This window comes from Candidatus Zixiibacteriota bacterium, from assembly GCA_040753875.1.
GTDB lineage: Bacteria > Zixibacteria > MSB-5A5 > GN15 > FEB-12 > DATKJY01.
This window is the reverse complement of record JBFMDV010000036.1, coordinates 1-57,671: the sequence shown is the minus strand read 5'-3', so window position 1 is coordinate 57,671 and position 57,671 is coordinate 1. Positions and strand designations below refer to the sequence as shown.

51 protein-coding genes and 1 pseudogene (1 of these 52 running past the window's edge) are annotated in these 57,671 nt (G+C 56.4%); 43 read left to right on the top strand and 9 right to left on the bottom strand.

The window, feature by feature from the left end:
* A pseudogene (locus tag AB1644_13245) lies at positions 1-264 on the bottom strand (DUF3800 domain-containing protein); it reaches 492 nt to the left of the window's first position.
* Positions 265-614: 350 nt separating this feature from the next.
* Here AB1644_13245 and pta point away from each other — a divergent pair.
* The 4 genes from pta to AB1644_13225 all read left to right on the top strand — a co-directional run bounded on the left by pta (position 615) and on the right by AB1644_13225 (position 5,332).
* A complete protein-coding gene (pta, locus tag AB1644_13240; protein ID MEW6052012.1) occupies positions 615-2,858 on the top strand; it encodes a phosphate acetyltransferase in 2,244 nt (747 codons plus the stop codon).
* Positions 2,859-2,970: 112 nt separating this feature from the next.
* Positions 2,971-3,474 (top strand): hypothetical protein, encoded by a 504-nt coding sequence (locus AB1644_13235; protein MEW6052011.1) that lies wholly within the window; start codon positions 2,971-2,973, stop codon positions 3,472-3,474.
* 121 nt (positions 3,475-3,595) lie between these two features.
* Positions 3,596-4,003: a metalloregulator ArsR/SmtB family transcription factor gene (locus tag AB1644_13230; protein MEW6052010.1), complete on the top strand. Its 408-nt coding sequence runs from the start codon at positions 3,596-3,598 to the stop codon at positions 4,001-4,003.
* A gap of 300 nt (positions 4,004-4,303) precedes the next feature.
* Positions 4,304-5,332: a rod shape-determining protein gene (locus AB1644_13225; protein MEW6052009.1), complete on the top strand. Its 1,029-nt coding sequence runs from the start codon at positions 4,304-4,306 to the stop codon at positions 5,330-5,332.
* 366 nt (positions 5,333-5,698) lie between these two features.
* Here AB1644_13225 and AB1644_13220 read toward each other — a convergent pair whose 3' ends face one another.
* The gene (locus AB1644_13220; GenBank protein MEW6052008.1) at positions 5,699-6,010 is read right to left on the bottom strand and encodes a GIY-YIG nuclease family protein; all 312 of its coding nucleotides are present in this window, start codon (positions 6,008-6,010) and stop codon (positions 5,699-5,701) included.
* A gap of 226 nt (positions 6,011-6,236) precedes the next feature.
* Complete coding sequence (locus AB1644_13215; protein ID MEW6052007.1) at positions 6,237-6,737, bottom strand: DinB family protein; 501 nt, start codon at positions 6,735-6,737, stop codon at positions 6,237-6,239.
* Between the two features lie 555 nt (positions 6,738-7,292).
* Between AB1644_13215 and AB1644_13210 the strand changes: the two genes are divergently transcribed.
* The 5 genes from AB1644_13210 (at position 7,293) to AB1644_13190 (ending at position 11,950) form a co-directional block, all read left to right on the top strand.
* Positions 7,293-9,194: a DUF4209 domain-containing protein gene (locus AB1644_13210; GenBank protein MEW6052006.1), complete on the top strand. Its 1,902-nt coding sequence runs from the start codon at positions 7,293-7,295 to the stop codon at positions 9,192-9,194.
* 257 nt (positions 9,195-9,451) lie between these two features.
* Complete coding sequence (locus AB1644_13205) at positions 9,452-10,081, top strand: sigma-70 family RNA polymerase sigma factor (GenBank protein ID MEW6052005.1); 630 nt, start codon at positions 9,452-9,454, stop codon at positions 10,079-10,081.
* Complete coding sequence (locus tag AB1644_13200) at positions 10,078-10,650, top strand: hypothetical protein (GenBank protein MEW6052004.1); 573 nt, start codon at positions 10,078-10,080, stop codon at positions 10,648-10,650. The genes AB1644_13205 and AB1644_13200 overlap by 4 nt, the downstream gene beginning before the upstream one ends.
* Positions 10,647-11,297: a hypothetical protein gene (locus tag AB1644_13195; protein MEW6052003.1), complete on the top strand. Its 651-nt coding sequence runs from the start codon at positions 10,647-10,649 to the stop codon at positions 11,295-11,297. The genes AB1644_13200 and AB1644_13195 overlap by 4 nt, the downstream gene beginning before the upstream one ends.
* A gap of 53 nt (positions 11,298-11,350) precedes the next feature.
* The gene (locus AB1644_13190) at positions 11,351-11,950 is read left to right on the top strand and encodes a hypothetical protein (GenBank protein ID MEW6052002.1); all 600 of its coding nucleotides are present in this window, start codon (positions 11,351-11,353) and stop codon (positions 11,948-11,950) included.
* A gap of 83 nt (positions 11,951-12,033) precedes the next feature.
* Here AB1644_13190 and AB1644_13185 read toward each other — a convergent pair whose 3' ends face one another.
* Entirely contained in the window at positions 12,034-12,330 is a 297-nt protein-coding gene (locus tag AB1644_13185) for an NIPSNAP family protein (GenBank protein ID MEW6052001.1), read from the bottom strand.
* A 251-nt stretch (positions 12,331-12,581) separates the two neighbouring features.
* On the opposite strand from AB1644_13185, the gene rnr reads away from it, so the two are divergent.
* The 6 genes from rnr to AB1644_13155 are packed head-to-tail and all read left to right on the top strand — an operon-like array spanning position 12,582 to position 21,527.
* Positions 12,582-14,804: a ribonuclease R gene (gene rnr, locus AB1644_13180; protein ID MEW6052000.1), complete on the top strand. Its 2,223-nt coding sequence runs from the start codon at positions 12,582-12,584 to the stop codon at positions 14,802-14,804.
* 12 nt (positions 14,805-14,816) lie between these two features.
* Positions 14,817-16,235: a sigma-54 dependent transcriptional regulator gene (locus AB1644_13175; GenBank protein ID MEW6051999.1), complete on the top strand. Its 1,419-nt coding sequence runs from the start codon at positions 14,817-14,819 to the stop codon at positions 16,233-16,235.
* A 33-nt stretch (positions 16,236-16,268) separates the two neighbouring features.
* A complete protein-coding gene (locus AB1644_13170; GenBank protein MEW6051998.1) occupies positions 16,269-17,924 on the top strand; it encodes a hypothetical protein in 1,656 nt (551 codons plus the stop codon).
* On the top strand, positions 17,921-19,555 hold the full coding sequence (locus tag AB1644_13165) for a lamin tail domain-containing protein (protein ID MEW6051997.1): 1,635 nt from the start codon (positions 17,921-17,923) through the stop codon (positions 19,553-19,555). The genes AB1644_13170 and AB1644_13165 overlap by 4 nt, the downstream gene beginning before the upstream one ends.
* A 3-nt stretch (positions 19,556-19,558) precedes the next feature.
* The gene (locus AB1644_13160; protein ID MEW6051996.1) at positions 19,559-20,395 is read left to right on the top strand and encodes a hypothetical protein; all 837 of its coding nucleotides are present in this window, start codon (positions 19,559-19,561) and stop codon (positions 20,393-20,395) included.
* Positions 20,382-21,527 carry a deoxyguanosinetriphosphate triphosphohydrolase gene (locus tag AB1644_13155; GenBank protein ID MEW6051995.1) on the top strand — a complete coding sequence of 382 codons (1,146 nt, stop codon included), beginning with the start codon at positions 20,382-20,384 and terminating at the stop codon, positions 21,525-21,527. Before AB1644_13160 ends, AB1644_13155 begins: the two co-directional genes overlap by 14 nt.
* A 109-nt stretch (positions 21,528-21,636) precedes the next feature.
* Here the strand turns inward: AB1644_13155 and AB1644_13150 are convergent, their stop codons facing one another.
* Positions 21,637-22,128, bottom strand: a complete 492-nt coding sequence (locus AB1644_13150; protein MEW6051994.1) for a ferritin family protein — start codon at positions 22,126-22,128, stop codon at positions 21,637-21,639.
* A 165-nt stretch (positions 22,129-22,293) separates the two neighbouring features.
* Here AB1644_13150 and AB1644_13145 point away from each other — a divergent pair, with 165 nt between their 5' ends.
* The 6 genes from AB1644_13145 to waaF all read left to right on the top strand — a co-directional run bounded on the left by AB1644_13145 (position 22,294) and on the right by waaF (position 29,346).
* Positions 22,294-23,265 (top strand): hypothetical protein, encoded by a 972-nt coding sequence (locus tag AB1644_13145; GenBank protein ID MEW6051993.1) that lies wholly within the window; start codon positions 22,294-22,296, stop codon positions 23,263-23,265.
* Complete coding sequence (locus tag AB1644_13140) at positions 23,253-24,128, top strand: lysophospholipid acyltransferase family protein (protein ID MEW6051992.1); 876 nt, start codon at positions 23,253-23,255, stop codon at positions 24,126-24,128. The genes AB1644_13145 and AB1644_13140 overlap by 13 nt, the downstream gene beginning before the upstream one ends.
* 97 nt (positions 24,129-24,225) lie before the next feature.
* Positions 24,226-25,470: an efflux RND transporter periplasmic adaptor subunit gene (locus tag AB1644_13135; protein MEW6051991.1), complete on the top strand. Its 1,245-nt coding sequence runs from the start codon at positions 24,226-24,228 to the stop codon at positions 25,468-25,470.
* 8 nt (positions 25,471-25,478) lie between these two features.
* Entirely contained in the window at positions 25,479-26,786 is a 1,308-nt protein-coding gene (locus tag AB1644_13130) for an ABC transporter permease (GenBank protein MEW6051990.1), read from the top strand.
* Between the two features lie 41 nt (positions 26,787-26,827).
* Complete coding sequence (locus tag AB1644_13125) at positions 26,828-28,288, top strand: TolC family protein (protein ID MEW6051989.1); 1,461 nt, start codon at positions 26,828-26,830, stop codon at positions 28,286-28,288.
* Positions 28,288-29,346, top strand: a complete 1,059-nt coding sequence (waaF, locus tag AB1644_13120) for a lipopolysaccharide heptosyltransferase II (protein ID MEW6051988.1) — start codon at positions 28,288-28,290, stop codon at positions 29,344-29,346. The genes AB1644_13125 and waaF overlap by 1 nt, the downstream gene beginning before the upstream one ends.
* On the opposite strand, the gene AB1644_13115 is transcribed toward waaF, so the two are convergent.
* The 3 genes from AB1644_13115 to AB1644_13105 all read right to left on the bottom strand — a co-directional run bounded on the left by AB1644_13115 (position 29,343) and on the right by AB1644_13105 (position 33,150).
* On the bottom strand, positions 29,343-32,417 hold the full coding sequence (locus AB1644_13115; protein MEW6051987.1) for a PAS domain S-box protein: 3,075 nt from the start codon (positions 32,415-32,417) through the stop codon (positions 29,343-29,345). The genes waaF and AB1644_13115 overlap by 4 nt on opposite strands.
* Before the next feature lie 124 nt (positions 32,418-32,541).
* Positions 32,542-32,763: a hypothetical protein gene (locus AB1644_13110; protein ID MEW6051986.1), complete on the bottom strand. Its 222-nt coding sequence runs from the start codon at positions 32,761-32,763 to the stop codon at positions 32,542-32,544.
* Positions 32,764-32,823: 60 nt separating this feature from the next.
* Positions 32,824-33,150 carry a DUF3467 domain-containing protein gene (locus AB1644_13105; protein MEW6051985.1) on the bottom strand — a complete coding sequence of 109 codons (327 nt, stop codon included), beginning with the start codon at positions 33,148-33,150 and terminating at the stop codon, positions 32,824-32,826.
* Between the two features lie 134 nt (positions 33,151-33,284).
* Here AB1644_13105 and rfaE1 point away from each other — a divergent pair, with 134 nt between their 5' ends.
* From rfaE1 to AB1644_13070, 7 genes are all read left to right on the top strand, one after another.
* Positions 33,285-34,328: a D-glycero-beta-D-manno-heptose-7-phosphate kinase gene (rfaE1, locus tag AB1644_13100; GenBank protein MEW6051984.1), complete on the top strand. Its 1,044-nt coding sequence runs from the start codon at positions 33,285-33,287 to the stop codon at positions 34,326-34,328.
* A 1-nt stretch (position 34,329) separates the two neighbouring features.
* On the top strand, positions 34,330-35,259 hold the full coding sequence (locus AB1644_13095; protein MEW6051983.1) for a hypothetical protein: 930 nt from the start codon (positions 34,330-34,332) through the stop codon (positions 35,257-35,259).
* A 17-nt stretch (positions 35,260-35,276) separates the two neighbouring features.
* Entirely contained in the window at positions 35,277-35,747 is a 471-nt protein-coding gene (rfaE2, locus tag AB1644_13090) for a D-glycero-beta-D-manno-heptose 1-phosphate adenylyltransferase (protein MEW6051982.1), read from the top strand.
* 13 nt (positions 35,748-35,760) lie between these two features.
* Positions 35,761-36,402 carry a tetratricopeptide repeat protein gene (locus tag AB1644_13085; GenBank protein ID MEW6051981.1) on the top strand — a complete coding sequence of 214 codons (642 nt, stop codon included), beginning with the start codon at positions 35,761-35,763 and terminating at the stop codon, positions 36,400-36,402.
* The gene (locus tag AB1644_13080) at positions 36,380-37,453 is read left to right on the top strand and encodes a Xaa-Pro peptidase family protein (protein MEW6051980.1); all 1,074 of its coding nucleotides are present in this window, start codon (positions 36,380-36,382) and stop codon (positions 37,451-37,453) included. Before AB1644_13085 ends, AB1644_13080 begins: the two co-directional genes overlap by 23 nt.
* A 94-nt stretch (positions 37,454-37,547) precedes the next feature.
* Positions 37,548-38,042, top strand: a complete 495-nt coding sequence (gene accB, locus AB1644_13075; GenBank protein MEW6051979.1) for an acetyl-CoA carboxylase biotin carboxyl carrier protein — start codon at positions 37,548-37,550, stop codon at positions 38,040-38,042.
* A gap of 36 nt (positions 38,043-38,078) precedes the next feature.
* On the top strand, positions 38,079-39,227 hold the full coding sequence (locus tag AB1644_13070) for a PilT/PilU family type 4a pilus ATPase (GenBank protein ID MEW6051978.1): 1,149 nt from the start codon (positions 38,079-38,081) through the stop codon (positions 39,225-39,227).
* Positions 39,228-39,690: 463 nt separating this feature from the next.
* Here the strand turns inward: AB1644_13070 and AB1644_13065 are convergent, their stop codons facing one another.
* Positions 39,691-40,050 (bottom strand): PilZ domain-containing protein, encoded by a 360-nt coding sequence (locus tag AB1644_13065; GenBank protein ID MEW6051977.1) that lies wholly within the window; start codon positions 40,048-40,050, stop codon positions 39,691-39,693.
* A gap of 1,914 nt (positions 40,051-41,964) precedes the next feature.
* Here AB1644_13065 and accC point away from each other — a divergent pair.
* The 15 genes from accC (at position 41,965) to AB1644_12990 (ending at position 57,588) form a co-directional block, all read left to right on the top strand.
* Positions 41,965-43,431, top strand: a complete 1,467-nt coding sequence (gene accC / locus AB1644_13060; GenBank protein ID MEW6051976.1) for an acetyl-CoA carboxylase biotin carboxylase subunit — start codon at positions 41,965-41,967, stop codon at positions 43,429-43,431.
* Positions 43,432-43,446: 15 nt separating this feature from the next.
* Positions 43,447-43,830 (top strand): glycine cleavage system protein GcvH, encoded by a 384-nt coding sequence (gcvH, locus tag AB1644_13055; protein MEW6051975.1) that lies wholly within the window; start codon positions 43,447-43,449, stop codon positions 43,828-43,830.
* Positions 43,831-43,890: 60 nt separating this feature from the next.
* Positions 43,891-45,252 carry an aminomethyl-transferring glycine dehydrogenase subunit GcvPA gene (gcvPA, locus tag AB1644_13050; protein ID MEW6051974.1) on the top strand — a complete coding sequence of 454 codons (1,362 nt, stop codon included), beginning with the start codon at positions 43,891-43,893 and terminating at the stop codon, positions 45,250-45,252.
* Entirely contained in the window at positions 45,230-45,583 is a 354-nt protein-coding gene (locus AB1644_13045) for a hypothetical protein (protein ID MEW6051973.1), read from the top strand. The genes gcvPA and AB1644_13045 overlap by 23 nt, the downstream gene beginning before the upstream one ends.
* Positions 45,584-45,586: 3 nt before the next feature.
* A complete protein-coding gene (locus AB1644_13040) occupies positions 45,587-45,967 on the top strand; it encodes a hypothetical protein (GenBank protein ID MEW6051972.1) in 381 nt (126 codons plus the stop codon).
* A 29-nt stretch (positions 45,968-45,996) separates the two neighbouring features.
* Complete coding sequence (locus AB1644_13035) at positions 45,997-46,170, top strand: hypothetical protein (protein MEW6051971.1); 174 nt, start codon at positions 45,997-45,999, stop codon at positions 46,168-46,170.
* A 15-nt stretch (positions 46,171-46,185) separates the two neighbouring features.
* Positions 46,186-46,869: a thioredoxin family protein gene (locus tag AB1644_13030; protein MEW6051970.1), complete on the top strand. Its 684-nt coding sequence runs from the start codon at positions 46,186-46,188 to the stop codon at positions 46,867-46,869.
* Positions 46,870-46,911: 42 nt separating this feature from the next.
* On the top strand, positions 46,912-48,372 hold the full coding sequence (gene gcvPB / locus AB1644_13025) for an aminomethyl-transferring glycine dehydrogenase subunit GcvPB (GenBank protein MEW6051969.1): 1,461 nt from the start codon (positions 46,912-46,914) through the stop codon (positions 48,370-48,372).
* A 69-nt stretch (positions 48,373-48,441) separates the two neighbouring features.
* The gene (locus tag AB1644_13020) at positions 48,442-49,935 is read left to right on the top strand and encodes an ATP-binding cassette domain-containing protein (GenBank protein MEW6051968.1); all 1,494 of its coding nucleotides are present in this window, start codon (positions 48,442-48,444) and stop codon (positions 49,933-49,935) included.
* Positions 49,936-50,137: 202 nt separating this feature from the next.
* A complete protein-coding gene (gene pyrR / locus AB1644_13015; protein MEW6051967.1) occupies positions 50,138-50,743 on the top strand; it encodes a bifunctional pyr operon transcriptional regulator/uracil phosphoribosyltransferase PyrR in 606 nt (201 codons plus the stop codon).
* Entirely contained in the window at positions 50,740-51,687 is a 948-nt protein-coding gene (locus tag AB1644_13010; GenBank protein MEW6051966.1) for an aspartate carbamoyltransferase catalytic subunit, read from the top strand. Before pyrR ends, AB1644_13010 begins: the two co-directional genes overlap by 4 nt.
* Complete coding sequence (locus tag AB1644_13005; protein MEW6051965.1) at positions 51,680-52,993, top strand: dihydroorotase; 1,314 nt, start codon at positions 51,680-51,682, stop codon at positions 52,991-52,993. Before AB1644_13010 ends, AB1644_13005 begins: the two co-directional genes overlap by 8 nt.
* A complete protein-coding gene (locus AB1644_13000) occupies positions 52,990-55,146 on the top strand; it encodes a prolyl oligopeptidase family serine peptidase (GenBank protein MEW6051964.1) in 2,157 nt (718 codons plus the stop codon). Before AB1644_13005 ends, AB1644_13000 begins: the two co-directional genes overlap by 4 nt.
* A gap of 25 nt (positions 55,147-55,171) precedes the next feature.
* The gene (locus AB1644_12995; GenBank protein ID MEW6051963.1) at positions 55,172-55,753 is read left to right on the top strand and encodes a hypothetical protein; all 582 of its coding nucleotides are present in this window, start codon (positions 55,172-55,174) and stop codon (positions 55,751-55,753) included.
* A 221-nt stretch (positions 55,754-55,974) separates the two neighbouring features.
* Positions 55,975-57,588, top strand: a complete 1,614-nt coding sequence (locus AB1644_12990; protein ID MEW6051962.1) for a thrombospondin type 3 repeat-containing protein — start codon at positions 55,975-55,977, stop codon at positions 57,586-57,588.
* Positions 57,589-57,671: the final 83 nt, after the last annotated feature.

Genomic DNA, 57,671 nt, shown 5'->3' with positions numbered 1-57,671 from the left:
CAATGCAGAACACAAATCTAACAGAATTTCCTTGCGGGCTTCAAACGAAAGGGATCTCCAAGGTTCATCACTATGATTGTGAATTTTCGCTGCGTGGAACTCTATTGACTCGGTTGCTGCAGGAAACCACTTTTCTTGTATCTTATCGACGGCTTGACTCAGGAAGTAGGCATTGTTCTCGTAGACAGCTACAGCCCCCAAGACGAAATATTGCTCGTTTTGATTAGTTGGCTCGCCGGATTCGTCTACGTACAGGAGATACAAACTGTCCCCGCTCAAGTGAAAAAGAAAGAGAACCTGGTGGGCGTAAGCCCAACGAACCGCGCGAACGCAGCCCTCCAAGTTCTAAATATTATTATCGGTTTCAATTAACAAAAGTTCCACAATTCTGTCAAGTCAAAGGTACATTTTTCTGTAAGTTCAACGGAAACATACACTATCCTGATATGCCACAGGGCTTCAAGCGAGCCGTCAAAGACCTTGACGGCTTTCGTGCAACGTACCTATATTGCGCTTGTGAAAAATGTAACACGCGACGCCATCGGTTCAGCCAGATTCGCTAAGACTACTCACCGGAGTTCTGGCGCTGGTCCGATGGATCATAGGAGTTTTCCATGCTAATCACAAAACAACAGGCGTTGGATTACCATAGTCTCGGTAAACCGGGGAAGGTCGAGGTCAACCCGACCAAACCATGCACTACCCAGCTTGACCTCTCGCTCGCTTATACTCCGGGCGTGGCCCAGCCATGTCTGGAGATTCACAACAATCCGGATGACGTCTACAAATACACCGCCAAAGGGAATCTGGTGGCGGTAGTCTCCAACGGCACTGCCGTGCTCGGTTTGGGGGATATCGGTGCCGCCGCCGGCAAGCCGGTTATGGAAGGCAAGGGAGTTCTGTTCAAACGGTTTGCGGATATCGATGTGTTCGATATCGAACTGGACACGCACGACGCCGACGAAATCATTCGCGCCTGCCAGCTTCTGGAGCCGACCTTCGGCGGCATCAACCTCGAAGATATCAAGGGGCCGGAGTGCTTCTATATCGAAGAGACACTCAAAGCCACGATGAAAATCCCGGTGTTCCACGATGACCAGCATGGAACGGCGATTATTTCGGCGGCAGCTCTACTGAACGCACTGGAACTGGTCAATAAGGACATCTCCCAGGTCCGGGTGGTGTTTTCCGGTGCCGGCGCAGCCGGAATCGCCTGCGCGAAATTGTACTGCCGCCTCGGCGTGCGTCACGAGAATCTGCTCATGGTGGATTCGAAAGGCGTCATGTACGAAGGACGCGAGCAGTTCAACAAGTACAAGCAGGAGTTTGTTCGCAAATCGGATCGCCGCTCACTCGCCGATGCCATGAAAGAAGCCGATGTGTTTGTCGGCGTTTCCGTCAAGGACACCGTCACCAAGGAAATGGTCCGCTCGATGGCGCGCGAGCCGATCATTTTCGCCATGGCGAATCCTGATCCGGAGATTACCTATCCGGACGCCTGCGATGCCCGCAAGGATCTGATAATGGCGACCGGTCGCTCGGACTATCCCAACCAGGTGAACAACGTGCTCGGGTTCCCGTTTATTTTCCGGGGGGCGCTCGATGTGCACGCCACGGCCATCAACGAGGAGATGAAAGTTGCAGCTGTCCATGCTCTGGCCCGGCTTGCGAAAGAAGATGTTCCGGAAGAAGTGGCGCGCGCCTATGGCGTGGACCACTTCAAATTCGGTCGCGAGTATATTATTCCCAAGCCGTTCGACAGCCGCATCCTGGTGTGGGAAGCCTCGGCGGTGGCCGAAGCGGCCATGAAGACCGGTGTGGCACGGAAGCCGGTGGATATTGAGCAGTACCGTAAGATACTGTCCCAGCGAATCGGCAAGGGGCGGGTCATCATGAGTGCGATCCACGAGAAGGCCAAGAAAAGCCCGAAACGGATCGTGTTCCCAGAGGGGAACTCTCGCCGCATCCTCCGCGCCGCGCATATCATTAAGTCCGAAGGGATCGCCATGCCGATCGTGCTTGGAGATCCGGAAGAGATCAAAACGGTCGCCATGCAGAGCGACGTCGAGTTGAACGGCATCAAGGTGATTAACCCGGCCACCTCCGACAAGCGCGACTTGTATGCCGAACGATTCTATGAAAAGCGCCGCCGCAAAGGGATCACGCGCGACAAGGCGAAATTCATGATGGAAGACCGCACCTATTTCGGCATCATGATGCTCGAAATGGGGGACTGCGATGCTGTCCTTTCGGGCGTCACGTCCGAATATCCAACGACCATTCGGCCCGCTTTGCAGATTGTTGAACTGGCCCAGGGAGTGAAGCGGGTGTCCGGGCTGTTCGCCATGATTCAGAAAGACAGAGTCTACATGTTCGCCGATACGACTGTGAACATCAATCCCACTGCCGAGGACCTCGCCGAGATCGCCATCCTGTCCTCCAAAGTGGCCAAGCGGTTCAATATCGAACCACGGATTGCCATGCTGTCGTTCTCGAACTTTGGTTCGGCGCCCTATCCGGAGTCGGCCAAAGTGGCGCGGGCAACTGAGATCATCCACGAGCGGGCCCCGGAGCTCATTGTCGATGGTGAAATGCAGGCCGACACGGCCGTCATGCCGGAATATATGGAACGGCATTTCCCGTTTTCACGGCTGAAAGAACCGGCCAACGTGTTCGTGTTCCCGAATCTGGATGCCGCCAACATCGCGTACAAACTCTCGCAGCGAGTGGGTGGACTGACCGCGATAGGGCCGATTCTCATGGGCCTTTCCAAGCCGGTCCACGTGCTGCATCGCACGCTTGAAGTGAACGAGATTGTCGACATGGCGGCGTTCGCCGTGGTCGACGCGCAGAAGTAGGGACGGAAATTCTCAGCGACTTGGGCTTGGGCATTGCTCCGGCCCAGGCCGCTGTCCGCGAAACTGACACACATCTCAAAACTGAGTGATATAACACAAGTAAGGGGAAACTATGTACCGGGTTCTGCTTCTGATCTTCATCGCAATTCTTGGGGGGACGTCAACTATCAATGCCAAGCACATCTATTTGAAGAAGACATTTTTCGGAGGGTGGAAATACTCCACCGACAGCCTGCAATTCAAAGGTGTCGGTTTCAGTGGCAACGGTCTCCGCAACGAAATGAGTGACAACCAGGATGCCGTCAGTGAAATGAGCTCGTACAAGAGCCAGAAAACCTGGGCGCTGGTCACGGGAATTCCTGGCGGTTTTCTTGTGGGATGGGCGACCGGTTCCGCAATAGCCGGCAAATTCGAAAGCACGGAACAGACCATGTTGGCCGTTGGTGCTCCGCTTTTCATTGCCTCGATAGTTTTCGAAGCTACTGCTAACCGTCACATGAAGCGGGCGGTGGCCATCTACAATGGCGAGTATCACGGGAGACTCGACTTCCGGCCGGATAAAAACCCGATTCGGATGCACGGTTCGGCGGTGATTATCAGGCTGGCCAGTTTCTGACACAACAGCATATCCCACAACGGCTTGGTCCTCGTTGCGGCCCGGGCCGTTTTTTTAACGGAAATACTTGACGTAAACCTGAAGCCAATATATACATATATGCGTATATGTTTATGAACGTATGAAAAAGACCTGCGACAATACCCGGCTTCCGGCCGCTTTCAAGGCGATGGCCGACAATACCCGCCTCAAGATTCTCCTTATGCTGGAGGCGAAACCCCGGACAGTAGGGGAGATCGTCGACTTCTTCGACCTTTCCCAGCCCACCATTACCCGTCACCTGCAGGGGCTTCTTTCGGCCAGGCTGGTGAAACGAACCCGCAAGGGGCAGCATGTCCGCTACGAGTTGAACGCCGAACATCTGAGCGATGTCTGTGTCGAACTTATGGCCTGTTTCCCCTGCTGTTGTGTCAAAGTCCCGATCCACCTGACGGAATCAGGCAGGAAGACAAAACAAAACGCGTCGAGACGCACTGCAGATAAGACAAGCAAAGCTGAACCTGTCAAGACGAGAGGAGGTCAATCATGATCCGGTATCAGATTCCCCGGGTAGCCCACTGCTGCTCCGGCTCGCAATGTTCGTCCCAGGCAGGACGTTAAAAGGCTTGAGAGATTCAAACACCTGGGGCCCGAAAGCGGGCCCCGTTTTTTTTGCGATTCGCCGGTGGGTTACCTCGCATGAACTTTGTGCCGAAGCTTGCCAAAAAGGGGCCGGTCCGGTCAGTTTTTCGTTGCCCCTGTTCCCATTACCCCCTAAACTACTCCCCTAAAACCGCCGAAACAAAGAAGTATGCCGGCGGTATTGACACAACCTGAACAGGAAAAGCGCGTGGGATTTTTCGACGTTCTGTCTAATGACATCGGGATTGACCTCGGGACAGCCAATACCCTCGTGTATGTGCGCAACCAGGGGATCGTACTCAATGAACCATCGGTAGTCGCGGTCGAAAAAAGCTCCGGCAAGGTGCTGGCGATCGGCTCGGCAGCCAAGGAAATGATGGGGCGCACGCCGGGCGGAATCGAAGCCGTCCGTCCGCTCAAAGACGGCGTGATCGCCGATTTTGAAATCTCCGAAAAACTGATTGCGGATTTTCTCCGCCGGGTGGTCAAACACCGGTACCTGATGAAACCCCGCGTGGTTATCTCGGTGCCATCAGGGATAACCGAGGTGGAGAAACGCGCGGTGCGCGACTCGGCCGAGAATGCCGGCGCCCGCGAGGTGTATCTGCTCTCCGAGCCGATGGCGGCTGCAATTGGTGTGGGACTTCCGGTTGACCAGCCCACCGGCATAATGGTGATCGATATCGGCGGCGGTACCTCGGAGATCGCGGTGATTGCGCTTAACGGGATTGTCAACGATACCTCTATCCGCGTGGCCGGTGATGAGTTCAACGATGCCATCATCAACTATCTCAAGAAGAATTACAACCTGCTGATCGGCGAACTGACCGCCGAGGATATCAAGATCAAAATCGGCTCGGCATTCCCGATGGAGAAAGAGCTCTCCATGGAAGTCCGTGGCCGCGATCTGGTGGCGGGTGTCCCCAAGAATCTCAAAATTTCCTCGGTGCAGATACGCGAGGCGCTGGAAGAGACGATCAATATCGTGGTCGAGGCAGTACGCCAGACCCTTGAGCAGACCCCTCCAGAACTAGCCTCAGACATTCTGGAGCGCGGCATTATCCTGACCGGCGGCGGCGCGCTTCTTCGCAATCTCGATAAGCGACTCCGGCAGGAGACGAACCTCCCGGTGAATGTCGCCGAGGACCCGCTGACCTGCGTGGTACGCGGCACGGGCAAGGTGCTCGAGAATTTCGAGAAGTACTCGAAGGTACTCGAGAAGAGCCGCAAGGACTGACAAGAACTATCAATCGAATGTAACGCAGGCGCCCTCGGCGCCTGTTTTTTTGTTTGGTACTGCGACAAAAAGCGTGGTATGAAGTTCGGTTCTCGACTTCGCTCGAACCGACGGTGACGCTCGAACCGACGACGGGGGTGCTCGAACCGACGCAAGAGGGCTCGAACCGACAGCGGGTCTGCCCCGTTCCTTTCGTCGCGTCGAGCGCAGTCGAGACGCGATCAACCTTGGTCCGGTTCTCGTCTTCGCTCGAACCGACGCAGGGGGCTCGGACCGACGCAAGAGGGCTCGAACTGACGACGGGGCGGGCGCGTTGTTCTCGTCGCGTCGAGCGCAGACGAGACGCGAACCCTTGGCCAACCCCTTCTAACTCTTGGAACGCTGATAGTGTGACGCGTTCTTACAAGCAGAAAGGGCCTTCAAGGCGTCAGTGTCATTTCTCATTAGAGCTTCCTTTTTGGCTCGTGACCAGTCTTTGATCCTTTTCTCGGCTTCTGCTGCCTCTCGAATTGTCTGAAACTCCAGGCAGTACACAAGCTCAACGGGTAGGCGCCGAGCTGTAAATGAGTCAGCGACGCCGGCTTCATGCTGACGCAATCGCTGCTCGAGGTTGGTTGTAGACCCAGTATAGTACAGGCCGTCAACGCACTTCAGAATGTATACACAAGGTCGTTTCATCGCTACAAGTCACATTGTTCCTTTCGTCGCGTCGAGCGCAGACGAGACGCGTTCAGCCTTGGTTCGGTTCTCGACTTCGCTCGAACCGACGCAAGAGGGCTCGAACTGAAGGTGGTACAGCCCCGTCGTTTTCGTCGCGTCGAGCGCAGACGAGACGCGATTAGCCATGGTTCGGTTCTCGACTTCGCTCGAACCGTGTACAGGCGACCGATTTGCGACATAACCCTCAGCGCTGTTCGTTCAAGAAGGCCGTGAAATCCAAGCCTTCCGGTGGGTGACCGTACTCCCTCAGGATTGCTGCGGCATCGCTCCGGTGATGTGTTCCGTGGTTGACGACATGCAGCAGGCAATGCCACAGCAGCCGTTCCCGCTTGTCCCCCTCGTCCGTCGTGTATCGCACGTAACCGGTCAGATCGTTGTCGGTGAGGCCGGCGAGGTAGTCCCGCATGGCGCGTTCTTCCTCATTCCATCGCTGCTGCAATACGTCGAGGGTTGGGAAATCACCTTCATCCATCGCCCCGAAGGATTTGAGGGTCTGGTGTTGACACAGCATACGCCAGCCGCACTCGGAGTCCAGGATATGCACGAGTGTCCCGCGCAGGCTGCCGAAGCTATGGGCGGTTGCGGCTACAAATTGCTCCGAGCTCACGTGCGCGGCGGCTGCCAGGATCTGTCGTGTCGCCCAATAGTTGTAGTCGTAGAGCGTACGAATGTCGCGAATGTTCACTGCACCTCCTTTGTAATCAAGATTTGTAGGTCAAAACCCCAACGATGCCACTCCCTCGCGAGGGGTTGTGACGATTCGTTGGCGCAGATGTCAAGACCCCTACCCACGTTTGAACCACTGATGGGGTCTTGACCTACACAGAATGCCTATGCTTTGCCTTGGTCCTCGACCATGATGCTGTTGAGTTGTTGTAGGTCAAAACCCCAACGATGCTATTCCGTGGCGAGGGGTTTTGACGAATGTTGCCCCACGTGTCAAGACCCCTACCCGCGGCCGAACCCATGATGGGGTCTTGACCTACATGGCTTGTTGATACGGCGCATATTGTCGGATTGGACTGACAACGAATACTGTGTCTGCGTAGGCGGCAAACCCGACACCACGGGCCAACCGCTGTCGGGTTTCTCGCTCGACAAAAGCGGGACCGATAGGGAATTTTCAAAATACTTTAAGCGGTTGGTCCAGAACTTGGCTATTGACGCTCGAAACCCAACCTACTTTACTGAAGTCCTGATGCGTATTCAAGCTATTTGATGAAACGTTATGGAAGTATCGATGTCGACAGACCGACCAGAATTTGTGAGCCTCGCAGACTTCTATGCCTGGCTTGATGATCACGTCGAAGACCTGCGAGATATCTCCGAGGGGTCAGACTTGTTGAAGCCGCTTGCAGAGCAGTTCAAGGCGGCAGATAAGAAAGCCGAGCTATCCGAAGCCTGGTGGGAGATGAACGCATTCGATGCCGTCCTCAAAGATGGTATTCTCCACTGGCAGTTTTCCGGCACTAACGACAAAGGCGACACGGTAGTATATCCAGACTTAGAGAAGCTTGAAGCAGCTGCCTTTGACCACTTTGGAGCTCGCCTCCTGACGGTTACGCACCCAGTCTTAAAGGCAAGGTATGCCCACTTGCTATGGCAAGGACCAACCAAGAACAGCCAGTACGCACAAGATGCAGTTGACGCTTACCTTCTTGCTATTCCGATCATCGAACGGGCGCTGACAGACCACGGGCGAACCGGGAATGGGCACGAGTTGATTGCAGTTGTGAAGGCATCCTTTCTTTTGGCTGTGCAGTGCAAATTTGACTTAGCACGGCCCAAATCAGAACTATTCCGGCTGCTTAAGGACTATGATCCGAAAAGCCCATCTTGGTTCAGACTCCGACATGATCTTATAGCGCTGATACTCGACAGCAAGAGAAACTTCACTGAGTCGGAACTAAGGTCTATACCGCCATTCTGTCTTGCTACTGCAGAACACTACAAGAATACGAATATCCACAACGCGATCACAATGTACGAACTGGGCGAATCCGCAGATAAGAAGCTGGGCTTGGTAACGGCTGAGCGGCGGGACACTTCTGCTTGGTACCTGCTCATTGCGCAAGCCTTCGAGGAGTTAATGATACGACGGGGAAATGAATCTATGGCGGCGGGACACTTCTGCGAGGAGGCGTTGCGGTACTACCGAAAGGCAAAAGTGTCGGAGAAGGTCCAGGAGCTTGAGAAGAAACGCGAGGAGTTCGCCAAGAAAATCCAGCTTCAGACGGTCGAGACTAAGGTAGACCTGACTGAGCACTTGGAATGGTGTAAGGCAATTGGTCGTGAACTGGCCACGAAGGAAATTGATGAAATCGTCGGGAGACTCGTCGTAGACACGGGGCTATTGCCAGACCCTGACGACGTATCAACGACGGCGAAGGAGAGTCTAAAGAATCATCCTTTGACTTCCTTGATGAACAGCACAGTTATGGATTCGCGGGGACATGTCGTGCAGCACATTGTAACGCCCGAACAAAAAGAGCGACGGGAGTTCTTGAATTTGTACGATTCTTACATCAGGAGGGACAAGCTTCATCTGATTCATGAGGTGATATGTGCTTGTTTTTCATCAGGAAAACTTAATTGCGAGTCGCTGTTCAATGCATTGGAGCAGAAATCGTGGTACTGTCAACCTGTCAGCTATATTGTGGCAGAGAAAGTCATCGAGTACCGATGGATCGATTTGCTCCAACCGGGCCTAAGAGCATATGAAGCGGTTCTTCGAGACTACCTTGAAGGAAAGCCGGAGCCGTCAGAGTTGGTGCTTGTAATTGACTCCTTGACGGTTAAATTCGAAGGCATAGTCCGGGATCTCTGTAAGTTGAATGGGGTGATAACAACTTTCGACAAGCCAGAAGAGAGCTCCGGCTTGATGGTTACATACGAAAAGGACATCAATAGGCTGCTGAGAGAACCCATCTTTGAACAGCTCTTGGGAAAGACTGAAATCGAATTCCTCAAATATCTTCTGGTGGAGAAATCAGGGATCAATCTTCGTCATAAGATTGCCCATTGTTTGATGACTCGGAGCGCATACGACCTGGGAAAGGCGCATTTGCTTTTCCTTGGCATAATGAGGTTGAGCCGCTTCCGATTGAAGGATGGGGACTCAAGCGAGAGTATCAAGGTGTAACCTGATCGGACAAGTGCTCTCGTATGCACTCATCCGCCAGGTATTCGCTTAACAAGGCGATTGGCCCCTGAGCCGGTCAAGCGGCAAGTTATAGAGCGTTTTCTCGTGAGGGGAGTTCGGTGTGGTGGCAGTACTGCCATAGGCTGGTGACCCACCATTTATGGTTGGTCCGTCGCCCGCAGACAGCTACAAGTCGTTACCGTTAAAGCAGTTCCGGGGAGCGGCGAGAGGGCCGATCCTTTGTATCATGAGCCCACATGAAGCGCCAAACCCCCATTAATCTTTTTCTGGCCCGGTCTGTCTTACTCTCAGAAATTAGCAACGTGGCAAGTGTGGACCATGGAAAGACAGACGAACTGGTCGAAAAAGCCCGCCGAGGAGATAGGCAGGCGTTTTCGGACCTGGTAAGAAAGAACATGAACGCGGTAGTGGCTCTGACATATCGAATGACCGGCAACCGGGATTCCGCCCACGATCTGGCGCAGGAATCGTTCGTGTCGGCCTGGGAGAACCTGGCGAAATTCCGGGGAGACTCGAAATTCGAAAGCTGGCTGTACCGCATCGCGATTAATAAATGCCTCAACTTTTTGGAATCACGCAAAGCGGCTCCACTCGATAGCATTCAGGACGAACAGATCATGGCGCCGGACTACGGCTCGCCGGAAAAGGCGCTCGCCCGCGAAGAACTTCGGCAGGATGTGCTGGCGTTCATGAACGAACTTCCGCCGCAACAGCGGGCAGTGTTCGAGCTTCGGTTTTATCGCCAGATGTCATTTGAAGAGATATCAAATGCTACAGATCGGGCATTAGGTACAGTCAAGACCAACTATAGAGAAGCCGTTGCGAAACTTCGCGAGTACGCGGAGAAACGGGGATGGCGGCCATGAACTGCACACAATTCCGTGATGAGATGGCGCTGTATGTAGGGCAGGAACAATTGCCGGAAGAGTTCCGGGCGCATCTGAACGGCTGTGAGGCATGTCGGAAGGCATGGGGAGAATTATTGCTCGCGGCCAGCCATCTTGGAAACGATTCGCTGTTCGCTGTCGACAAATCGGAACAAGATGAAATGGTGGCGCGGATTGAGGAGCGGATTGGCGTCACGCGAATAACCGATATTCGGCCGCGCCGGTGGATTCAGTATGCAGCAGCGGTAGCGGCCGTACTCTTGCTCGGGTTGATTGCGATTCTGAGCGCACTGAATTATTCCGACATGGCACCGACGGTGCCATCGGCAGGGGTGGATACGAGTGACAGCGCGGTCTACAGTATCACCGATGCCGCCTATGATCTGGGAACCGCGGACGAAAGTCTCGATGATGACGCGGTGGGCGCTTTGATGTACGACCTGGTGAGCCAGAACGGCCAGCAGGCGAGCGATACGCTGCTGAACGGGCTCAGCGAAGATGAACTGAAATACTTAGAAGCAAATCTCAAGGTAGGGGACTTGTTGTGAATACAAGAATATTTGTGTTGTTGACGGCAGCGATGCTGCTAGTGATGCCGGCGATAGCGATCGGCCAGAATGAGTGCCCGATGGGTGTGCCTTCGGGAAATTCCTCGCACCATCAGTCGATGTGCGATATACCGATGCTGCTGGCACTCGCCGATGAAGAGCCTTTGCCTGAGCCCGGTGAAGGTGCGCAGACGCAGGTCAAGCGGCGGATGCGGGGGGATTTCGAGCAGCGGCGGAAACACCTGGAGCAGCTTCGACTGCTCAAGCTATTGGAATTGCTCGACCTGAGAGAGGATCAGGAGAGCAGGTTCGTGGAGTCGTTCCGCGGTTTGCGGAGGGATATGCGGGCGATCGAGAGGGAGCGGGCGCAGACAGTGAGGGAGCTATCACAAGAAGTGAAAGCGCACACGGTTGATGCGCGAAAGATTGATGCCGTTACCGCCAAGTTGGTGGACCTCGAGGGGAAACACCGGGAGGCCAGACAGCAGTTTCTGAATCAAATGAAGCAGGTGCTTGATCCGGACCAGTTGGCCAAGTTCATCCTGTTTCAGGAGCGGTTCGAGCTCGAGCTTCTGGAGCGGGTGCGGGAGTTCCGCGAGCGGATGGGACCGATGGGGAATCCGGGCGGAGATAACAGCGACAGTTGAAATGCATTCGATGAACATTCGTTAAGAGAAACAATGAAAGGAGCAATGAACAAATGAAACGGATCTTGTTGATGACAGCGGCGGCGGTCGCACTCGTGGCGATGCTGGTGTACGCCCAGCCTGGACCGGGAGCGGGCATGGGAGCAATGTGCGACGGTAAAGGGCCTGGAATGGGGATGCGCCATGATTGTAACGGTTGCGGAATGGGTCGGATGGGACACATGGGGCGGCAGGGAATGGGCGGCGGGGCCGGGATCGGCATGATCCTCGGCATGGCCGACAAGCTGGAACTGACCGATCAGCAGAAAGCGCAACTCGAAAAGATGCACACCGATTTTCAGCTTCAGGCAATTGACGCTCGGGCCGCTGTGCAGAAGGCCAATGTTCGTCTCAAAGATCTTATGCGGGACGACAAGACTTCCGAACAGGAAATCAACGCGGCCATCGATCAGGCTGCGAAGATGAAAGCCGATGTGGCCAAGATGCACGCCGCACATCTGCGCCAGGCTAAAGGCGTATTGAACGAAAAGCAGCTTGGGATGCTCAAAGATATGCGCAATGACCGTCGTGGGAGAATGATGCAGCGGATGATGGAAGATGATGATGAAGATGCCCCGACTCCCGGCCCGCACGGTGGACGAAGCGAACTTTAGACCTCCTCATCCCTATCATTTTCTCAGTTGCGAAAGGCCCGCACATCGGCGGGCCTTCTCGCTAATCGACGGTGGGGGGATTGTCATTCGACGATGGTGAATATCTCCCGTCGACCGGACTCCACCAGCAGCACGAACTGCTGGTACAGCGTCTTCCATTCCGGAGACTGACGGGTCGATGAATGCCCCTGCTCAAACTCGGCGAGGCTTTTGAAGCTGCTTTCAAGCACCAGCGTGTAGTACGGACCAGTGAGGTCCGTCAACAGCCGCATCGGTTGATGCCCGGCTTTCTGCAGCGTCGTCATGGCATGTTTCATGAGCGTTACCGCTTCTTTGGCCTTACCGAACTTGAGTTGAAAAATGTCCCATACCAAAATCATGGCTCTGACCCCTTTCCGCCCGGACCACCTGGGACAATTGGTCTGTAAACAACTTAGCAGAGAAATGGACCGATGCAACCTATATTTGTGGCGCCCAGCCGGAGCGGCATGAGGAGAATGCATCGCAATCCCCGGCTTTGTTCGGGGAGACTCCACTGTGTCAGATTGGCGACGTGGCAATCGTCTGCCATTTTGGCGTATCTATGCCATTAGTGCTTGACGCTGGGAGTCCTGGTCTATAGGTTGACGGTATGCCTCTTGACGACAAGACGATCCTCAGGTTTATCGCTTCGAGCTCAGACCGGCCAATGAAGCTCAAAGAGATGGCCCGGGCGCTGGAAATCGGTGTCGAAGAATATCCGCCGTTCCGGAAGGCGGTCAAGCGGCTCATTGAGTCCGGCGAACTGGTGGTTCTGAAGCGAAACCGCATCGGTCTGGCGGGGCAACTCAATGTGGCGGTGGGTACGATCTCAGTAAGTCGCGGCGGCACCGGGTTTGTTGCGCGAGAGGGGAAAGAAGTGGATCTGCTGATCCCAGCCACCGGTCTCGGGACGGCAATGGATGGTGATAAAGTCATGGTCCGTCTCTCCGGGCAGGTGACGGGGCGCGACGCAGCCGTAGTCATCAAAGTACTGGAGCGAGCGCCACGCAAGATAGTCGGGCTGTTCAGAGTGGGGAAGATGTTTTCGTATGTCGTGCCGGATAACCCGCGAATCCATAGGGACATTTATATACACCCGGAGCGGACCTTGGGCGCCGAAGAAGGTGTGAAAGTAGTGGCGCGGCTGGTGAGTTGGGAGGATCCGTATCTGAATCCGGAAGGAGAAATACTCGAGATTCTGGGTCGGCCTGGGGATCCGGGTGTCGACATGTTGACGGTGATCCGCGGATTTGACCTGCCGGAATCGTTTCCACCGGACGTGCTCGAAGAGGCGGAGCGAGCCGCGGCGGAATTCCACGGCATCGATATTACAGAACGACTCGACCTGACGCGAGAGTGTATCTACACGATCGACCCTGAGAACGCCAAGGACCACGATGACGCGGTCTCGGTGGCGAAGAGTGCCGGTGGATATCAGCTCGGTGTCCATATCGCCGATGTCTCGCACTTCGTGAAGGAGGGGACAGCGCTCGATACGGAGGCGTTCACTCGCGGCAACTCCGTGTATTTGCCCGGCATGGTGATACCGATGCTGCCGGAGGTATTGTCCAACGACGTCTGCTCGTTAAAGCCGGATAGAAAGCGTCTGGCTCATTCGATCTTCATCGATTACGATGCGAAAGGAAAGATGCTCTCGTGGCGGTTGGCGGATAGCGTGATCAACTCGCAGGCAAAGCTGTCGTACGAGGAGGTGCAGCAATTCTTTGACACACGCGCGGTGACTCCGAAGATCGTTCCGGTGGCCGAGAACCTCCTTCTGGCCAGAGAACTGGCCGACCTTTTGAGCAAACGGCGGTTCGCGGAGGGTTCGCTTGATTTCGATCTGCCGGAAGCAAAGATCATCATGAACGAAAAGGGTGAAGTGCTGGAGCTAGGACATCGGGTGCGGCTGGAGGCACACCGCCTGATCGAGGAATTCATGCTGGCGGCGAATCGAGCGGTGGCGCTGGAAGTGTTTCGCAACAGCCAGCCGTTTCTGTATCGCGTTCACGATCGCCCGGACCTGGAAAAACTCGAAGCGTTTTCATATATGGTGAGTCGGTTGGGATATAAGTTCGCGGTCTCGCCCACCATGCGGCCGGGGCAGTTTGCGCGGTTTCTGAAGGAAATCGAAGGGGTGCCCGAGGAGGAATTCATCAACGAGTTGATGCTCCGCTCCATGCAGAAGGCGGTGTATCAGCAGCAGAATATCGGACATTTCGGGCTGGCGTTCTCGCACTATACGCATTTCACGTCGCCTATCCGTCGCTATCCCGACCTGATCGTCCACCGGTTGCTGCGCAAACTCAGGCATGGCAAATACCCCCCGGCATTCGCCCGGCGGGTTGGGTCGGTTATCGACCACGTCGGAACGCATTGCTCGGAAACGGAGCGTACGGCCGAGGCAGCCGAGCGCCAGGCGATCAAGGTCAAACAAGTTGCGTTTATGGCCAGGCATTTGGGGGACGAATATTCAGGGATAATCAGTGGTGTGACGTCCTACGGATTCTTTGTCAGGCTCGACAACCTGGGCGTGGAAGGGATGGTGCGGATCTCGGCGATCGATGATGATTATTACACTTATGACGAAACCAACTACCGAATCATCGGCCGGCGCAAGAAGCGGACATTCCGCCTCGGCGATGCCATCCGGGTCGGCGTCATGAATGTGAATACAACTCGCAACGAGGTCGATCTTTTTGTGGTCGGCGCCGGGGTGGCTGCCAAGCCGGGTGTGACCGCGCCCCGTGCCAAAGAGAAGAAACCATCGCCAAAGAAAAAATTCTCTCAGAAGCGCACGAGCGCACGGCAGGGACGCCGCAAGAGACAGTGAGATGAAATCGGAATGACCAGTCGAGTGGTGATCCTTCTTGACCGCGCCTCGCTCTCGCGCGGCGACATCACCTGGGCGAACATGGGGCAGGTGGTGACGGAGGTTGCCGAGCTGTATCAGGCGGTCAAAGAGCGAACGATCGATATCGTCGTGATCGACGAAAACCGCCACGACCTCACCCATGCGGTGGCGGTGAAGATCCGACGGTTCAACGGCCAGACGGAGATCTGGCGGCTGGTCAGCCAGGAGAATACGGTTCCGCCGGTCAAAGATTTCATCGACGGCCAGCTCGAATACGATCTGGGCGAAACGGGGATCGCGCGTAAGATCGAGGACATTCTCGCCGAAAAAGAACTGCTGGCAAGTTACCAGATGGTGGGTCGATCCGCCAAGCTGAAATCGGTAGCGAAGACGATTGAACGGATCGCACCGACCGAGGTTTCGGTGCTCATCGTAGGGCCCTCGGGATCGGGCAAAGAGCTGGTCGCCCAGGCGCTTCACGGACATTCGCAAAGGCGGGGGCACCCGTATGTGGCGATCAACTGCGGCGCACTTGCAGAAGGGGTTTTGGAATCAGAACTGTTCGGACATGAAAAGGGCGCGTTCACCGGTTCGGTGGCCCGGCGTGAAGGACTGTTCCACAAAGCCGAGAGGGGAACGATTTTCCTCGATGAGATTGGGGAGATCAAACCGGAGATGCAGGTGAAACTTCTGCGAGTATTGGAGGATGGCACATATTATCCGGTTGGTTCGTCGACACCCCGCCGCGCCGACGTCCGTGTGATAGCTGCCACGAACCGGGACCTCACCGAGGCCATAGCCGAGCGTCAATTCCGCGAGGACCTCTATTTCCGCATCAGTGTCGTGAAAATAGTCCTGCCGCCGCTGTTGGAAAGAAAACAAGATATTCAGCCGCTCCTCCAGCATTTTTGGGCAGACCGCAAGGGACTTGAGTACAGCGATTCGGCGCTCGATCTGCTCTGCCGTTATGACTGGCCGGGGAACATTCGCCAGCTGCGCAACTTCGCTGCACGCATGGCAGCGCTCAAGCCAAAGGGGCTGGTCGATGTGCATGATGTCGAACGGTTTATCACTGAGCAGCATTCGGCTTCGACGCATTTGCCGGTCAGCACCGGTCGGACAGTTGAGGAAGCCGGGCAGGAGTTGATCTACCGCGCGATACTGTCGTTAGGAAACGAGGTCAGGCTTCTTCGCGATCTGATCACTGCGCATCTTCCGGAGGGGGCGGTGCCTTCGGCGGTGGCGGAGGCGAGTTCTCCCGATGGCCTGGCGACAGTTGATGAAATGGAAAAGAACCTCATCAAACGAACGCTGGTGGAAACCCGGGGAAATCGCAAGGAAACGGCGCGGCGCCTCGGGATCGGCGAGCGGACGCTGTATCGAAAGCTGACGAAATACGGTCTGAGTTGACGGACTTCTTGGTGGGGAGTGGGACGATCCAGCATGTCCGACCGCGCACGAGGGAGAATTATCGGAAGCCTGCTATATATTGCGGCTGGTCTGGGAGGTGCCACAGCCTGTGCGCAAGTCCTGTCCACTGACATACTACCGTCCGAGGATGAGTTATACGAGGCGCTCCAGCTTGGGGATATCGATTACGATCAGTATCAGACGCTGTACGAGCTGTATCTACAGGGAGTCGAGTCAGGTGATCAGTACTTGCTTGACGAGATCCCGAACCTTTGGCACGTGCTCAACCTGACGCGACTATCGGAAACGCGCCTTGAGGCCGACCAGTCAGAACCGTTTGTACGACCCGATTCGCCGGTGCCAGGGAGAGCGGTAAGGACACGGTACCGGTTCGTGCAGCGGTTGGATGACTCCGAGGGGCAGAGCCAGAGGCTGACCATACGCGCCGATGCAAACGGACGCTGGCGATCCGACCTGAAACTGCGTCGCGATATCGACGGCAGCGAGCATATGCTGTCGCGCTGCGTCAGATATCGCACCGAAACGGGAACGATACGCGAAATAACGCTGGGAAATTTTGTGGAACGATACGGGCTGGGGAGCGTGATCGGCTATCGCGGGCGACTGCTGAAGCCATCGACGGGGCTCGATGACGTATCGATACTGTTTCCGAACTACGGTGGCTTCAACGGCATCTCGGTGCGCGGTCAGGCAGGAGACATCGCGATATCATCGATGGCTTCGATCATGCGTGATTCAGCGCACACGCTTCTGTCGACCGGCGCTATGATTCGTCCGGCGGGCTGGAGGCTGACTCCGTCGCTCATACTTGGTCTGAACCGGCTGGCCAATCGGTTGACGGATAAGTCGATCACCGATCTCAAGTTCGGTATGCTGACCAGCTATCGAAGCAAGCGGGGTGTGGTTAATTTGGAGATCAGCGGACAGGCCGGTGCACGGAATGGGCTTGGCGCGATGGTGCTTGAGGGGGGACATGCGGTCGATAAATGCAACATATCCTACGCTGTCTGGCGATATGCCGCCCGATATCTTGATTTGACAGGAGGCTCCAAAGCAGGCAATCTTCGGCATGAAGTGGAACTTGACGCGGTGGATTTGAGATTCTCGGACAAGCGGGCGGGGCAGACCGGGCTGTTGATGCGGACGCTTTTAAGGTCGAATGAAAGAACGGAGTTCAGCGGTGCGATAGCTCTGGCCGCGTTCGACCGGGACACGGCGAACGGTCAGTTTTTGGCTGCTGTCGTACGGCGACTAAATCGAAAGTTGTCTTTGCGCGCCGATTATCTGGCGGATGCCCGAATACGGGAGGGGGTCGATCATGCCGGCGAAGTGACCGATCACCGGGTGCGGCTTGAGGCCCGTGTTCAGACGAAGCCGCTGTCAGTGCGAAGCTATATCGGGCTCAAACTCAGGCAGCGTCAGGCAGGAGTGCTGTCGCAGTTCATTTCGGTGGAGTGGCGCAGCGGTAGCGCGGGAAACTGGCGGCTCTGGTCAAATATGGGGCGGGTCATGCGTGGCAGACTGGACTACTGGTATTTATTTTTGGAGAACACGCAGAGTCTGGCCCGGAAATGGGAAGGGAGAATCAAGATTATGCGTTCATATTCGCGTTATCGCACGGCGAGCGAACAATGGTCGGTGGCATTCGAGCTCACGGCGGCACTGTGAACAGGACCGGCATCATACTCGGCGTGCTGATGGTGGTTGGGCTCGCCAATTCCTCGCACGGGGATGTGATAGTCAATGAAGTTATGGCCAATGAACCCGGAGCAAGTATCAGTCTCCAATGGATCGAGTTGTATAACTCCGGAGCTGCGCCGGTGCCGCTTGACAATTTCTTTCAGCTGCAAATTGGCGCCAGTACGCTGCCACTGACAGGGACAATTCTGGGGCAGGGGTATTTCATCGTTTGTCGACGGTTGTTTTCTTCAGGCGGTACGCCGGGATTTGAAGAAATCTGGGGGAACAATTCCGGTGTTTGGGGAGATGATCCGCGCGAACAGTTTCCAGAACCGTTGGACACTACTTTCTCGCTGGCCAATGGGGGCGGCACGGTCGAATTGCTGCAACTTCTCGCCCCTGTTTCAACCCTGTCGTGGTCGCAAGACGGGCAAGACGGTTATTCCTGGGAGCGGCAGACGCCCACCTCGCAGTTCATAGGCCAGTCGATTGACCCGTCAGGTTCAACTCCAGCAAGGCTCAACTCACTGGTACCGCTGCCGGATGACCTGTCGCTGGACTCCGTCCAGGTTGCAGCGGACCATGGCTTGACAGTGATGGCGTTTTTCATTCGCAACAATGGTCGGAACACGCAGACGAACCGAACGCTTACTGTTTCGCTGGCAGGGCTGGATTTGATGACAGCGGATACGATCGTGTTCTCCGATTCGCTGCCGCCGATTGATTCAGGTTTCGTGACCCTGGTGCAGCGTGTGCTGACTCTGCCGGGTGTCTACGTTTCGCTTCACGTGGCGCTGGAGCCGGATGACCGAACGTACAACGACAGTCGGGATATCGTGGCGCCCGGTGATGCGTACCCGCCGCTGCGGTTGTCCGAACTGCTTGCTAATCCTGCTGGTGTGATTGGGACGGAGTGGATCGAGCTTCACAACAGGCTGGACAGCGCTCTTGTCCTGCAAAACTGGTGGATCGGAGATGCCGGTTCCATGTATCGAATCGACCCTGGGCCGGTTGTAGTAGCGGCTCAGGAACGGTTCGTCCTCGCGGAAGACAGCTCGGCGTTTCGCAGTGCATATCCTGCGTATCAGGGGATGCTCGTGCAACCGACACCGTGGCCGGCTCTCAATGACGGCGGCGACACGGTGCGATTAGTGGACAGTTTCGGGATCCTTGCGGATCAGTTTGCATACCAGAAAGTATTCGAGGACAACCACACCTGGTGTCGCGGCGAAGAGCCGCCCCGGCTCGACGACTGGGGAAAATCTACCGTTCCCGGCGGTTCTCCGGGTGCTATCAACGATGTCGTGTTCGAGCAGGATGCCTCGGGGATCAGACTCTCGGTCCAGCCGGAACTGTTCTCCCCTGATGGTGATGGACAGGACGAACAAACATCGATCATCATTGCGGCGCCATCGGCATCTGGGTACGACTTGAAGATCTACGATCGCAAAGGGAGGCTGGTACGGACACTGGTGGACAACGAGCAATTTCTCCGGGACGAATACGAATGGAATGGGCGTTCCGACGGCGGTGTGCGGCTGCCGATCGGCCTCTATATTGTCTATTTCGAGGCCAAGGGTGTTGAGTCGGTGAAGCGACCTGTCGTGATCGCACGGTGAACAATGAAGAGGTTCATTTCCATACTCCTGTTGATAGCGCTGCCTGCGCCGGGTGTGTCGGCATTCGAGTTTGTGCTCGGGCAGGGAACCGGAATGGGGAATGGTCTGCTCCTGTCCCACTCCAGCCCGTCGATGCTCCTGAGCGCGCCGAGCGGTGGGTTGTATCAGAATGAATGGCGGGTGGAGACCGGGTTCAATCGGCAGTTCGATATGAGCGAGTTCGATCAGGTGTTCGTTGCCGCCGGGGGCAGATGGAAGAAAGTCTTGTCCGCAATAGGCTTTTCTCAGTTCGGCGAGGGGGACCTGTATTCCGAACGAATTGCCAAACTCTCGCTGGGCTGGCAGGAGCAATTGGTATCGATCGGGCTGACCGGTTCGGTACTGATGGCCTCGTTCGGTGGTCACTATGGCAATCTGAGTGCGGCGTCGTTTGGCGTGGGGGTGGGATTTCGGAAACATCCCTACTATGCGGCGGTCAGCGCCGATAACCTGACATCCCCTCGGCTGGAGCGCGGCAGTCCGCGAATCGAGCCGAATTATGCAACGTACTTTGAATATGTCAGTTCGCGGTCGATGTCCGTGGTGGGGCGAATGACATTTCAGAACCGAGAGACACCGCAGTTCGCGATCGGCCAGCGGATCGTCCTTGGGAGGGGTGGGAGTTTGCTTTGGGGTTTCTCGACCGCGCCGATCCAGTTCGGCGGCGGTGTCGATCTGGCGATCAAAGAAAGCACAATCAGCTACACTGTATCGTATCATCCGGTACTGGGGCTTTCCCACACGGTGGCGGTCTCGTACGGGTCGAAGCTGCCGAAGGCTGGGGGCGATGAGTTTAAGTAAGCGCGAGGATATCGAGCGCTGGGAGCGTGAGCATCTGGCCGGCTACGCGGCGAAAGCATGCGAGTCGCGCGGACGGGTGTTTCCCCAACCGGAACATCCGCTGCGAACCGCCTTTCAGCGTGACCGGGACAGGGTTATCCACTCCACCGCTTTTCGCCGGATGGAATACAAGACGCAGGTATTTTTGCCGCACGAGGGGGACCATTTTCGCACCCGGCTCACACACACGATCGAAGTGGCACAGATCAGCCGGACACTGGCGCGGAGCCTTCGGCTCAATGAGGACCTGAGCGAAGCGATTGCGCTGGCTCATGACCTGGGACACACGCCGTTCGGACACGCTGGGGAAGACGTGCTGGACGAACTTCTGAAAGATTGCGGCGGGTTCAATCACAATCGGCAATCGCTGCGCGTGGTGGACTTGCTGGAGCAGCGGTATGCCGAGCATCCGGGACTGAATCTGTCGTTCGAACTGCGCGAAGGGATAGCCAAGCACGAGACCAAGGTGCGGCTTGACCTGTCGGAATTCGATCCCTTCACTCGGCCAACCTTGGAAACATCACTTGTGGATATCGCGGATGAGATCGCGTACAATGCACACGATGTGGACGACGGACTGTCAGCCGGGATCATCAGACTGGATGAGTTGCGAGAGTTGTCCATTTGGGCGCACGGGGCAGGGAATCTCTTCGCGCAGTCCGGTCAGGCAGCGATGTTGGTGGATGACCAGAAGCGGTATCTACTGGTGCGTCACCTGGTGAACCTGCTGGTGACCGACGTGCTGGAAGAAACGGACCGGCAACTGAACCGTCTTGGCATCACAACTCTTGACCAGTTACGGCATGCGCCGGAGCGAGTCGGCCGGTACTCGCCCCGGATACAGGAGCAAGTGGCAGCACTCAAGCAGTTCCTCACGGTGAAGCTGTACCGCCATCCCCGGCTGCTTGACATGACGCAGTGGGCGCGAGAGATACTTGAGCGGCTGTTCGTACATTTCATTCACCATCCGGACCTGCTGCCGCCCCGTTTTCAGGAGATGCTGTTGACGGAACGAAAAGAGGTGGTGATAGCAGACTACATTGCGGGCATGACCGATCGGTATGCGGAGAAGATTTATGGGGAGGTGGGGTGAGAATGCGGTTGGAGAGGGTCTATTGACCCTCATCCGCCCTTCGGGCACCTTCTCCCTGAAAGGGAGAAGGGGTGGAACCGAGGTGAAGCGATTTCGTTCGTAGTCGTTACTACTCTCCCAAGTCACTCCACTCGGCGTCCTCAAGCCAGTGGTTGGGGCGATCCAGGAATTCAATGACGTTCTGCATCGTCACCCAATGGCGATGTTCTTCATCGGCGATCCGGCTGAGCACGTTTTTCTGGCGGGGATCGGTCACTTCGGCGGCTTTCACACGGTAGAAGTCCTCGGTTTTCTTTTCAACTTCTTGCGCCTGCTCCCAAATCCTCTTTGCCTCAGGCGGAAAAGAGAACTCCTTGTCGGCCGCTTTTAGTTCCTCAAAGACGTTCTTAACGGTGTTGAGAATGGTAGTTTTCTCCGATTCCTTATAGTCCGCTTGAAGCCCTTCGTGCATCGCCTTGAAGATGTTATAGTGCTTGAGTTCGTCATGAGCGAGCTCTTCCAGGATTCGTTTTAACTCGGGTTGGCGGATTTTGGCCGCGTGCTCCAGATAAAACGCCCGGCCATCCTGTTCCATCTTCATAGCGTATTCGAAAATGCTCATGGTCGTCTCCTTTGTCAGTATTGCTTTTTGCGCACACAAGGTATAAGCGTGTACGGGCGATGTCAACCGCGGTTGAGCAGACGTTTACAGGCGATAAGGGGAAAGCGTCCGTTAGCAGCAACGCGGGCAGCTTGATTCACACACAAATGCAGTTATCTTGACACCATGAATGTCTTGCGGGCGGTCTGCCCGGCACTGCTACTGGTGCTGTTATTCGTGTGCGGTACAGGTGGCGCCTATGAGCCTCCGGAGTCGGTGGCGCGCGAGTATGCGGTGTACCATCTGGACAACAAAACGTATCTGAGCGCGGCAGATTCGATTGTGGTTAGCACTCGCCGCCGTCTAATTGCCTTGATACGAGACAGTCTGGATTATCGACCGGACATCTACGTGGTCGGAGACCTGGCGTATTTCCAAAGCCTGATCGGGGGTGGATTCCCGGACTGGGGTGCGGCCGCGGCGGTGGCGCCGCTCAGGCGGATAGTCATCAAGTCGCCGGACCGGTTTCGCGTGAACCGGAGCCTTGGCGAGTTGCTGGCGCACGAATACACGCACTTGGTGGTAGAAAAGAGGACCGGGTTTTATCGTCCTCCCCGATGGTTTGACGAGGGGATGGCTATGACCATGTCGATGGAGTGGAGCTGGTCGGACAACCTGGCCATGAGCCAGGCGGCGGTGTTCGGGCAGTTTATAAACCTGAACCAGATAGACAATGTCAATCGCTTTGGCGAGGGGAAGGCGCATGTCGCTTATGCTACGTCGTATCTGGCGCTGGAGTATTTTGTACGGCAATATGGCCTTGATGCGGTTAACCGGTTCCTTGACGAAATAGCTCGGGGGAAGAGTGTCGACTCGGCGTTGATTATATCGACCGGTGCGACGGAATCGGAGTTCGACCAGGACCTTCGCGCGGCGTTATCGTCGCGCTTCAACATAACGAGTCTGTTTATGGACACTGTGTATTTTTGGACTGCCCTGGCGATCCTGGTAGTGGTTGGGGCGTATCTGAAATGGCGCAAGCGGCGCACGTATTACAAAAAGTGGCGCGATGAAGAGAAGTTCGAATCGACCGATTTCGACTACGGCGATCCGGACCGCCCTGAACAGACGGACGATGAAGAACCATGGCGAAGCTAAGCCACCACGTCGAATACCTGGCGACACGGTTCGGCATAGCGGTGGCGAATCTGCTTTCGCCTCGTGCGGCTGATCGGCTCGGCGCCGGGCTTGGCGATCTGGCGTACCTGATGCTGACTTCACGCCAGCGGATCGCCATGGAAAACCTCCGTCGCGCGTTCGGCGACAGATACTCGGAACCAGAACTGCAGCAGATCACGCGACGTGTGTTCCAGAATATCGGTCGGACGCTGGTCGAGTTCGCGCGATTCGGCAAGATCAAGGCGGAGGGGGCGCGAAGTCTGGTTGCGGGCGATCTCACTGGTGTGGAACAGGCGCGCGCCAAAGGCAATGGTGGGATAATCGTGACGGCGCATTTCGGCAACTGGGAGCTTCTGGGAGCCTGGTTCGGCGCCATGGGATATCCAATGGACTTTCTTGTTGGCCGACAGCACAATCAAAAGGTTGATGACCTGCTGATCGGGTTTCGTCGCGAGATGGGGGTCGGTATTATTCCCTTGGCCACGAGTACGAGGCAGGTGTTCAAGGCGCTCAAGGCGAATCGCATCACCGGCCTGGTGTCCGACCAGCATGCCTCATCCGGTGGCGTGCGGCTGGAATTCTTCGGCCGGCCGGCCGCGACACCCAGAGGACCGGCGCTCTTTGCAATCCGGGCAAATTGCCCGTTGTTGCCGTATATGTTGCGTCGGGAGTCGTTTGATCGACACGTTGCCATGGCCGGAGAGCCGATCTATCCGCCGAACAGCGGCGACGAAGAAGCAGATATTCGCACGATGACGGAGCAGTACACGGGGTTTTTTGAAAACTGCATTCGGCAGTTTCCGGACCAGTGGATGTGGACGCACAGGAGATGGAAACTGTAGCCGTCAGGCAACCGACAGATAATAACTTGCGTACAATGCAGTATCAAGAATGAGGTTGTGAACGGTCGCGCAGGGGTGGCCAGAGAGTGACATATCTATGAAAAAGTATATCTTTATCGTCGTGTTTGCCGTCGTATTGCTCGGCAGCTACTACGGCGTCAATGCGATTTTCACCAAGGATATCGATATCCCCACCAGCACGGTGAAGAAGGGGGAGTTTCTGATCTCTCAGAAGGCGAGCGGCACTGTTGACGCCAAGCGAGCCTATTCGCTCACGGCGCCGCGTATTCGCGGATTGCAGATCACGTGGCTGGCGCCGGAGGGCTCGATGGTGAAAGTGAAAGATTCGGTGATCAAGTTCGATGCCACCCAGCAGCAGGCCGACTTGCGCGATCATGAATCGGCCCTGAAGATTAATCAAACCGCTCTCGAACGGGCGAAACAGGAGCTGACAATCCAGGAGAAACAGCTGAGGCTGGAGCTGCAGAAAGCTGAGCGGAACTACGATGAGAAAAAACACGAAGCGCCCAAGCTGGCGGAGGAAGCCAGACTTGAGTTGGAACTGGCCCAACTGAATTTCAACGCCAAACTGGAACAGATAAAATCCGATGTCGCCAAGGCCGAGCTGGAAGTGAAGAGGGCCCAGGACAAAGTGAACATGGCGCAGCGAGAATTGGACCAACTCACCGTGACGGCGCCGATCCCCGGTATGGTCGTATACCTCGAAATCTGGAAGGGGGGCTCGATGGGTAAAGTTCAGGAGGGTGACTCGCCGTGGCCGGGGCAGGGGCTGATCAACCTGCCCGATCTGACCGAGATGGTGGTGAAAGCCGCTGTCTCCGAGGTTGATGCCGCCAAGGTTGACTCCGGGCAGGAGGTCATCGTGCGACTGGATGCATTCCCCGACAAGCAATACAAGGGAGTGGTGCAGAAGAAGGGGACGCTGGCCCGCAAGAAAGACTATCAATCCAAAGTGAACGTTTTCGATGTCGAAGTGGCGATCACCGATCATGACGAGAATGTCAAGCCCGGGATGTCGGCGTCGTGCGACGTGGTCATTGGTCGTTTCCCTGATATCGTCACCGTGCCTTTGGAGGCAGTTTTCGAGAAAGAAGGGAAAACCTTCGTGTATCTGGATAGTAAAGACAAGCGCGAGGTGCAGGTGGGTCGCAAGAATGATATGGAGATCGAAGTGACCGAGGGACTTAAAGGGGGTGAGTCGATCTGTCTGGTTGATCCTACCCTGGGTGAGCAGGGGTTCCCCGGCGACCGCGCGACTGAGCCGGAACTGAACAAAGGTCGAGGCGAAGGCGGTCAGGTCCAGGTAAAGAGTTCCAGGTAGCGGATCGGATGGAATATCGACGCATTTTTGCGGTCTCGTTTGAATCGTTGACCGCCCATAAACTCCGCACGCTTCTGACCATGCTGGGCGTGATATTTGGTGTCGCCGCAGTGGTATCGATGCTCTCGATAGGCGAGGGGGCCAAGCAGGAGGTGCTGGAGCAAATATCGATCCTCGGCATCAACAACATCATCGTCAACGCCAAGATCCCCGATGAAATGCCCAACGCTGAAGGCGGATTGTCCCGCTCGGCAGGATTGTCTCGCCTTGACGGTGAGAACATTGCCAAGTTGTCTCCGGCAGTGGTGAATGTCGTGCCGCAGCGGATCGAGGCCGGCATCACCAAGATCCGCGCCGGCAGCAACGAGGCGCCCGCGCGCGTTGTTGCCACGCTGCCGAATTTCGTCAATTCGTCGTCGATAGAAGTCGCGACGGGCCGTTTTCTGAATGGTTTCGACAACGCCAATTGCAGCCAGGTGTGCGTGCTTGGGGCGAAGGCCAAGCGCAGTCTGTTTGCCTTTGCCGATCCGATCGGCAAGACGGTCCGGATGGGCGAGATCGACTTCACGGTCATCGGCGTCATGGCGGACAAGTATATCGGTCGCGGCAAGGTGGAGGGGCTGGAGCTCAAGAATCTCAATGAAGACGTATATATCCCGTTTCAGACGGCGGCAAAGAAGCTCGACCGCGTGCAGCCGGGAGCGTCACAGCAGCAACTGGTCTTTTTCGGCGACAACGATGGCCAGCCCCAGCAGGCTTACAACACGCCGGAGATCGATCAACTGACAATCACAGTCGGCAATTTCAACGATGTGCCGTTGGTGACGAAACTGGTCGAGCGGGTGATGAAACGTCGCCATGCCGACGTGGCCGATTATGAGATAGTCGTGCCGGAGTCACTGCTCCGGCAGTCGCAGAAGACGCAGCGGATATTCAATATCGTGATGGGAGCTATCGCCGGCTTGTCGCTGCTGGTCGGAGGTATCGGCATCATGAATATCATGCTCGCGACAGTCCTCGAGCGGACGAGAGAGATCGGCGTGCGGCGGGCGGTCGGCGCCTCGCAAGGGGATATACTGCAGCAGTTTCTTCTCGAGGCGGTGGCTATCTGCCTGGTAGGGTGCGCTATCGGTTTGGCGTTGGGTCTGATTATTTCGCGGGCGATCTCGTTCTATGCCGGCTGGGCCACGATCGTGTCGGCGTTCTCAATTGTGCTGGCGGTGGGAGTTTCGACGGCGGTGGGTATCGTGTTCGGCATCTACCCGGCGCGTAAGGCGGCGCACCTGGACGTGATCGAGGCGCTCCGTTACGAATAGCGTTATGTTATGCCGGTGAATGTTCCGTGTGAGGGTTCGTTATGAAACGTGTGGTAGTGATTTGCGGCATGGCGATAGGTTCTCTGTTGACGGCTGCCGGGCTTCAAAGCAGAGATCTGACACTGGACCAGGCACTCGATCTGGCCGTCAACCGTACCGCGCGGGGGAGTGTCATCCGCGGCAACCTGGAAGTGGCCGAGCAGAACTATTTCGCCAAGCGGGTGAATTTCTATGTTCCCGAGATCAAACTGGAGGGTTCGCTGCCATCGTACTCGGAGGACAAATCCTATCGTGGTGTATTCGGTTTCAAGGGGAGAGGTTTGTACACATCGACCGATTTCGGTCTCACCTCGGACATCAGCCTGAAACAGAGTCTGATCTTCGGCGGCGATTTCACAGTGCGGGCCAACCTTACCAAACGTGATGAGAAATATCCCGACTCCGACACGCTGGGGAATCTCATCTATCCGATATCGTACACGAAACAAGGCTCGTTCAGCTTCTCGTACGCCCAGCCTCTTCTGAAGCCATCGGAATCCAAATACGAGCTGCACAATCGCCGGGACGATTACGAGATTGCCCGCTTCACCCGGATTGAAGAAGAAGGGAAGCTCCGCAAGGAAGTCATAGAAGCATATGTCGGGGTCCTGCAGACGGAGTTGCGAGCGGACCTGGCCCGCGTGAAGTTTGAATCGTCGCGACTCAAGACCGCTGTCGACTCGGCGAAGCTGGCCGATGGGGTGATCGCTGAGGAGAAGTTCCTCGAGACGTCGTCACTCAAGCTCGACAACGAGTTGAACCATTTCGACATGGAAAACCAGTTAGCAGAAAAACGGCGCCAGATGGCGATTCTGCTGGACCTGGATGCTTCGGACACGTTGCGCCTATTCATGCCTGAGACGTTGGTGGTGCTGGGTGAAGCGACGCGGCGAAGCCTACAGGAGAACTGGTCTTCGACCGTATCGATCAGGCAAGCGGAGTATCGATACAAGAAGGCGAAACGTGCCGCCGACTACGCAGCGTCAGCGCACGGTCTTTCCGGCGATCTGGCGGCCAATTATTCATTCGGCCGGGGCAAGGTGGACGTGGACGGCACCCAGCTTCCGGATATCAACACCAACAGTTGGACGGTGGCGCTCAATTTTACATTCCCCATCTGGGATGGCGGGGCATCGGGGGCGTCGGTGAAGGCGGCACGTCTGGCCGAGGAATCCTCCCGGCTCGAATTCGAGAAAGCACAGAAGGCGGCCAAGGCGGAGATCGAAAGCCTGCTGAACCGCCTTGATGTCAGCCACCGAAAGCTGGCCGTTATTCGTCAGCAGATCGGGCTGGCTCAGAACAAACTCGATATTGCGCAGAAGCGGTTCGATAACGGCGAGATATCCGACATCACGCTGCTTGATGCGCAAATCTTTTTTCTGCAGACCAAAGACAAATACCTGGACGAATTGCGTAATTTTCTGGTGACCCGGCTTGATCTCGAAAGTAAATTCTCCGGATAATGAGCTCTCGCATAGTCATCAGAACCCCCAATCATCTGGGGGATTGTATCATGGCGCTTCCCATGATCAACGAAACGCGCGAGGCACACCCCGGCGCTACGGTCACCGTGCTGGCGCCCGAGTCGTTGGCCGAACTGTACGAGCAGAACCCGGCAATCGACGCGACCATACGGATTCCAACGCAGCATGTGCATGGCCTGATGGCGGTGGTAAAGATCAAGGAGATACTCTCGCGGCACAACTTCGATATCGGCTATATCCTGCCACCGTCGTTTGGCGCCGCGGCCGGATTCAAGCTGGCCGGTATCAAGGAGCGTGTGGGCTATATCGCCGATGGGCGGCGGCTTCTGCTGACCCGTCCCTTTGCCATGCCGACACCGCTTAACTGCCAGCACCGGTCCGCCACCTACTTCGAACTGCTCCGTCGCGCGATCGGGCGCAACCTGGAATACACCCCGCCCCGCCTGTTTCTGAACGACAACGACAATGAGCGGGCCGTTACAGTGCTTGCCGATTTCGGTCTCACTTCGGGCGAGCGCTACGCGTGCCTGGCGTTTCGAGCGGTCGCCGAATCACGTCGCTGGGGAACTGCCAATTATGCGGCCCTGGGGAAGGAGCTGGTTGTGAAATACGATGTGAAGGTCGTGTTGATCGGTGCAGCCGAGGATACCCGCTGGGGCGATGAGATCGTTGAGAGCGTCGGCGTCGCCAGGACCGTCAATCTGGCCGGAAAATGTTCCGTGCGGGAATCAGCGGCGGTGATGGCCCGCGCGCAGTTATTTGTGGGCGATGATTCCGGACCGGCGCACATGGCGGCCGCGACCGGCGTACCGACGATCGTATTGTTCGGAGCCGGGGATCCGGCCGAAACAGCTCCCCTCGGGGAGTATGTGCGAGTGGCGCGACTGGCTCATTTGGAATGCATCGGATGTGTTCGCAATAGCTGCCCTCTCAGGGGAACCGCCCGTATGCGATGCATGACCGAACTTACCGTGCCGATGGTCATGAATGAAGTAACGGCGCTTGAAAAGCGTGCCTTCGGACCGGCGCCGCGTTAGGGTTTGCCGGCGTCCGCGCTTGCGGTGGTCACCGCCACGGACAGGATCTTGTCGAATTCAGGCAGTTCTTTGTAGTTGGCCAGGGCGTGGTCGTAGAGATGCGACAGCTGGTACTCCAGCGCGCCGCACTGGACCATGACGTACGGGACCTGCGCCAGCCGGCTCGATTCGGCCATCTTGAGCAACTCAATTTTCCCGGAGAATCGAGCGTCGCAAATGACCAGGTCGCAGATCAGGCGGAGATCCCCTTCGATTCTGGCAACATCGTCCACCATATGAAGTGACGCACCTGCACTACAGGCCGGTTTGAAATAATGCTGGTACAGAGCCTGGTCGGACGAGAAGATCAGCAGTCTAAGGTGACGTGGCGGATCGATTGACGTATGCTCCGGATTCGGCGCTGTGCTGAGCGGCAGGCGAAGACTGAAGGTGGAGCCGATCCCCACCAGTGATTCCACCAGCATGTCGCCGCTGTGCTCGCGAGCTATGTTGCGGCAGATCGCCAGCCCCATGCCGGTGCCCGATATTCTGTCCTGGCCCCACACCCCCTTCGTCGAGAAGAACGGATCAAAGATGCGCGCCAGATTCTTCGCGGGAATGCCTATGCCGGTATCCCCAACCTTCAACCAGGCGTAGGTATCATCAGCCGTGAGTACGATACTCACGACACCCATTCCTTCGATAGCATCCTGGGCGTTGATGAGCAAATTGAGGAGCAACTGCTGGATCTTGGAGGGGGAGACTTCAACATCCGGAATCGCTTCCAGATAGGTCACTACCTCAATGCCGCGTCCGCGCATCTCCTTCTCGACCAGATTCAGCGTGTCAGTGATGATAGGGTGGAGGTTGGTGCGGACCCGGTCCTGTGTTCGCGATTTGGAGTAGCTGAGCAGTGTCATGGCGACCTGGTTCGCCTTCTCGCCAAGATCGATGATCTGTGAGAGCGTCTCTTTTGCCAGATCGAGGCCGGGGGAACTTCCCGCAGCCAACTGGTCGAGGGTGAAGGAGGCGTTGCCAATGATCCCGCCCAGATAATTCTTGAACTCGTGGGAGACGCCGGCGGCCAGCACGCCGATAGCGGCCAACTTGTCCGATTCGAGGAGCTGTTGCTGGGCGGCGATTTCGGCGGTGATATCCTCGCCGATCAGCACGAAGTTCATTAGGCGGCCCGTTTCGTCCCGGACCGGAGTTAGTGTCACGTGCTCCCAGAATATCTCGCCGTTCTTGCGACGACTGCGGAGACGTCCGGACCAGGTGGCCCCGCTTCTGATGGCGCCCCAGACGGCTGCAATGACCTCTTCGTCGTTGTCCGGCGATTGGAGTACGCTGAGAGGTTTGGCAATGACTTCCGGCAGGCCGTAGCCGGTGACCTGACAGAAGCGCGGATTGACAAACTCGATGAAGCCGTCGGCGTTGATCATCGAAATGAGATTGGCCGATTGCACCATCGCCGTTGAGAGTTTGCGGAATTCCCGTTCGTTGAGAACTCTTTCGGTGATATTCTCCTTGAGCGCGAGGTAATGCGTGATACGACCGTGCTCGTCGGTGATGGCGCAAATCGACGCCATTTCCCAGTAGAGTTCGCCGTTCTTCTTGCGATTATGAAGTATCCCCTGCCATCGCTCCCCTCGGCGGATAGTGCTCCAGAGGTCGCGATAGACGTCTTCCGACATGAGTCCGGATTTCAAAAGCCGCGGGTTTTTCCCCCTGACCTCGTCAAGGCTGTACCCCGTCAGCTCGGCGAAGCGCCGGTTGGCATATTCGATGTTCCCGTTCAGGTCCGTGATGATGATGGAGATGGGACTCTGTTCGACCGCCTGAGATAGTTTTCGAATCTCATCCTGATCCCGCATGCGGGCGGAAATGTCGCGGATAATCCCGACGACATGTGTGATGCTGCCTTCGGCATCCCGGACCGGCCGGCTGAGTTCTTCGACGGAAAGCAAACCACCCGATTTCGTGTGGATGCGCCCGAGGAAGGGGACCGTCTTGCCCTCCTGCGTGATTGCCGCCAGACCCTTTTCGACCTGGGGGATGTCGTCGGCATGAACAAAATCCCGCAGGTTGCGGCCCACGATCTCGCCGGGCGAATAGCCGGCGATCCGCTCGACATTCGGCGTGATGTACGTGATCACGCCGTCGGGATCATACGCGTACGCGACGTCATTGATATTCTCGATCAAGGTACGGTATTTCTCTTCCGATTCGCGAAGCGCTTTCTCGGCCTGCTTCTGCGCCGTGATATCCGCCATGACCGCCATGTGCCCGATAATCGTGCCGGCGGCATCGCGAAGGGGCGCCGTGGAGAGACTTATCTCGATCGAGGTGCCGTCCTTGCGGCGGCGCGTCGTTGCCACGGTGGACGACGACTCACCTCGAACGACACGGGCACGCAGCGTTTCAAACTCACTCTGCCTCGTTTCGGACGCCAGGGGGTTGGATCGGCCGATAACTTCCTCGCGCGTCCAACCGAACATGCGCTCGGCGGCGGCGTTCCACAGTGTTACCCGCCCCTGCCGATCCACGGCCATGATCCCTAAAGGTGAAGCGTTGAACAGCGCCTGCAGCTGCATGGTTGCGGCCCGTAGCACTTCCTGTTCTTGTTTTCGGACTGTGATATCCCGCACGGTTGCCAGGATCAATCGCCGTCCACGATACTTGATGGCCGTGAGAAACACCTCGCAATCGAATTGAGAGCCGTCGCGCGGGCGCCTGGCCTTCCATTCGAACAATTGGTCCTCACCGGCCAAGGTGCGCGCCCAGATCTCCCGAACCTGACCGGCCGGATTTCCCGAACCGCTGTAGTCGTTCAGGATGGAATATCCAAGCGCCTGCTGGCGCGTGAGATCGTACATGCGCAGCATGCGGTCGTTGACGTCAACAACGGTCCCGTCTTCGTCGTGGATGAAGATTGCGTCGTGGACACTGTTGAAAATGACGCGCAACGCTTCATCGGTTTCCCGAAGCGCCATCCTGACCGGACCGGTGCCGCGAGGGGCCGGTCTACCAGCGGGTTCGGCGGCCTGGTCGTTGCCCCCCTGTTCGACGGGCTCCACCCTTGTGTTATGCATAGGCCGTCCGGTGGCCAAAGGAATATGTCGTCAATTCCATATGGACATATATCGGACAAGATGCGTGTGATGTTAATGGAATGATGCTGTTTCCGAGCGGCGACCGGCCGTCGAAAAACAAGCGCTAATCGCGGAAGAACTGGAAGTAACCAAGTAGTGCGACTGCTACAGTGAACAGAATGCCTGCCAGGAAGCCATACCGAAACGTGTTATAACGCGCGAAATAATTCGTGCGCGTTTTCCTGATCCCGGACAGATCGGACTGACAATGTTTGCATTTGACCGCTCCGGCATTGATCGGTTCTTTGCAGAACGGGCAGATGGCGGTGCTTTTGGCTACACTCATCGCCCCAATGCACTGACCGGACAGGGCAGGGTCAACCAAAAAATGGATCGAGTCAGCCAGTTACTTCTTGTCGGTATCGTTTTCCGGGCCGACACCGAACCCGATCGTCTTGGGCGTGGGCGGCGCGCCATGGATCTTGATCTCGCCGAACTGACTTTCGTATTTCTTGAGGTTTTCCTCGAGCGCGCGTTGCAGCAGCTTGGCGTGCATCGGTGTCATGATGATGCGTGCCAGCACGCGGGCTTTGGCGGTTCGCGGCATGATGCGGGAAAAATCGATGACTATCTCCGTCGGGGAGTGCGTGATCATCGCCAGATTGGCGTAAATGCCCTCGGCTTCCTTCTCGCCAAGTTCGATATTGATCTGCTGGGGTGCGGTCTGTTCCATACACGGCTTCTCTCTATTCAATTACGTGTGCTTCTTCCTTGTCTCCGCCAGGGCAGTGTAATATATTTGGCCGCTGTGTCAACCCCGGAAGCCGCGGACCTGCGGGTTGAATACACCAGACAAAGGACATTCGGATGCCGGTGACGAAAGAGCGAATCGATGCGGTGCTGACGAGCATGGGCCGTTCACGGATCATGATCCTCGGCGACATCATGCTCGACGAATACCTGCTGGGTTCGGTCAATCGTATTTCGCCGGAAGCGCCCGTGCCGGTCGTTGAGATTACCACGACCCGGCTGCTATTGGGCGGCGCGGCAAACGTCGCGGCCAACATTCATGCGCTTGGGGATGAAGCGCTCTTGCTGGGCGCGGTCGGCGAGGACGAGGCCGCGGTCAAACTAAGCCAGCTCCTGAAAGAAAAGAATATCGGGCGCGATTTTCTTATCAACGACTCATCCCGTCAGACCACGATCAAAACACGCATCATCGCGCACAGCCAGCAGGTGGTCCGGGCCGATCGGGAAAACACGCACGAGCTGGATGCCGCCATCGAGGATCGGGTGGTCAACCGGTTTCTCGCGGCCGCCGACAGCATCAAGGCGGTTATCATATCGGATTATGGTAAGGGTGTGATCACGCGCTCGTTGCTCGAGCGAATCATTGGGGCCTGCCGGTCACGCGGCATATTCGTCGCGGTCGACCCGAAGGAAACGCACTTCTTCAGCTATCAACACGTGTCGCTGATCACGCCGAATCACCATGAAGCCGGATTCGCGTTCGGCAAACGGATCAGGACCGAGCTGGACCTGCTGGAGGTCGGCGCCGGACTGCTGGCGAAACTTCAGGCGGAGGCGATCCTGATCACGCGCGGTGCGCAGGGGATGTCGCTGTTTCAGAGTGGCGATGAGCCGACGCATATTCCCACTTTCGCGCGCCAGGTATTTGATGTCACTGGCGCCGGTGATACGGTGATCGCAACATTCGTGTCTGCGGTCTGTGCCGGAGCGAGTCTCGTTGAGGCCGCGGTCATTGCCAATGCTGCGGCCGGATACACGGTCGGCGAGATCGGCACGGCCACTATCACACTTCCGCAGCTTCGGCACGAACTCGAGATGAATTTCGCAAATGGGAATCTCACTGCAGCCGGCCCCGTGGTTCAGCCGGGTCAGAGGAAATAACATGTCCATACGAGTCTCCGCTGTCGTTCTCCTGTCCGGAAGTCTGCTCGCGATTGCAGCGTCGGCGCCGGGTGAAACAGGGCAGTTTGCGTTTGCGCCGCCGGATTCTGTCAGTTACCAGGTTTCCGCAGTGACGGCCCGTTCCCGCACGGCCGATACCGCGGCGGCCATCTTAGACAGCGCCTTGCTCAGTGGCGAAGGGACATTGACCCGGACCGCCTCGGGCTGGGCTTTGCGGGAGAAAAGCGCCGCCATCTCCATGAAGCGGGACGGTGAGACGGTTGACGATCCGCTGCTCAATATCCTCGTCGGCCTGACTGTCACTACCGAGATTGACAGCATCGGGACGGCGATCAGGGTCGAAGGGTATGACGCCATCATAGGGCGCATCGATTCCTCGATGTCTTCAGACCAGGCAACCATGGTCAAGCGGCTGATCAACCCGGACGCAATTGCGAAACGGGACCTGGAGGAGTGGAATGGACGAATGCTCCGGCTGCGGGGTCGGTCCACGGCGATAGGATCCGTGAGCTATGACACCACCACTATTTCATTTCCCAACGGGACCGAGGCCCTGGCGTATTGTGCGACACAGGTGAAGGACACTCTCCGAATCAACGGGATACTTTGTGCCAGAGTCGCGTTTACGACCGATGTGAGGATTGGAAGTCTCTGCCAGGCGATTGGCGTCGAACTGCAGGACATCTGCCGGGAGTTCGAGGTATCTGACTCGTTGCCGGAGATGAGAAATGACTCTGCGGCCCAGATGCACGCCAACGTGGAATCGGTGGTTGAGGTGGCCACGATGCTTTTCCGTTCAGAGATCTCCTCGCGCAAGATCAGCTTTCTGATGCCGGATCGTAGTGGAACAAAGGTCCCCATGAGCATGATGGAAACGATCCGGAAAGCCTACCTATACGCCGGTCGGTAGGACGAGTAACCTATACCATGGAACGGCTCCTGTCCGCGCGGATGATTCCCGCCATGATACGGCGCTATCGCAGGCGCCATCAACACGTCGTCTTCACCAATGGCGTTTTCGACATACTGCATCGCGGGCACGTTCAGTATCTGGCGAGAGCAAAGTCGTTGGGAGATGTGCTGATCGTGGGCCTCAACAGTGATACCTCGGCGCGCCGCCTGAAAGGCAAGGGGAGACCCTTCCAGAGACAAGAGGACCGGGCAGCCGTGCTGCTGGCGCTTCGAGCGGTCGATTACGTCGTCATCTTCGGTGAGGATACGCCGGACAAATTGATTCGAACGATCCGCCCCGATGTGCTTGTCAAAGGTGCGGACTACCAGGCTGCCGAGATCGTGGGGGCGACGTTCGTCCGCTCGTACGGGGGTCGGGTGCGGCGTATTCGTCTGACACCGGGACGCTCGACCAGCAAAATACTCGCGCGACTCGGACACGCCTGATCGGTCGGCAGGAATGAACAGTCTCACGCAACAACTGGCATCGCATGGGTACTGGCCGGCACAGGCCGCACGGCTGCTTGAGAGCGAACGGTACGCCGGTGCGGTTGAATTGTGCCGACAGCAACTGGCTGAGGAGCCGTACTCGCTCGCCGGGCGATTACTGCTGGCCAAGGCGCTGTACGCCGCTGGCCAGACGGAATCGGCCATCGAAGAGTTTTACCAGGTTCTGGCGGCAGACCCGGAGAATATTGCTGCCCTCAAATATCTTGCCGACATCCGGTTTGCGTCGGGCGATGAGATGAGCGCCATAGCCACATATCAGCGTATCCTTGAGATCGACCCTGCCTGTCAGGCTCTGCGCTCTGACCTGGCGTCGCCAAGCAAAGAGACGGTCCGCACGATCACGATCACGCGCGGCGAGGAAATCGGCGATGCGGAGACCACGGCGGCGTATCGGCGAATTCCGTTCTTCACTGAAACCATGGCTGACCTGTATCTAAATCAAGGCCACTCGCGCCTGGCGGCGATGATCTACCAAAAACTTGCGGTCAACAATCGACACCCTCGGCTTTTGGAGAAACTTGCCTCGGCCGAGCGGCACATAAAAGAAAAAGATAAGAGGAATCTCGATCATGTCCACTTCACGGATCAATGAACTCCGGGCCAAATGTCGGGCTGCGAATCTCGATGCTATTATTGTCACCAATATGGAACAGGTACGGTACCTAACCGGCTTTTCCGGCGACTCCGGCATGCTGGTGTTGTCGGGGCATGGGGCCGAGTTTCTGACCGATTTTCGTTTCACGGACCAGGCGAAAAAACAGGTACGAGGCGCCAGGGTCTCCATCGTCACGGGGGATCTGTACGTTAATCTTAAGGAAGTTGCGATCCTCAAAGGTCGGAACCAACGGGTGGGATTCTGTGGCGACCATCTTTCCGTCACTAACCGGGACAAGCTGGCGGCCAACCTCCCGGAGGCGCTACCGGTGAATGCCGACAGCCTGTTTGCCGAGATGGGGTGGGTGAAAGATACCGCGGAACTGACCAACATTCGAAAGGCGGTGGAAATTTCCGACACGGTTTTCAGGCGGATACTCGAACTGGTCCGCCCCGGGGTGCGCGAAAACGAGCTGGCGGCCGAGATGGAGTACCAGATGATGATGCTCGGTTCGGAGAAACCGGCGTTTGATACCATCGTTGCCTCCGGCTATCGGGCAGCCATGCCCCACGGAGTTGCTTCGGCCAAGCGGCTCGAGAAGGGGGATTTTGTCACGTTCGATTTCGGGGCCAGAGTTAACGGATTCGTTTCCGACATCACGCGCACCGTGGTCGTGGGAAAAGCGACGCCGAGACAGAAGAAGATATACGGCATCGTGCTGAAAGCCCAGTTGGCCGGTATTCGACGGGTCAGGGCCGGGGTTGCTGCCAAGGCTGTCGATGAGGCCTGCCGGTCGCTTATCAAGAAGGCCGGATATGGGAAGGAGTTTGGGCACGGGACAGGGCATGGGATAGGCTTTTTTATCCACATGGGTCCTCGGGTGTCGGCGATTTCCAAGGATAAGTTGAAGCCCAACAACGTGATAACGATAGAGCCAGGAATCTACATTTCCGGTTGGGGCGGGGTCCGGATCGAGGACGATGTTCTGGTCACCAGGACTGGCGGAAAGGTGCTGAACCGGGCGCCAAAAAACTTGTTGGAGCTGTAGTCTAACGCCGGTATAATCATTCGCTGGGAAGGTATAACCATGTGGCCGGTTTCGCCGGCCAGTCATCATGGATTCTATTCCGTGAGGATTAGATATGAATGAAAAGTATATAAGAAAATTGATACGCCTCGTCGAGGAGTCGGAGATCGAGTCGCTTGAGGTGACCCGATGGGGGCGCAAGATAAGCATAAAGAAGAGGCTGGAAGCCAAGTCGAACGGCCATAGTGAGACTCCGGCGGTACTCACCGCGGTGGTCCCGTCGCCGGCTGCGGCTCCAGTCCCTTCGACCGCTCCTGCGCCTGCTGGGCCGCAAGCGGCGCCGCCGACACCGGTCGATACCGGTCAACTTGTAGAGATCAAGTCTCCTATGGTCGGCACGTTCTACGCGGCACCCTCGCCAGATGCACCGCCGTACGTGTCGGTTAATGAGCGGATCACGGTTGGCCAGGTGGTTTGCATTGTCGAGGCGATGAAGCTGATGAATGAGATCGAGTCGGAAGTGTCCGGGCGAGTGGTGGAGATCCTGGCGGAAAACGCCAAGCCAGTGGAGTTCGGCCAGGTGCTTTTCAGGATTGATCCCAAGGGCTGATCTGCCGATATAATACCGGAAAGGACTCCGGAGCTTATGACACTCAAACAGATGCTGGTTGAAATGCTCAACCGGCGGGCCTCCGACTTGCATGTCCGGGTGGGGGTGCGCCCGCATATCCGAGTCAACGGCACGCTGGAGCAGATCGCCACCGATCCGATCACGATCGACTCCATGGAGCAGGTGGTCGGTCAGATTCTCAACGAAAAGCAACTCGAGCGTTTCCAGCGCAAGAACGAAATGGATTTGGCGCTCTCGGTGGCCAAGCTGGGGCGATTCCGTATCAACCTGTTCCGCCAGCGCGGCACCACCGGTATCGCCATCCGCGCCGTCAACACGACGGTTCCCTCGTTTGAGGAGTTAAATCTCCCGCCGATCGTCAAAAAACTCTCCAACGAAAGCCGTGGGCTGATTATCATCACCGGTACCACGGGTTCGGGTAAGTCCACGACGCTGGCGGCGATTATCGAAGAAATGAATTCCAATCGGCCGGTTAATATCCTGACAGTTGAAGACCCGATCGAATATATCTATCGCGACAAGCGGGCGATCATCTCGCAACGCGAGGTGGGCGGCGACACCGAGACATTCGCCTCGGCTCTTCGCCACGCGTTTCGGCAGGACCCCGACGTGATCCTCGTGGGAGAGGTGCGCGATCTGGAAACGATGTCCATCGCGCTGACGGCCGCAGACACGGGGCACCTGGTGCTGACCACGCTGCATACGTTGAACGTGGTGGAGACAATTACGCGTATCATTTCGTTTTTCCCGCCGCACCAGCATCAGCAGATACGGTTGCTTCTGGCCGGGACAATGAAGGCGATAGTCTGCCAGCGTCTGCTGGCGCGCAGCGATATGGCCGGACGCGCCCCGGCGCTCGAGATCATGATCAATTCCGGCGCGATCAAGGATTGCCTCATGAATTCGGAGAAGACCGTCGATATCCCGGATTTCATGGCGCAGGGAGGCGTGCAGTACGGGATGCAGACGTTTGACCAGGCTATCATGAAGCTCTATAAGAACGGTATGATCTCGTTTGAGGAAGCGATGTCGCAAGCGACCAACCCGGATGACTTCGATCTCCGTCTGCGCGGAATCACCGGCGCTGCCGACCGCTGGGACGAGTCTGCCGCCAAGTCTGAATCCAAGGGAAGAGAACTGCCGGGCGGATTTACGAAGTACTGAGATTGGTATCATAGCGATAGTGTCAGGCAGGTGCGTGGGCGCCTGCCTTTGTCTTGCTTGAATTTCCCCTCATCAGCCCCTTCGACTTCGCTCAGGGCAGGCTCTTCGGGCACCTTCTCCCGGAGGGAGAAGGATTCAGGATATGGCGTTTCCTTCATTCGTTCCGGCAGTTCTTGCGCGACCGAGACACTAGCTGCTCACACTGTTATAGGTGACGCTTGGTTGTCGAGGGAGCGTGTGAACTGCCGGTCCTTGCCAAGTTCCCGCATGTCGGTCAGGTCACACGGGCCGGTGTGACAATCTGGTGTGAGTCTTTGCATGTTGAGGAACTGCAGCATTCGAAAGTGAGCACAATGCAACATCGGCCCGCAGAACCTGACCGAACGGCGAAAAATTCCTCCCCCTCTGGGAGAGGATGTCGCGAAGCGACAGGTGAGGAGCTGTAAGTGCTCTATAGAAAGTGCTACCGTTCCGTAATAGTGGCCAGGAATTCGTACTCGGTCTGAAGCATCACGATCAACTCTTCATCCCTGGGAGTAAGGGTCGAGAACTTGAAGCCGGCTTTGTGAAGCATGTGCTCTTTGTCGTACGTGTGCCACTTGCAGACGGTGGCCAGCTCGAGTTTCGAGATTCCAGAGATCGGCTTGGGGAGATAAACAGTCAGACGGTAGGGCTGGTCAACCTTGACTGTCCGTGGGCCGAGAAGCATCATCCCGCCGCTGGAGATATTGCGGAGAGTCCCCAGGGTGTCGCCAGTGGCCTGGTCGATAACGGCAAAATCCTCAAATACATCTGCCCGGTGGTTCTTGCGCTGTTCTCTCATATTGGGCTCCGCAACTCACGATTACTGGTCTTTATTTCGTATATCGGACCTTAATGGACCATTCTTGACAGTTGGTGGCGAGCAGGTTTCGGTCAACTTTGGCTCGGTTCGTTATGGGGTAAGGTCTGGCTATCCTGTTGCAGGACAACGGGCGATTGGGTTCGTTTTGTCATTTTTGCACACCTGATTAGTCGCTATGGTATGGGTGTCGTTGTGGCGGGAAATGAACGAGGCTACCTTTCCTGTCAAAGGTCAACAGGTAACGTGGTCGTTAGTACGTCACAAACTAAATGGAGGTAACCTCATGCGGAAGATGCAAGACTGGGTGGTGGCGGGCAAGCGGGTTATTGTTGGATTGGAAGATGTCAAGCGGACGTGGAAGCTGTGTGTGCGTTGTTTAATGTGCCGTCAGGCGGGGACGCCTGACGGCTCCTGCGAGTCCAAACGGGTGTCGGGCGGTGACGCCCGACACCACAGCGGAAACCCGTTTCCCGCGGGTTTACAGCGTGGGGGTTTGGACCTACAAAGAACTGGCACACGAGGACGCGTGCCATGCACATTGCACATTCAACAGCCGTCAGCCAGAGACGGCTGACGGTACGGTGAAACCCACAGCAATCCTTCAGCTGCGCCCAGGACAGCGGCGGGGTGGCCGTGTGAACCCACCGCAAGCGGTGGGGTACCCCGACCCCAGGGCGTGGCCGTGTGCCCTGTGTCACCCCAGCGAAAGCTGGGGTCCAGTCCAGTGCCTATGTTCTGGATGCCAGCTCTCGAAGGCCGGAATGACAAAGGGGATGTCGGGTCACACCGAATGTCTGGCGACAATCGGCATGCCCTGACACAACAGTGCCCCCCCCTCGCATTTCCCCCACCACTTCCATGCTGATTGTAGCTCCGACCCATATGTAAGAGCATGAGATTTGTCAATGATCAGGAGATGTCGTGCCATGGTGTTTTCGCCGCAACTCTATATCAGCAATCGACATTCACGAACGGTGTCGCACGGTGACCGCACCGCTTCGTCCTCGTTACTACTTGGCGGACTTCACGTTGCGGCTGCGAAAACGACATGTCGCGAAATAAAAAATGACGAAACGAACCCAACCTGTTCGTTGCCCTGCAATACGTTAGTATTTTTGACTGGTGTTCACGTGATGCAAGTACCGCCGACAACGGAGCCGTAGGGCAGAACCGCTTCTGGTTCTGCCGATAGCGTCGTGGTGAGGTGATGGCACAGAAGGCGGAGGCGACGTGCCAAGCCTTTCCGTCGCGTCGAGCGCAGACGGGACGCAAATCTTTGGTCCGCCGGTTCTCGTCTTCGCTCGAACCGACGATGGGACAGCCCCTCTGTTGTCGTCGCGTCGAGCGCAGACGAGACGCGAACCTCTGGTCTGTCGATTCTCGTCTTCGCTCGAACCGACGATGGGACAGCCCCTTTGTTGTCGTCGCGTCGAGCGCAGACGAGACGCGAACCTCTGGTCTGTCGATTCTCGTCTTCGCTCGAACCGACGACCCGGGGCAGCGGCTGGATTCCGGCTCTTGGCGGCCGGAATGACATCGTTGGGCAACGGTGTCGGGTTTCCTCGCTCGCGCTTTGGAAGAACCTGCGAGGCTCGCTGTGGAACCCGACCTACGGCGACGAAGCACCCCTAACCTGCTCGGCAACAGACAGTTGTCACAGGGCGTTTAGATGTTGTCGTTTCATTAGAAAAGCGTTATCTTTGCCGCCGAACAAGGGATACGACTCCCGTATAAGGAGTTGTCTACGCGGTGCCGCAGCGTACGAGATTGCTTCGCCACGCCCTTGATTTGTTCCGTCGAGAAAGCTGACGAGAACGGCGTGGCTCGCAATGACTGGCGAGGCTGGACACCGAAATCCCATAATAGAGGGGTTGTGACGTGGAAGGAGAACGTCTGTTTAATAAAGTCCTGATCGCCAACCGGGGCGAAATCGCCTTGCGTATAATCCGGGCATGTCGCGAACTGGGACTGACGACCGTGGCGGTTTATTCCGAGGCTGACCGGGATGCTGTTCATGTCCGGTTTGCCGACGAAGACGTGTGTATCGGACCTCCCGCTCCGGCGCAGTCGTATCTTGATTTCAAGAGAATCATTGCGGCGGCCGAAGTGACTAACGCGGGGGCGATTCATCCGGGATACGGTTTTCTGGCTGAGAACGCCGATTTTGCCGAGATTTGCGAATCGTGCGGGATTACGTTTATCGGGCCAAAACCGAATCAGATTCGTCAGATGGGGGACAAGGCGATCGCCAAAGATGTCATGAGGAAAGCAGGCGTGCCGGTGATCCCGGGGTCCGATGGGGTGGTTCCGACATTCGAAGATGCCCGCGAGGTTGCCTATTCAGTCGGGTTCCCGGTTATGCTCAAGGCGGTGGCCGGCGGGGGCGGCAAAGGAATGCGGCTTTGCCGGGATGAAGCGGAACTTGAACGGAATTTTCATATCGCCTCAACCGAGGCGCAGAATGCTTTCTCGAATCCCGATCTGTATCTGGAGAAAGCGATAATCAACCCGCACCATGTTGAGATACAGTTGCTGGGGGATTCACACGGCAACTTCTACCATTTTGGCGAGAGGGATTGTTCGATTCAACGGCGCCACCAGAAACTGGTCGAGGAGACGCCATCGCCGCTGATAACGCCGGAACTTCGCCGTAAGATGGGAGAGGCGGCCATCAAGGGCGCGAAGATGGTGGACTACTTGGGAGTGGGGACGATCGAGTTTTTGGTCGATGACGACCGGAATTTCTATTTTATGGAAATGAACACCCGAATACAGGTGGAACATCCCGTCACCGAGGAGGCGTACGAGGTTGACCTGCTGCGCGATCAGATAAGGGTGGCGCTGGGTGAAGAAATAATCTTCAACCAGGAAGAACTGGTTCCCCGGTGGGCGGTGATCGAGTGTCGAATCAACGCCGAAGACGTGGAGAATGATTTTCGTCCGACACCGGGCCGTATTGACGCAATTCACATTCCGGGTGGTCCCGGGGTACGGGTGGACAAGGCGGTATACGCGGGGTATTTCATCCCGCCGTATTACGATTCCATGATCGCCAAGCTGATCGTGCGGGCGCGTACGCGGGACGAGGCGATTATCCGCATGCGCCGGTGCCTGGAGGAGTTTATTGTCGAGGGGGTGCCGACGACAGTGCCGATTCACCAGGCGATATTTGTCAATCCGGAGTTTGTGGCCGGAAATTACAACACGTCGTTTATCGAGAATACTCTGCAGTGGAAGGGCATGAAAAGCACGGCTAAAAAAAAGTCCGTCACGTTCAGGCGCCCGGGGGAAGGCGCGCCGGCCGAAGAGGTCCGCGCGGAACTAAGTGAGACAGTTTCTGCTGAACATACCAAGGAATGACTTCGGAGGTCTTTCGTGAAGGTTCTTGATTCTCTCAAATATACCAAAGAACACGAGTGGGTTCGTCTCGACGGCAAAGTGGCCACGATCGGGATCACCGACTATGCCCAGGGGGAATTGGGCGATATCGTTTTTGTCGAGCTGCCGGAGATCGGCGTCGCGGTGACGCAGATGGGGAAATTCGGCACCATCGAAGCCGTCAAGGCGGTGTCCGAGATGTTCAGCCCGGTCAGCGGCAAGGTGGTCGAGATAAACAAGGCGCTCGACGGCGATCCGATGATCATCAATCGGGACCCGTACGGTGATGGTTGGATGATCAAAGTGGAAGTGTCAAAGCCGGGCGAGGTAGAACAATTACTCGATGCCAAAGGTTATAATCAGTTACTACAAGCGCATTAATGACAGCGCATCAGATGGCCTGTCATTCACACCTTAGTGATTAGAAAGCGGTAGAGAGAAATGCCGTATCCATATCTTTCATTGACCGACGAGGACCGTCGGAAAATGCTGGCCACGATCGGGGTGAAGAATTTCGAGGATTTGCTCGAAGCGATCCCCGAGAAACTCCGTTTGAAACGCCCGCTCAAGATTCCGGCGCTGTCGGAACTGGAACTTCTGAAACAGATCAATGAGATGTCCACGCGGAATCGCGAGGGGCTGGTCTGTTTTGCCGGCGGCGGCGTGTACGATCATTTTATTCCGGCAGCGGTCGGTGCGATTGTCAATCGTCCGGAGTTCCTGACTGCCTACACGCCGTATCAGCCGGAGGTCGCGCAAGGGACTTTGCAGGTCATCTACGAGTTCCAAACGCACATGTGCCGATTGACCGGCATGGATATCGCAAACGCCTCGATGTACGACGGGGCCAGTGCAGTCGCGGAGGCGATTCTGATTGCGACCTCCGTGACTAAGCGAAGCAAGGTGGTCATTTCGGAAACGGTCAATCCGTTGTATCGAGAGGTGGCTCGAACGTATCTGCAAGGGCGGAGCCTAGAGATTGTCACCGTTCCCATGAAAGACGGGATGACCGATCTGAACAGAATCGAAGACGTGATTGATGAGAATACTGCCTGCGTGGTGGTGAGCCAACCGAACTTTTTCGGGCTGCTTGAGGATATCGAGGCAATCCCGGAGATGATTCACAAGGTGGGCGGGAAGTTCATCATGACGTTTGACGCTATCGCCCAGGCGTTGTTGAAGACGCCCGGCGACTATGGAGCGGATATTGCGGTTGGCGAGGGGCAGCCGCTGGGGATATCGCTTTCGTTCGGCGGGCCGCTATTGGGCGTTTTTGCAGTAAAGAAGGACCTGGTACGTCATATGCCGGGGAGGATCGTGGCGCGAACGAAGGATGTTGACGGCAAAGACGGTTTTGTACTGACGCTTCAGACCAGGGAGCAGCATATACGTCGCGAGAAGGCGACCTCGAATATCTGCACCAATCAGGCGCTCTGTGCGACCTCGGCGGCGGTGTATATCAGCTTGATGGGGAAGACCGGTCTGAAGAAAGTGGCGCTTTTGTCGGCGGAACGGGCACAGCAAGCGGCCGAGAAGATATTCGAGATTGACGGTTACGAGCCGTATTTCAAGGGGCCGTTCGTGCGAGAATTCCCCGTGAGAACCCCGGTGCCGGCGAGGGATATCATTCTCGCGATGGTGGAGCGGGGTTATCTGCCAGGGATCGAGGCGGGACGGTGGTATGCCGGTCTGGACAACTGTCTGATTGTGGCGTCCACGGAGAAGCGCAGCGAAACAGAGATCGCCCGACTGGCCACGGGTCTCAAGGAGCTGACTGCAAGTGGCGTACTGTCCCGCATGTAAAGCGGAGTGGTCGGCCGAGACGGAGCAGTGCCCCATCTGCGGCCGCGAGATGGCCGAGGACAACGAGGAGAAAGAGGACAACTGGGTGTTGATTGGCTCAATAGAAGACAAACTGTCGGCGGACTTTGCGCGGGAGACACTGACAGTGTATGAGATACCGGCGGTGATAGTCTCCAAGTCCGGATTTTTCGGCGACATTGGCTTGCCCTTGCATTCGTTTTATAGCGGTAAGACCGGTCGATTCGAGGTATCGGTGCTCTCGAGTCAGGTGGAGGAGGCGGTGGACGTGCTGAATATGGCGCTCGGTGAAAAATGGCAGCGAAAGGAATAGCGCGTGTACTGTCCGTTATGTGAATATGAATATCCGAGCGGGGTGAGCGCCTGTCCCGAATGCCAGGTGCCACTTCTGGAGAACCGTTCAGGACGGAGCCATGCTGCCGCCGTGCCGGATAATAGCTGGGTGCAAGTGTGCGGTGTGAAGAGTAATTCCCGTGCCGAGAAGGCCAAGGGGGCGCTGGATTCGAATAATATACCGTCGGTATTGATGCCGTCGACACTAAGCGGTGCGGTTCCGGGCCAGGATTCTGCCGTATCGTTGACCCAGAGCGCCAGTGAGATGAATGTCATCATGGTGCCCAGGGAGTTTAGAGAGGAAGCAGAAATGGTTATCGAAGCGATACTTGGGGATGACTGTATCCCTTTGGACGCTCGATGATCGGAGACAACCCATATGAAGGAGCAACCATGCGCAGAACAGCAATCGTTGTAATCCTGGCCCTATTGACGGCTGCGGCTGTCGCGGCGGAACCAACGGCTGAGAAGCCGAGTGCACCCCGGTTCAATGATCTCACGGAGGCGAAGACCGCGGCGATGACGCAGGACAAACCGCTACTGGTCGACTTCTACGCCGACTGGTGAAGCTGGTGCAAACGTCTGGACACGGTCGTGTTCGTAGATCCAAAAGCAATCGACTATTTCACGAATGAAGTGATATTGGTAAAGGTAAACGCCGAGAAAGATACGTTGTCGGCAAGACAGTTCAAGGTGATGGGATATCCCACGCTGGTGGTAACCGATAAGAGCGGCAAAGAGATTGATCGCGTGTTTGGATATTTGCCGACTGACGAGCTGATCAAGACGGTTACCGATTATCGAAACGGAATCGGCACACTGGATGATTTGCTTGGCAAGTTCGCTTCGAAACCAGAGCGGGCGATGGCCTTCGACATTGCCGAGAAATACAAGGGGCGGGGGGAAGCGGCTGACGGGGAGACGTGGTACAACAAGGTGATTTCTCTTGGTGAACCCAAGGATTCTCTGTCCCGAGAAAGCCGGATGGCGGTGGCCGACCTGTTTCGTCGTGACAAGCAGTATGACAAGGCGCTGGCTGCATTTGGGGCTTTCGCAGCGGATTTCGCGGGTTCGTCGCAGGCTGCTGATGCCGAATGGTACCGGGGGGATGTGTATCGCCGCATGAAAGATACTGCCAACGCGGTGAAAGTGTTCGAAGAGTGGGTGGCGATGCATCCCGAGGCAGACACCGGCGATGTGCGATACACCAAAGAGCTGATTGAGAAACTAAAGAATCCTCCGCCCAAGACGGCGGAGACCAAATAGATGGGAGGGTCACGCCGGGCGTGATCTTCGGATGGAATGAGAATGTCGTCAGTGAAACATGCGCTGTTGATTTACGAGAGGTCGGTGCCGGGACGCGTGGGGTACACGCTCCCGGACACCCGTGAAGGCGAAGCCGAAATCCTGTCAGCTATTCCGGACAAGTTCCGCCGGACGGAGGACGCGCGTCTTCCGGAGGTGAGCGAACCGGAAGTCATGCGGCACTTCGTGGGCTTGTCGGTCAAGAACCACCATATCGAGAAGGGGTTCTATCCACTTGGGTCATGCACCATGAAGTACAACCCCAAATTGAACGACAAGGCGGCATCGCTGCCCGATTTTCAGGACCATCATCCGCTGGCGCCGTGCAGCAGCGCACCGGGCATATTGGACCTGATGTGGGAGCTGCAGACCTATCTGGGTGAGATCTCCGGATTTCCGGCGGTCTCGCTACAGCCGGTGGCGGGGGCGCAGGGGGAGTTCGCCGGCTTGTTGATTATGCGGGCGTATCATCACTCGCGTGGCAGCCACAGGACCAAGATTATTATCCCGGATTCAGCGCACGGTACGAACCCGGCGTCGGTAGCCTCGGTTGGCTTTACGACGATCGAGGTCAAGTCGAATGAAGAGGGGATCATATCGCCCGATGCGGTCGCCGCTGTTATGACCGACGAGGTCGCGGGTATCATGATGACCAATCCGAACACACTGGGGCTGTTCGAGCGGCATATCGCCGAGATTGCCAAGGTGGTTCATGACCGGGGCGGCTTAATGTACATGGACGGTGCAAATCTAAACGCGAACATGGGAATATTTCGTCCGGCTGATGCCGGATTCGATATCATGCATTTCAACCTGCACAAGACGTTCTCGACACCGCACGGCGGCGGAGGACCTGGCGCGGGAGCTGTTGGGGTGAATGCGAATCTGGCGAAATTCCTGCCGCTGCCGGTGCTGGAGCGAAATGCTGAAGGCAAGCTGTACTTCAATTATGCCAGGCCTGACTCGATTGGCCGTCTGCATAGTTTCTACGGCAATTTCGGAAACATGGTTCGTGCGTACGCCTATATCAAGACGTATGGCGGTGTAGGACTACGTCAGGTGTCGGAAGCGGCGGTGCTCAACGCCAACTATCTCAAAGAGCTCCTGAAGGATGATTTCGATCTGCCGCATCGGCGTCACTGTATGCACGAATTCGTGCTGTCGGGAAATCGTCAAAAGAAGCTCGGTGTGAAGACTTCCGATATTTCCAAGAGGTTACTGGATTTCGGCGTGCACGCGCCGACCAATTATTTTCCGCTTATTGTGCCGGAAGCGATGATGATCGAGCCGACCGAGACAGAAACGCGCGAGACGCTGGACGAGTTTGCCTCGGTCATGAAGCAGATCGCGCGAGAAGCGGAGACAAATCCGGAGCTGGTCACCAAGGCGCCGTACAACACGCCGGTCCGTCGTCTCGACGAAAGCACGGCGGCGCGGACTTTGGATGTCAATTTCCTGGGCTGATTTCGGTTTTTGACCATGAATTCAATTATGGGCCGATGCTCCTGAAATGAGCGTCGGCCTTTTGCTCGTATGATCCGACTACAGAACATCAGTTTTGGCTACGTGGCGTCAGAACCTCCCGTTCTGGCAAGGTTGACGCTTGAGATACGAGTGGGGGAATCGGTCTGTGTGATGGGGGCGAACGGGTGCGGCAAGTCGACGCTCGCGAGAATTTTGGCCGGGCTGGCCAGGCCGACCTCGGGTGCGATCAGCTTTGACGGTCTGAATCCGGAAACCGGCTCGGCACCACTGGCAGCAATACTCTTCCAGAACCCTGACAATCAGATGGTGGCATCGACGGTCGAAAAGGAAATCGCGTTCGGGCTGGAGAATCTTGCGGTGCCGCTTGGGGAGATGGAGCAACTGATCACCGAAACCCTGGAGCGGTTCGGTATCGGCCATCTTCGATCGCGGTTGACGACCGAGTTATCCGGCGGCGAAAAGCAGCGCGTGGCGCTGGCCTCGGTGATGGTAACGCATCCGCCGGTTCTCATTCTGGATGAGCCGGATTCGTTCTTGGACGAGCCGGGGAAACGGATGCTCGGCGACGAACTTGAAAGGTTGCATCGAGAGGATCCATCACTCATCGAAATCCGGATCACGCAGTATCCGGCGATTGCGCGGCAATACGCACGGCTCATCGTGCTGCACGACGGCTCGATCGCGGCCGATGGCCGCCCGGAAAAGATCCTCGCCGACAGCCAACTTTGCTTGAGAACCGGACTCAGGTTTGACGAGAAAAAAGTCACGCGTGTGATGGTGCCTGCCTACAATGGTGCATCGCGGACTGAGGTGTCGAAACGTGTCTCCGAGATTCGAGTGCACGACCTTTCGGCTGGTTATCAGGGGGGGAATGCGGTGGTGGCCGGACTGACCATGACGTTTTGCGCGGGGGAGATCGTTGGGCTCATTGGGCCGTCTGGCTCCGGCAAGAGCACACTTGGACTCACGTTGTGCGGTCTGCTGGCGCCGGTGGCTGGGGGCTATGAAATTCTCGACGCCGGTGGTCAAGTAATCCCCAGGCGGGAGCGTCACGCTCTCGTGGTGGGAGCGTTTCAGCAGCCGGAACGACAGTTTTTCCTCCAGACGTGCGCTGAAGAGGTGGCTTTTGGACCGAAGAACGCGGGACTGACCCTGAGCCAGGATCAGATCGAGTCATATTTTGAATTGGTTGGGCTGGATGCCTGGCGATTCATGGGGCGCGATCCGTTTACGTTGTCGATGGGGGAAAAGCGGCGGCTGGCGTTCGCGGCGGTACTTTCGGTGGCGCCGGCGCTGGTAGTATTCGATGAGCCGACCTGCGGTTTGGACCCGGAAGGAGTAGGGCGGTTCATTGTCATGTCCAGGGCGCTGAAAGAGCGTGGGGTCGGACAGGTGATTATCAGCCACGATGGGGATGTTATCAAGCAGTTGTGCGACCGGGTGCTTCAGTTGTACGGCGACGGACGGTTTACGCACACAACATCATCAGACTTGTTTGCCGAAAAAGGATATGCGGGCGTCCTATCGACTCCGAGCCGCTGACGCCAAAAAAAATCGCCTCCCTGCATCTTGACTGTGGCCGGGCGTTCGATATACTCCGGCAACTTTCACTTTAAGGCGGTCCGGCGAGGTCGCCAAGGGTTACGTGTGATGCTCGGGAGAGCCGTTTTAGCCTCGTTAGAAGCAGATCGTTCACTCCGTTCAGGCATTTCATGTTTGTCATATGTTATGTGGAGGAATTCCGTTGTCGTCGAACAATGATATCATACTCGATGAGACCAAAATCGGGCGGGCGCTGACCCGGATCGCGCACGAGATCCTGGAGCACAATTCTGGCGCGGAGACGCTGGCGGTGATCGGGATCCTGACGCGCGGCGCGTTTCTGGCCAAGCGGATCGCGGCCATTATCGAGAACCTGGAAGGGGTGAAGGTGCCGGTGGGACTGATGGATATCAGTCTGTATCGTGATGACCTGCATTCCAAGCTGGACCAGCCGGTGGTGCAGCGAACCGATATTCTGTTCGAAGTGTCCGAGCGGAATATCATTCTTGTCGATGATGTGCTGTACACCGGGCGGACCATTCGCGCGGCGCTGGATCAAATCATCGATTTCGGCCGCCCGCGCACGATTCAACTGGCGGTGCTGGTAGACCGCGGGCATCGCGAACTTCCGATTAAAGCCGACTATGTGGGGGTCAATATCCCGACCTCCAAATCGGACCAAGTGGTGCTGGAAGTGAAGGAAAAAGAAGGGTCCGACCGGGTGTATATCGTCAAAGGGGGAGCGGGGTCATCGACGACGGCTAAAGTCCCGGCCAAAACGCCTAAGAAGAAGGGGGGTCGCACATGAGCCATCTGGCATCGCGGCATTTGCTCGGTCTGGAGGGGGTCTCCAAAGAGGACATGACGCTGATTCTCGACACTGCGGATTCATTCCGGGAGGTACTCGATCGCACGATCAAAAAGCTGCCGACACTTCGCGGGATCACAGTGGTGAATCTGTTTTATGAACCATCGACCCGTACTCGCATTTCGTTCGAGCTGGCAGAGAAGCGGTTGTCGGCGGATACGGTCAGCTTCTCGCCCTCGACCTCGTCCGTGCAGAAGGGGGAGTCGCTGCGGGATACGGTGCAGAATATTGAAGCGATGAAGATCGACATGGTGGTGGTGCGACACAAGTCATCGGGGGTGCCGTATTATCTCACGCAGTGCATGGATGCGAATATCATCAATGCCGGCGACGGTACGCACGAGCACCCAACGCAGGGGCTTCTGGATATGTTCACCATACGCCGCAAATACAAAAAGCTCGAAGGCTTGCGGGTGGTGCTGGTGGGGGACGTAAAACACTCGCGTGTTACGCGTTCGAATTTGTGGGGACTGAAGACGATGGGGGCATCGGTGGCACTGTGCGGGCCATCGACCTTGATGCCGTACGAAGTGGAGCGGTTTGGGGTGGACCATTACACCGACATCGATGAGGCGCTGGAGGGGGCGGATGTAGTGAATATCATGCGGATTCAACTGGAACGACAGCAGGCCGGGCTGTTTCCATCGCAGAGGGAATACACGAACCTGTTTGGCATAACCAGGGAACGGCTCAAGCGATTGAACAAGAACTACACGATCATGCATCCGGGGCCGATGAATCGCGGGGTGGAGATTACCAGTGAGGTGGCGGACAGCGATCAATCGGTGATACTGGATCAAGTAACCAACGGCGTGGCAGTCCGGATGGCGGTGCTGTATCTGCTTTCGGGCCGCAAGAAAGAGGAGGGAGCGGACAATGACTAACAAGAAATTCGATTTGGTCATCAAGGGGGGACGGGTTGTCGATCCGGCGCTGGGATTCGGACAGGACGCACACCTGTTTATCAAAGATGGTCGGATATCGGCGATCGAAAGCGATTCGGCGGAGATGTCGCGTATGCTCAAGACGCTCGATGGGGATCAGGTAATCGATGCTTCGGAAAAACTCGTCGTGCCGGGATTGATAGACATTCACGTGCATTTGCGTGAGCCTGGACGCGAAGACGAGGAGACGATTGAGTCCGGCTGTCGCGCGGCGGCGGCAGGTGGGTTCACAGCGGTTTGCTGTATGCCGAATACGACACCTCGCATCGACAACCAGGAGACGGTCAAGTTTGTGCAGGACCGGGCAGAGGGGGCATCGGCGAGGGTGTATGTTGTTGGTGCAATTACCAAGAATATCGAAGGGAAAGAGCTGGCGGAGATTGGGGATCTGGTCAAGATGGGCGCGGTAGCGATTACGGATGACGGCCATTATGTCCAGAACCCGGACATAATGCGGCGGGCGCTGGAGTATTCCAAGATGTTCAAGATACCGGTCTGCCAGCATGCCGAAGATCAATATCTGGTTTCGGGCGGGGTGATGAATGAATCGTTCCAGTCAACACGCTTGGGGTTGAAAGGCTCGCCGGCGGTGGCGGAGGAAGTGGCGGTACTACGGGATATTGCGCTTTGTCGTGTCACTGGAGCGCGTCTGCACATCCAGCACATATCGACACGGCGCGCGGTGGAGGCAATACGTCAGGCGAAGCGCGAAGGGGTCAATGTGACGACAGAGGCGTGCCCGCATCATTTTGTGCTCACTGACGAAGAGATCGGTAAGGAGTTCAACACCAATCTCCGGGTCAATCCACCGATTCGAACCAAAGAGGACCGGGATGCGGTGATTGAGGGACTGGTGGACGGCACGATCGATTGTATCGCCTCGGACCACGCGCCGCACTCCGAGGAAGAGAAGGACTGCGAGTTTGACCAGGCGCCATCAGGGATGATCGGTCTTGAGACAACGCTTGGGCTCGTGAAAACGTATCTGGTGGATAGGGGGTATCTGGACTGGGGGGATGCGATTCGCAAGTTGACCTCCAATCCGGCCCGAATTTTCGGGTTGAAGGGTGGGACGTTGGCGGTGGGGGCAGCGGCGGATATTACGATAATCGACCCGGACAAGAAATGGACTATTCGCGCGGAGAAGTTTCGTTCCCGTTCCAAGAACTCGCCGTTCATCGGCTGGAAACTCAGTGGACAGGTGTATAAAACGATACTGGGAGGGAAGGTGGTGTTTGAGCTATGAGAATAGGCAACGTCAGATTCAATCTCAGAACTCTGCTTGGCGCAGTGACGATGTTGTGTGCGAATGTGTTTGCTCTTGAACCGTATCCCTCCACGGCGAAACGGCCGGTCACTGATGTCTACCATGGCATTTCGCTTACTGAGAACTATCGCTGGCTGGAGAATCTGAACGACCCGGAGGTGAGAGCCTGGGCGGATGCGGAGAACGCGTATACGCACGCGTTTATCGACAAGATTCCGTCCCGTCCGGCGATCCGTGACTATTTCAAGAATCTCTATACTGCGGCCAGCACCAGCTATTACGATTTGAAATACCGGCACGGACTGCTGTTTGCGCAGAAATTCCAGCCGCCAAAAGAGCAATCGTTCATAGTCTGTTTGAAGTCTCCCAATGACACTGCCAACGAAAAGGTCGTATTCGATCCGAATGTTTTCGATACGACCGGATCGACCTCGATGGATTTCTACGTGCCATCGCCTGATGGACGATATATCGCGGTATCGCTGTCGAAATTCGGCAGCGAAGATGGTACGGTGCATGTGTTCGATGTTGCCACCGGCAAAGCGCTTCCGGATCAAATTCCGCGAGTTAATTATCCTACCGGCGGGGGGAGTGTGGCCTGGACGAAGGACAACACCGGGATTTACTACACTCGGTATCCGGACAAAGGGGAGCGGGCCGAGGCGGATATGCATTTTTATCAGCAGGTGTACTATCACAAGTTCGGGACACCCGTAAGCCAGGACACATATGTGATCGGCAAGGAGTTTCCGCGCATTGCCGAGATTGAGTTGGAGGCATCGGACGACGGCAACTATATGCTGGCGACGGTATTGAACGGCGACGGCGGCGAGCATGCACATTATTTGCTGAATGAAGCCACCGGCCAGTGGACGCAGTTGACGAAATTCAAGGACATGATCACGACCGCCAAATTTGGGATCGACCAGGCGCTGTATATGTTGTCGCTTAATGGTTCGCCGAAGGGGAAATTACTTCGCATGAACTTGTCGGCCACGGAGCTTTCCAAATCGAGCACGGTGGTGCCGGAGAGTGACGCGACCATCAAGGGGTTTGAGCCGACGGCTTCGCGTTTATACGTGGTGGACTTGCTCGGAGGTCCCTCTCGGATGCGAGTGTTCGACATGAACGGCAAGGAAGAAGGGGCAGTTCCGGTGGAACCGATATCATCGGTTGGCCAGCCGGTTTGGCTTGATGGGGATAAAGTTCTCTACAGCGCGCAATCGTATCTGAAGCCATCGGCGTGGTACGAATACGACCCATCATCCGGTGCGCCGGTCAAAACCGCGTTGGCGAAAAAGTCGATTGTGAATTTCGATGACTGCGAAGTGAGACGCGAATTTGCGATTTCCAAAGATGGCACAAAAGTACCGATGAATATTATTCATCGAAAAGGGACCGAACTGAACGGGCGGAATCCTACAATTCTGTATGGCTATGGGGGATACAGTATCAGCATGACACCCGGGTTCAACGAACGGAATCGGCTTTGGCTCGACCAGGGGGGCGTCTATGTTATAGCCAATCTTAGAGGCGGCGGGGAGTTTGGCGATGAATGGCACCGGGCCGGGAATCTGACGACCAAGCAGAACGTGTTCGATGATTTTGCGGCCTGCGCACGGTGGCTGATCGACAATGGGTACACATCGCCATCAAAGCTGGCAATCGAGGGAGGCAGCAATGGGGGATTGCTTATGGGGGCAGCACTTACGCAACATCCTGAGTTTTACGCCGCCGTTATCAGCTACGTGGGTATCTACGACATGTTGCGAGTGGAGCTTTCTCCCAACGGTGAATTCAACACCACCGAGTTCGGCACCGTGAAAGACAAGGCGCAGTTTGAGGCGCTATATGGCTACTCACCGTATCATCACGTGGTTGATGGCGCCAAATACCCGGCGGTACTGTTCCTGGCCGGTGATCACGATGGTCGAGTTGACCCGGCGAATTCGCGAAAGATGACCGCGCGGATGCAGGCAGCGACATCGTCCGGCAAGCCAGTATTGCTTCGCACCAGCGCGACGGCAGGACACGGGATCGGGACCTCGCTCAGCGAAAATATCGAAGAGGACGCCGACGTGTTCGCATTTCTGTTTGATCAACTGGGAATGACCTACCGTCAGAAGCAGTGACGGTATAAGCTCTGATTCTCAATCGTTGAAGCATACGCTGATTCCCGCCGCTACTGGCGGCGGGAACGATGGCGGCTGCGTAAGCGTTTCAGTCTCCAAAGGGACATCCATGGATTTCATCTCGCACGCGCTTTGGACCAACCTCATCTATAACCAGTCGACGCTGCCGGAACGACTTTTGGCCACAGCGCTCGGTGTCGCGCCGGACGCATTGGCGTTCGGGCCACTCATGGCGAGCCGATGGCTATCGGGGAAAAAGCGCGTGATGGGGAAGGTCGATGAGACCACCTATGACGAATTGAACCGAACGATACCCCGATGGGTGTTCCGCATTTACGATATCACTCACAGTATACCGATCTGGCTGGTCGGTTTTTTCCTCTGGTGGTGGTTACGTGGGTCAGTCCCCTGGCCGGCGTTCGCATGGTTGATTCACATTCTCGTAGATATTCCGACCCACACGAAGCGGTTCTTTCCCACGCCTTTTGTGTGGCCGTTTTCGAGCTATCGATTCGACGGCATCAACTGGGGAGTACGGTGGTTCATGGTGTTGAATTACAGTGCGTGCATCGTGATGTACTGTTTCGTCTATTTCGATTTCCGGTAGTACCGCAAGCTATAATCATCCAAGATAAAAGGGTTGCATCAATGTGGGCATAACGATATATTATCAAGTGTGACGCACGGGAGGCGGTTTCTGATCAACCCGGTTAGATACTCCCTGAGAGGTGGGTCCGTATGCGCGTTTTCGTCAGTGTCGTAATTTGCACGATAGTCGTCGTTTCTTCCGCAGTTTCGGGGGAATCTTCCAAGAGAATTGTATTCGATATGCCGACTGACAATCTCAGGGAGCAGTTCGGCTGTTTGGCGCAATCAGCTCTCACCTCGGAACAATCAGCGGTTATGCGCACCCGGATATTCACCGGTGATACCTTTCGGGTGCTGGCTATCATGGTAGACTGGCAGGACAGACCCGGGAGCTATTCCCGAGAGACATTCGACACGCTGTTTTTTTCACGCGGGGTTCTTACGTCCGGTTCGGTCGCTGATTATTTCGGCGAAGTGTCATACGGCCAGCTACAGTTTGTGGGTGAGGTACTCGATTGGTACCATGCCGGCTCCTATGCCACAGATTTTGATTTTGAGACACTTTTGCCGTTGCTTGATCCGGCAGTGGACTTTTCACAGTATGACGGCAATCATGACGGAAATGTCGATGGAGTCGTTTTTATTCGGTCGGGCAACAGCAGATGTGAATCAGGAGTGATTACCGACATGTATTCATTTGCCACGACGTATCCGCCTAATCCGGGTCCTGGGCCGGGGCCGTTTGACGGAGTATACGTCAACGCCTGGATGACGACCTCCGAGACTCGACCGGTCCGTGCGACATGGGATCCTCGGTTCGTAATTGGGAGCGCCTTGACGGCAGTACGATTGCCGGCACACGAAACGTCGCATCTGCTGGGTTTGTTCGATCTCTATGACTTTGACATTCGCTGGGACACGGCGAATTTCTATGATCCGAACGACGACAACAACCACCCGGTCTATGACTGGTGTGTTATGGGGGAACTTGGGTACGGGCTGTGGTCGCTGGGCTCTGTGAACCCGTCGCACCACTGCGGCTGGAGCAAAGCTCGACTGGGGTGGATTACGCCAATAACACTGACGACGCCGGTGTACGATGGGCTGGCCATCATCAATGTCGAGACGACCAAGGACAGCTCACTGTATCGCCTGCCGATCAGCCGGGATGGCAACGAGTATTTTCTGCTGGAGTATCGGAATCCGCAGTCACCAGCAATTTTCGACAAGTTCGACTCAGATTTCAGCGTATTTTTCTTTCCGGATCTCGCTTACGGTTGTGACCGGTTGGACAGAGGACTTTTGATCACGCATATCGATGACGCCATGCCGTGCAATTGCGGCACGCCATCGTACCCCCATTATCAGGTTGAGGTGGAGGATGCCGGTTATGATCCCTCGCATGATTTCAGCACCAATCCCGAAGGCCGGGTTACGGACAGTGCGCAGTGGTGGTATCCCTATGAATCTCGCAAAGGAGCGTTGTTCTCGAGCGATGTCCCGGGCCAGGAGACCTTTGGTCCCAACACCGTCCCGAACAGCAATGGCTATGGCGGTGCAACCGGCATAACGATCACGGTCGATTCGATTATCGGGGAGCGGTTATACGTGAGTATCCAGCAGCCGGATACGGACGGCGATGGCATAGCAGACGCCTCGGACAACTGTTCTTCACTGGTCAATCCTTCTCAGTCCGATGTTGACGATGATGGGATAGGTGACCCATGTGACAATTGCCCCGCGTTCGCCAATGGTGATCAAGTCGACTCGGACGCCGATGGGGTCGGCAGTGCCTGCGACAATTGCCCGTTACTAGAACCTATCTCAAAATCAGTTTTTGATTTGTCATCGTGAAGAGCGTGGCGATATTTCGTCATGGCGATCACGTTAAGCGATGCCCAATGGGAGAAGATTCGACGGCATTTCCCGGAAGAGAA

Bases quoted from the DNA above. Each gene is read 5' to 3' on its own strand.
- AB1644_13125 (MEW6051989.1), top strand. From the start codon at position 26,828: ATGAAACGTGTGGTAGTGATTTGCGGCATGGCGATAGGTTCTCTGTTG.
- AB1644_13080 (MEW6051980.1), top strand. From the start codon at position 36,380: ATGTCCACTTCACGGATCAATGAACTCCGGGCCAAATGTCGGGCTGCG.
- AB1644_13070 (MEW6051978.1), top strand. From the start codon at position 38,079: ATGACACTCAAACAGATGCTGGTTGAAATGCTCAACCGGCGGGCCTCC.
- gcvPA (MEW6051974.1), top strand. From the start codon at position 43,891: ATGCCGTATCCATATCTTTCATTGACCGACGAGGACCGTCGGAAAATG.
- gcvPB (MEW6051969.1), top strand. From the start codon at position 46,912: ATGTCGTCAGTGAAACATGCGCTGTTGATTTACGAGAGGTCGGTGCCG.
- AB1644_12990 (MEW6051962.1), top strand. From the start codon at position 55,975: ATGCCGACTGACAATCTCAGGGAGCAGTTCGGCTGTTTGGCGCAATCA.
- AB1644_13170 (MEW6051998.1), top strand. From the start codon at position 16,269: ATGTCCGACCGCGCACGAGGGAGAATTATCGGAAGCCTGCTATATATT.
- rfaE1 (MEW6051984.1), top strand. From the start codon at position 33,285: ATGCCGGTGACGAAAGAGCGAATCGATGCGGTGCTGACGAGCATGGGC.
- AB1644_13200 (MEW6052004.1), top strand. From the start codon at position 10,078: ATGAACTGCACACAATTCCGTGATGAGATGGCGCTGTATGTAGGGCAG.
- AB1644_13150 (MEW6051994.1), bottom strand. From the start codon at position 22,128: ATGAGCATTTTCGAATACGCTATGAAGATGGAACAGGATGGCCGGGCG.
- AB1644_13190 (MEW6052002.1), top strand. From the start codon at position 11,351: ATGAAACGGATCTTGTTGATGACAGCGGCGGCGGTCGCACTCGTGGCG.
- pta (MEW6052012.1), top strand. From the start codon at position 615: ATGCTAATCACAAAACAACAGGCGTTGGATTACCATAGTCTCGGTAAA.
- AB1644_13220 (MEW6052008.1), bottom strand. From the start codon at position 6,010: ATGAAACGACCTTGTGTATACATTCTGAAGTGCGTTGACGGCCTGTAC.
- AB1644_13085 (MEW6051981.1), top strand. From the start codon at position 35,761: ATGAACAGTCTCACGCAACAACTGGCATCGCATGGGTACTGGCCGGCA.
- AB1644_13105 (MEW6051985.1), bottom strand. From the start codon at position 33,150: ATGGAACAGACCGCACCCCAGCAGATCAATATCGAACTTGGCGAGAAG.
- accB (MEW6051979.1), top strand. From the start codon at position 37,548: ATGAATGAAAAGTATATAAGAAAATTGATACGCCTCGTCGAGGAGTCG.
- AB1644_13175 (MEW6051999.1), top strand. From the start codon at position 14,817: ATGACCAGTCGAGTGGTGATCCTTCTTGACCGCGCCTCGCTCTCGCGC.
- AB1644_13020 (MEW6051968.1), top strand. From the start codon at position 48,442: ATGATCCGACTACAGAACATCAGTTTTGGCTACGTGGCGTCAGAACCT.
- AB1644_13005 (MEW6051965.1), top strand. From the start codon at position 51,680: ATGACTAACAAGAAATTCGATTTGGTCATCAAGGGGGGACGGGTTGTC.
- AB1644_13135 (MEW6051991.1), top strand. From the start codon at position 24,226: ATGAAAAAGTATATCTTTATCGTCGTGTTTGCCGTCGTATTGCTCGGC.
- AB1644_13145 (MEW6051993.1), top strand. From the start codon at position 22,294: ATGAATGTCTTGCGGGCGGTCTGCCCGGCACTGCTACTGGTGCTGTTA.
- AB1644_13235 (MEW6052011.1), top strand. From the start codon at position 2,971: ATGTACCGGGTTCTGCTTCTGATCTTCATCGCAATTCTTGGGGGGACG.
- AB1644_13000 (MEW6051964.1), top strand. From the start codon at position 52,990: ATGAGAATAGGCAACGTCAGATTCAATCTCAGAACTCTGCTTGGCGCA.
- AB1644_13140 (MEW6051992.1), top strand. From the start codon at position 23,253: ATGGCGAAGCTAAGCCACCACGTCGAATACCTGGCGACACGGTTCGGC.
- rnr (MEW6052000.1), top strand. From the start codon at position 12,582: ATGCCTCTTGACGACAAGACGATCCTCAGGTTTATCGCTTCGAGCTCA.
- AB1644_13110 (MEW6051986.1), bottom strand. From the start codon at position 32,763: ATGAGTGTAGCCAAAAGCACCGCCATCTGCCCGTTCTGCAAAGAACCG.
- AB1644_13115 (MEW6051987.1), bottom strand. From the start codon at position 32,417: ATGCATAACACAAGGGTGGAGCCCGTCGAACAGGGGGGCAACGACCAG.
- AB1644_13160 (MEW6051996.1), top strand. From the start codon at position 19,559: ATGAAGAGGTTCATTTCCATACTCCTGTTGATAGCGCTGCCTGCGCCG.
- AB1644_13035 (MEW6051971.1), top strand. From the start codon at position 45,997: ATGCGCAGAACAGCAATCGTTGTAATCCTGGCCCTATTGACGGCTGCG.
- AB1644_13130 (MEW6051990.1), top strand. From the start codon at position 25,479: ATGGAATATCGACGCATTTTTGCGGTCTCGTTTGAATCGTTGACCGCC.
- AB1644_13210 (MEW6052006.1), top strand. From the start codon at position 7,293: ATGTCGACAGACCGACCAGAATTTGTGAGCCTCGCAGACTTCTATGCC.
- AB1644_13095 (MEW6051983.1), top strand. From the start codon at position 34,330: ATGTCCATACGAGTCTCCGCTGTCGTTCTCCTGTCCGGAAGTCTGCTC.
- AB1644_13010 (MEW6051966.1), top strand. From the start codon at position 50,740: ATGAGCCATCTGGCATCGCGGCATTTGCTCGGTCTGGAGGGGGTCTCC.
- rfaE2 (MEW6051982.1), top strand. From the start codon at position 35,277: ATGGAACGGCTCCTGTCCGCGCGGATGATTCCCGCCATGATACGGCGC.
- AB1644_13230 (MEW6052010.1), top strand. From the start codon at position 3,596: ATGAAAAAGACCTGCGACAATACCCGGCTTCCGGCCGCTTTCAAGGCG.
- AB1644_13155 (MEW6051995.1), top strand. From the start codon at position 20,382: ATGAGTTTAAGTAAGCGCGAGGATATCGAGCGCTGGGAGCGTGAGCAT.
- AB1644_13205 (MEW6052005.1), top strand. From the start codon at position 9,452: ATGAAGCGCCAAACCCCCATTAATCTTTTTCTGGCCCGGTCTGTCTTA.
- AB1644_13185 (MEW6052001.1), bottom strand. From the start codon at position 12,330: ATGATTTTGGTATGGGACATTTTTCAACTCAAGTTCGGTAAGGCCAAA.
- waaF (MEW6051988.1), top strand. From the start codon at position 28,288: ATGAGCTCTCGCATAGTCATCAGAACCCCCAATCATCTGGGGGATTGT.
- AB1644_13065 (MEW6051977.1), bottom strand. From the start codon at position 40,050: ATGAGAGAACAGCGCAAGAACCACCGGGCAGATGTATTTGAGGATTTT.